This window comes from Saccharothrix sp. CCNWYY140, from assembly GCF_037401995.1.
Lineage (GTDB): Bacteria > Actinomycetota > Actinomycetes > Mycobacteriales > Pseudonocardiaceae > Actinosynnema.
Genome location: NZ_JBBEGC010000044.1, coordinates 1 through 56,802 on the forward strand (window position 1 = coordinate 1; position 56,802 = coordinate 56,802).

The 56,802-nt window shown below is 71.9% G+C and carries 53 protein-coding genes (1 of these 53 only partly in view); 38 read left to right on the top strand and 15 right to left on the bottom strand.

Annotated features, from left to right (window positions below; translation table 11 throughout):
• The first annotated feature begins 394 nt into the window (after positions 1 to 394).
• Positions 395 to 1,006: a TetR/AcrR family transcriptional regulator gene (locus WBN91_RS20345; protein WP_346834038.1), complete on the top strand. Its 612-nt coding sequence runs from the start codon at positions 395 to 397 to the stop codon at positions 1,004 to 1,006.
• On the opposite strand, the gene WBN91_RS20350 is transcribed toward WBN91_RS20345, so the two are convergent.
• Positions 966 to 1,496 (bottom strand): RNA 2'-phosphotransferase, encoded by a 531-nt coding sequence (locus WBN91_RS20350; protein ID WP_337725084.1) that lies wholly within the window; start codon positions 1,494 to 1,496, stop codon positions 966 to 968. The two genes, WBN91_RS20345 and WBN91_RS20350, sit on opposite strands and share 41 nt — an antisense overlap.
• A gap of 44 nt (positions 1,497 to 1,540) precedes the next feature.
• Positions 1,541 to 1,984, bottom strand: coding sequence for a redox-sensitive transcriptional activator SoxR (gene soxR, locus WBN91_RS20355; RefSeq protein ID WP_443217762.1), 444 nt, complete (start codon positions 1,982 to 1,984; stop codon positions 1,541 to 1,543).
• A gap of 72 nt (positions 1,985 to 2,056) precedes the next feature.
• Between soxR and WBN91_RS20360 the strand changes: the two genes are divergently transcribed.
• The 5 genes from WBN91_RS20360 to WBN91_RS20380 all read left to right on the top strand — a co-directional run bounded on the left by WBN91_RS20360 (position 2,057) and on the right by WBN91_RS20380 (position 5,622).
• The gene (locus WBN91_RS20360; RefSeq protein WP_337725082.1) at positions 2,057 to 2,743 is read left to right on the top strand and encodes a thiamine pyrophosphate-dependent enzyme; all 687 of its coding nucleotides are present in this window, start codon (positions 2,057 to 2,059) and stop codon (positions 2,741 to 2,743) included.
• A gap of 5 nt (positions 2,744 to 2,748) precedes the next feature.
• Entirely contained in the window at positions 2,749 to 3,633 is an 885-nt protein-coding gene (locus WBN91_RS20365; protein WP_337725094.1) for a transketolase family protein, read from the top strand.
• A gap of 408 nt (positions 3,634 to 4,041) precedes the next feature.
• Positions 4,042 to 4,518, top strand: coding sequence for a hypothetical protein (locus WBN91_RS20370; RefSeq protein ID WP_337725081.1), 477 nt, complete (start codon positions 4,042 to 4,044; stop codon positions 4,516 to 4,518).
• A gap of 10 nt (positions 4,519 to 4,528) precedes the next feature.
• Entirely contained in the window at positions 4,529 to 5,161 is a 633-nt protein-coding gene (hisH, locus tag WBN91_RS20375) for an imidazole glycerol phosphate synthase subunit HisH (protein ID WP_337725080.1), read from the top strand.
• Entirely contained in the window at positions 5,158 to 5,622 is a 465-nt protein-coding gene (locus WBN91_RS20380) for a hypothetical protein (RefSeq protein WP_337725079.1), read from the top strand. Before hisH ends, WBN91_RS20380 begins: the two co-directional genes overlap by 4 nt.
• Here the strand turns inward: WBN91_RS20380 and WBN91_RS20385 are convergent.
• The gene (locus tag WBN91_RS20385) at positions 5,603 to 6,421 is read right to left on the bottom strand and encodes a hypothetical protein (RefSeq protein ID WP_337725078.1); all 819 of its coding nucleotides are present in this window, start codon (positions 6,419 to 6,421) and stop codon (positions 5,603 to 5,605) included. The two genes, WBN91_RS20380 and WBN91_RS20385, sit on opposite strands and share 20 nt — an antisense overlap.
• A gap of 91 nt (positions 6,422 to 6,512) precedes the next feature.
• On the opposite strand from WBN91_RS20385, the gene priA reads away from it, so the two are divergent.
• On the top strand, positions 6,513 to 7,244 hold the full coding sequence (gene priA, locus WBN91_RS20390; RefSeq protein WP_337725077.1) for a bifunctional 1-(5-phosphoribosyl)-5-((5-phosphoribosylamino)methylideneamino)imidazole-4-carboxamide isomerase/phosphoribosylanthranilate isomerase PriA: 732 nt from the start codon (positions 6,513 to 6,515) through the stop codon (positions 7,242 to 7,244).
• Here priA and WBN91_RS20395 read toward each other — a convergent pair.
• From WBN91_RS20395 to cspE, 3 genes are all read right to left on the bottom strand, one after another.
• Positions 7,210 to 7,932 (bottom strand): Clp protease N-terminal domain-containing protein, encoded by a 723-nt coding sequence (locus WBN91_RS20395; protein ID WP_337725076.1) that lies wholly within the window; start codon positions 7,930 to 7,932, stop codon positions 7,210 to 7,212. The two genes, priA and WBN91_RS20395, sit on opposite strands and share 35 nt — an antisense overlap.
• Before the next feature lie 38 nt (positions 7,933 to 7,970).
• Positions 7,971 to 8,339 (bottom strand): PPOX class F420-dependent oxidoreductase, encoded by a 369-nt coding sequence (locus WBN91_RS20400; RefSeq protein WP_337725075.1) that lies wholly within the window; start codon positions 8,337 to 8,339, stop codon positions 7,971 to 7,973.
• Positions 8,340 to 8,417: 78 nt separating this feature from the next.
• Positions 8,418 to 8,621, bottom strand: a complete 204-nt coding sequence (gene cspE, locus WBN91_RS20405) for a transcription antiterminator/RNA stability regulator CspE (RefSeq protein ID WP_121226921.1) — start codon at positions 8,619 to 8,621, stop codon at positions 8,418 to 8,420.
• Positions 8,622 to 8,899: 278 nt separating this feature from the next.
• On the opposite strand from cspE, the gene hisF reads away from it, so the two are divergent.
• Genes hisF through hisI form a run of 3 tightly spaced genes read left to right on the top strand, consistent with a single transcriptional unit; the run spans position 8,900 to position 10,396 of the window.
• Positions 8,900 to 9,673: an imidazole glycerol phosphate synthase subunit HisF gene (hisF, locus tag WBN91_RS20410; protein ID WP_337725074.1), complete on the top strand. Its 774-nt coding sequence runs from the start codon at positions 8,900 to 8,902 to the stop codon at positions 9,671 to 9,673.
• Between the two features lies 1 nt (position 9,674).
• On the top strand, positions 9,675 to 10,040 hold the full coding sequence (locus tag WBN91_RS20415; protein WP_337725073.1) for a hypothetical protein: 366 nt from the start codon (positions 9,675 to 9,677) through the stop codon (positions 10,038 to 10,040).
• On the top strand, positions 10,037 to 10,396 hold the full coding sequence (gene hisI / locus WBN91_RS20420) for a phosphoribosyl-AMP cyclohydrolase (protein ID WP_337725072.1): 360 nt from the start codon (positions 10,037 to 10,039) through the stop codon (positions 10,394 to 10,396). The genes WBN91_RS20415 and hisI overlap by 4 nt, the downstream gene beginning before the upstream one ends.
• On the opposite strand, the gene WBN91_RS20425 is transcribed toward hisI, so the two are convergent.
• The gene (locus WBN91_RS20425) at positions 10,389 to 11,009 is read right to left on the bottom strand and encodes a TetR/AcrR family transcriptional regulator (protein ID WP_337725071.1); all 621 of its coding nucleotides are present in this window, start codon (positions 11,007 to 11,009) and stop codon (positions 10,389 to 10,391) included. The two genes, hisI and WBN91_RS20425, sit on opposite strands and share 8 nt — an antisense overlap.
• A 94-nt stretch (positions 11,010 to 11,103) precedes the next feature.
• On the opposite strand from WBN91_RS20425, the gene WBN91_RS20430 reads away from it, so the two are divergent.
• The 9 genes from WBN91_RS20430 to WBN91_RS20470 all read left to right on the top strand — a co-directional run bounded on the left by WBN91_RS20430 (position 11,104) and on the right by WBN91_RS20470 (position 20,451).
• Positions 11,104 to 12,645, top strand: coding sequence for an anthranilate synthase component I (locus tag WBN91_RS20430; protein WP_337725070.1), 1,542 nt, complete (start codon positions 11,104 to 11,106; stop codon positions 12,643 to 12,645).
• On the top strand, positions 12,638 to 13,129 hold the full coding sequence (locus WBN91_RS20435; RefSeq protein ID WP_337725069.1) for a Trp biosynthesis-associated membrane protein: 492 nt from the start codon (positions 12,638 to 12,640) through the stop codon (positions 13,127 to 13,129). Before WBN91_RS20430 ends, WBN91_RS20435 begins: the two co-directional genes overlap by 8 nt.
• Positions 13,130 to 13,374: 245 nt before the next feature.
• Entirely contained in the window at positions 13,375 to 14,184 is an 810-nt protein-coding gene (gene trpC, locus WBN91_RS20440) for an indole-3-glycerol phosphate synthase TrpC (RefSeq protein WP_309116343.1), read from the top strand.
• Between the two features lie 16 nt (positions 14,185 to 14,200).
• A complete protein-coding gene (trpB, locus tag WBN91_RS20445; RefSeq protein ID WP_337725068.1) occupies positions 14,201 to 15,424 on the top strand; it encodes a tryptophan synthase subunit beta in 1,224 nt (407 codons plus the stop codon).
• Entirely contained in the window at positions 15,421 to 16,206 is a 786-nt protein-coding gene (gene trpA / locus WBN91_RS20450) for a tryptophan synthase subunit alpha (RefSeq protein WP_337725067.1), read from the top strand. Before trpB ends, trpA begins: the two co-directional genes overlap by 4 nt.
• A 150-nt stretch (positions 16,207 to 16,356) precedes the next feature.
• On the top strand, positions 16,357 to 16,905 hold the full coding sequence (locus tag WBN91_RS20455) for a Uma2 family endonuclease (RefSeq protein ID WP_337725066.1): 549 nt from the start codon (positions 16,357 to 16,359) through the stop codon (positions 16,903 to 16,905).
• A 34-nt stretch (positions 16,906 to 16,939) separates the two neighbouring features.
• Complete coding sequence (lgt, locus tag WBN91_RS20460) at positions 16,940 to 18,037, top strand: prolipoprotein diacylglyceryl transferase (RefSeq protein ID WP_443217761.1); 1,098 nt, start codon at positions 16,940 to 16,942, stop codon at positions 18,035 to 18,037.
• A gap of 13 nt (positions 18,038 to 18,050) precedes the next feature.
• Positions 18,051 to 18,719, top strand: coding sequence for a response regulator transcription factor (locus tag WBN91_RS20465; RefSeq protein WP_337725064.1), 669 nt, complete (start codon positions 18,051 to 18,053; stop codon positions 18,717 to 18,719).
• 292 nt (positions 18,720 to 19,011) lie between these two features.
• Positions 19,012 to 20,451, top strand: a complete 1,440-nt coding sequence (locus WBN91_RS20470; RefSeq protein WP_337725063.1) for a sensor histidine kinase — start codon at positions 19,012 to 19,014, stop codon at positions 20,449 to 20,451.
• On the opposite strand, the gene WBN91_RS20475 is transcribed toward WBN91_RS20470, so the two are convergent.
• The gene (locus WBN91_RS20475) at positions 20,441 to 21,382 is read right to left on the bottom strand and encodes a TAXI family TRAP transporter solute-binding subunit (protein ID WP_337725062.1); all 942 of its coding nucleotides are present in this window, start codon (positions 21,380 to 21,382) and stop codon (positions 20,441 to 20,443) included. The two genes, WBN91_RS20470 and WBN91_RS20475, sit on opposite strands and share 11 nt — an antisense overlap.
• A 213-nt stretch (positions 21,383 to 21,595) precedes the next feature.
• Between WBN91_RS20475 and dctA the strand changes: the two genes are divergently transcribed.
• The 4 genes from dctA (at position 21,596) to WBN91_RS20495 (ending at position 31,173) form a co-directional block, all read left to right on the top strand.
• Positions 21,596 to 22,978, top strand: coding sequence for a C4-dicarboxylate transporter DctA (gene dctA / locus WBN91_RS20480; protein WP_337725061.1), 1,383 nt, complete (start codon positions 21,596 to 21,598; stop codon positions 22,976 to 22,978).
• 443 nt (positions 22,979 to 23,421) lie between these two features.
• Positions 23,422 to 27,960 carry a glutamate synthase large subunit gene (gene gltB, locus WBN91_RS20485; protein ID WP_337725060.1) on the top strand — a complete coding sequence of 1,513 codons (4,539 nt, stop codon included), beginning with the start codon at positions 23,422 to 23,424 and terminating at the stop codon, positions 27,958 to 27,960.
• A complete protein-coding gene (locus WBN91_RS20490; protein WP_337725059.1) occupies positions 27,953 to 29,458 on the top strand; it encodes a glutamate synthase subunit beta in 1,506 nt (501 codons plus the stop codon). The genes gltB and WBN91_RS20490 overlap by 8 nt, the downstream gene beginning before the upstream one ends.
• 110 nt (positions 29,459 to 29,568) lie before the next feature.
• Complete coding sequence (locus WBN91_RS20495) at positions 29,569 to 31,173, top strand: endonuclease (RefSeq protein WP_337725058.1); 1,605 nt, start codon at positions 29,569 to 29,571, stop codon at positions 31,171 to 31,173.
• Here WBN91_RS20495 and WBN91_RS20500 read toward each other — a convergent pair whose 3' ends face one another.
• The gene (locus WBN91_RS20500) at positions 31,174 to 33,114 is read right to left on the bottom strand and encodes a helicase-associated domain-containing protein (protein WP_337725057.1); all 1,941 of its coding nucleotides are present in this window, start codon (positions 33,112 to 33,114) and stop codon (positions 31,174 to 31,176) included.
• A 94-nt stretch (positions 33,115 to 33,208) separates the two neighbouring features.
• On the opposite strand from WBN91_RS20500, the gene WBN91_RS20505 reads away from it, so the two are divergent.
• Positions 33,209 to 33,862 carry a DUF2461 domain-containing protein gene (locus WBN91_RS20505; protein ID WP_337725093.1) on the top strand — a complete coding sequence of 218 codons (654 nt, stop codon included), beginning with the start codon at positions 33,209 to 33,211 and terminating at the stop codon, positions 33,860 to 33,862.
• Here WBN91_RS20505 and WBN91_RS20510 read toward each other — a convergent pair.
• On the bottom strand, positions 33,840 to 34,181 hold the full coding sequence (locus WBN91_RS20510) for a VanZ family protein (RefSeq protein ID WP_337725056.1): 342 nt from the start codon (positions 34,179 to 34,181) through the stop codon (positions 33,840 to 33,842). The genes WBN91_RS20505 and WBN91_RS20510 overlap by 23 nt on opposite strands.
• An 82-nt stretch (positions 34,182 to 34,263) precedes the next feature.
• Between WBN91_RS20510 and pyk the strand changes: the two genes are divergently transcribed.
• From pyk to WBN91_RS20525, 3 genes are read left to right on the top strand one after another with little or no spacing between them, the layout of a single operon-like run.
• The gene (gene pyk / locus WBN91_RS20515) at positions 34,264 to 35,688 is read left to right on the top strand and encodes a pyruvate kinase (protein WP_337725055.1); all 1,425 of its coding nucleotides are present in this window, start codon (positions 34,264 to 34,266) and stop codon (positions 35,686 to 35,688) included.
• A gap of 8 nt (positions 35,689 to 35,696) precedes the next feature.
• A complete protein-coding gene (gene tesB / locus WBN91_RS20520; RefSeq protein ID WP_337725053.1) occupies positions 35,697 to 36,623 on the top strand; it encodes an acyl-CoA thioesterase II in 927 nt (308 codons plus the stop codon).
• Between the two features lie 51 nt (positions 36,624 to 36,674).
• Positions 36,675 to 37,235 (top strand): Uma2 family endonuclease, encoded by a 561-nt coding sequence (locus WBN91_RS20525; protein WP_337725052.1) that lies wholly within the window; start codon positions 36,675 to 36,677, stop codon positions 37,233 to 37,235.
• Here the strand turns inward: WBN91_RS20525 and WBN91_RS20530 are convergent.
• Positions 37,225 to 38,607: a pyridoxal phosphate-dependent decarboxylase family protein gene (locus tag WBN91_RS20530; RefSeq protein WP_337725051.1), complete on the bottom strand. Its 1,383-nt coding sequence runs from the start codon at positions 38,605 to 38,607 to the stop codon at positions 37,225 to 37,227. The two genes, WBN91_RS20525 and WBN91_RS20530, sit on opposite strands and share 11 nt — an antisense overlap.
• A 41-nt stretch (positions 38,608 to 38,648) precedes the next feature.
• On the bottom strand, positions 38,649 to 39,155 hold the full coding sequence (locus WBN91_RS20535; RefSeq protein ID WP_337725050.1) for an Lrp/AsnC family transcriptional regulator: 507 nt from the start codon (positions 39,153 to 39,155) through the stop codon (positions 38,649 to 38,651).
• A 60-nt stretch (positions 39,156 to 39,215) separates the two neighbouring features.
• On the opposite strand from WBN91_RS20535, the gene WBN91_RS20540 reads away from it, so the two are divergent.
• The 3 genes from WBN91_RS20540 to WBN91_RS20550 all read left to right on the top strand — a co-directional run bounded on the left by WBN91_RS20540 (position 39,216) and on the right by WBN91_RS20550 (position 43,261).
• The gene (locus WBN91_RS20540) at positions 39,216 to 39,809 is read left to right on the top strand and encodes a LysE family translocator (RefSeq protein WP_337725049.1); all 594 of its coding nucleotides are present in this window, start codon (positions 39,216 to 39,218) and stop codon (positions 39,807 to 39,809) included.
• Positions 39,810 to 39,886: 77 nt separating this feature from the next.
• Positions 39,887 to 41,146 (top strand): outer membrane protein assembly factor BamB family protein, encoded by a 1,260-nt coding sequence (locus WBN91_RS20545; protein WP_337725048.1) that lies wholly within the window; start codon positions 39,887 to 39,889, stop codon positions 41,144 to 41,146.
• A gap of 243 nt (positions 41,147 to 41,389) precedes the next feature.
• Positions 41,390 to 43,261: a hypothetical protein gene (locus tag WBN91_RS20550; protein WP_337725047.1), complete on the top strand. Its 1,872-nt coding sequence runs from the start codon at positions 41,390 to 41,392 to the stop codon at positions 43,259 to 43,261.
• A gap of 59 nt (positions 43,262 to 43,320) precedes the next feature.
• Here WBN91_RS20550 and WBN91_RS20555 read toward each other — a convergent pair whose 3' ends face one another.
• Complete coding sequence (locus WBN91_RS20555; protein ID WP_337725046.1) at positions 43,321 to 45,180, bottom strand: ricin-type beta-trefoil lectin domain protein; 1,860 nt, start codon at positions 45,178 to 45,180, stop codon at positions 43,321 to 43,323.
• 130 nt (positions 45,181 to 45,310) lie between these two features.
• Complete coding sequence (locus WBN91_RS20560) at positions 45,311 to 46,309, bottom strand: LacI family DNA-binding transcriptional regulator (protein ID WP_337725045.1); 999 nt, start codon at positions 46,307 to 46,309, stop codon at positions 45,311 to 45,313.
• 249 nt (positions 46,310 to 46,558) lie between these two features.
• Between WBN91_RS20560 and gndA the strand changes: the two genes are divergently transcribed.
• The 4 genes from gndA (at position 46,559) to WBN91_RS20580 (ending at position 52,249) form a co-directional block, all read left to right on the top strand.
• Positions 46,559 to 47,998, top strand: a complete 1,440-nt coding sequence (gene gndA / locus WBN91_RS20565) for an NADP-dependent phosphogluconate dehydrogenase (RefSeq protein WP_337725044.1) — start codon at positions 46,559 to 46,561, stop codon at positions 47,996 to 47,998.
• Between the two features lie 24 nt (positions 47,999 to 48,022).
• A complete protein-coding gene (locus tag WBN91_RS20570; protein ID WP_337725043.1) occupies positions 48,023 to 48,637 on the top strand; it encodes a rhomboid-like protein in 615 nt (204 codons plus the stop codon).
• Between the two features lie 327 nt (positions 48,638 to 48,964).
• Positions 48,965 to 51,163, top strand: coding sequence for a SulP family inorganic anion transporter (locus tag WBN91_RS20575; protein WP_337725041.1), 2,199 nt, complete (start codon positions 48,965 to 48,967; stop codon positions 51,161 to 51,163).
• An 882-nt stretch (positions 51,164 to 52,045) separates the two neighbouring features.
• The gene (locus tag WBN91_RS20580) at positions 52,046 to 52,249 is read left to right on the top strand and encodes a hypothetical protein (RefSeq protein WP_337725040.1); all 204 of its coding nucleotides are present in this window, start codon (positions 52,046 to 52,048) and stop codon (positions 52,247 to 52,249) included.
• 272 nt (positions 52,250 to 52,521) lie between these two features.
• On the opposite strand, the gene WBN91_RS20585 is transcribed toward WBN91_RS20580, so the two are convergent.
• Positions 52,522 to 52,848 (bottom strand): hypothetical protein, encoded by a 327-nt coding sequence (locus WBN91_RS20585; protein ID WP_337725039.1) that lies wholly within the window; start codon positions 52,846 to 52,848, stop codon positions 52,522 to 52,524.
• Between the two features lie 179 nt (positions 52,849 to 53,027).
• On the opposite strand from WBN91_RS20585, the gene WBN91_RS20590 reads away from it, so the two are divergent.
• The 4 genes from WBN91_RS20590 to WBN91_RS20605 form a co-directional block, all read left to right on the top strand.
• Complete coding sequence (locus WBN91_RS20590) at positions 53,028 to 53,888, top strand: helix-turn-helix domain-containing protein (protein WP_337725038.1); 861 nt, start codon at positions 53,028 to 53,030, stop codon at positions 53,886 to 53,888.
• Between the two features lie 5 nt (positions 53,889 to 53,893).
• Positions 53,894 to 54,085, top strand: coding sequence for a DUF397 domain-containing protein (locus WBN91_RS20595; protein WP_337725037.1), 192 nt, complete (start codon positions 53,894 to 53,896; stop codon positions 54,083 to 54,085).
• A 601-nt stretch (positions 54,086 to 54,686) separates the two neighbouring features.
• Entirely contained in the window at positions 54,687 to 55,331 is a 645-nt protein-coding gene (locus WBN91_RS20600; RefSeq protein WP_337725036.1) for a DedA family protein, read from the top strand.
• 366 nt (positions 55,332 to 55,697) lie between these two features.
• Positions 55,698 to 56,802 carry the 5' end (the start) of an AfsR/SARP family transcriptional regulator gene (locus WBN91_RS20605; RefSeq protein WP_337725035.1) on the top strand. It continues 1,751 nt past the right edge of the window, so only the first 1,105 of its 2,856 coding nucleotides appear in the window; its start codon is at positions 55,698 to 55,700; its stop codon lies off the right edge, out of view.

Consider the following 56,802-nt stretch of genomic DNA (forward strand, 5'->3'; position numbering starts at 1 on the left):
GGCTGCACCTGGGGAAATCTGTGGTAGCCCTTCGGGCGGGCCATACGGTGGGGGAACCGAGGCCCTCCACTTGTAGGAAACACCTACCGCGCTTCGCGCGCGCGAGAACCGCCGCTGCGCGGCGGATAACGCATTTGGCCGCACTGCCCCTGCCCGCCCGCGCCGAGCCATGCCAAGTCGCGCCCGCCGTACCAAGCCGTGCCACCGCGCCCGGTACGCCCGCTGGCCCCGCCGCGCCCAGCCCCGCAGCCGCTCGCGCCCCCGCCGTGCCCAGCCCCCCGCTGTGCCCGCCGTGACCAGGCGTGCTCGCCGCGCTCGGAGTCCAGTCGTTCCGTCCGATCGGAGGGCCGAACTGGACATATCGCCCACTAAAGCGCCGGGTTATGGTTGTCGCATGTCCAGCGAGGTCGCCCGCCCCCGCTTGAGCGTTGAGCGTCCGCGTGAGCGGGCTGACGCTGCGCGGAACCGTGCTCGGGTGCTGGCTGCCGCTGAGAAGGTGTTTGCTGAGGCCGGTGGGGCTGACGGTGTGACGATGGAGGACATCGCCAAAGCTGCTGGTGTTGGGCGGGCCACGCTCTACCGGCGGTATCCCGATACGGCCTCGATCGCCCAAGCCCTGTTGGACGAGCACGAGTCCGAGATCCAAGCGGGCATCTTGAGTGGGCCGCCGCCGTTGGGGGTGGGGGCCTTGCCGCATGAGCGGTTGGCGGCGTTCTACCGGGCCTTGGTCGGGTTGCTTGAGCGGCACCTGCATCTGGTGTTGGGGGCCGAGACCGGGCCGGCGCGGTATCGGACTGGGGTTTATGCGTTTTGGCGGCGGCACGTTGAGGTGTTGTTGGAGGAGGCTGGGGCGCCCAAGGAGTTGGCGGACACGTTGATGGCGCCGCTTGCCCCCGAGGTCTACCGGTACCAGCGGCAGACGCGTGGCTTCACGCCCGAGCAGGTCGCGGCCAACCTCGACTACCTCAGCCGGCGTGTTCTCGCAGGTAACGCGGAGGAACGCTAGCCGCCAGCCACACACCGTTCGCGCTCACGCGGAACTCGTGGCCGTCCGCGTGCATCGTCGCGGCGTCCACCTCCAGGACCACCGGCTTGCCGCGTCGTGAACCCACCCGGACGGCCGTGTCGATGGTCGCGGACAGGTGCACGTCGTGGCGGGACATGGGGCGTAGGCCCTCGTGCAGGATGTCGGGCAGGAACTTGGCGACTGTGCCGTGGTAGAGCACCGGAGGTGGCTCCACCACGGGGAGGTCGAGGTCTACGGCCACGGTGTGGCCCTGGTTGGCCCTGATCCGGCCGTTGGAGATGGTGAAGCGCTGCTTGTCGTTGCGCGCCACCACCTCGTGCACCTGCTCGTGGGTCGTGCCCAGTTTGCGGACGAACTCGTCCAGGTCGACCCAGCCCGCCGCGTCCAGGGTGAGCCCGAGTCGTTCGGGCTGGTGGCGGAGGTGTTTGGACATCCGCTTCGACAAGCGGATCACGTCTTTCTCTTCCATCGACGACAAGTGCAGCACGGGCGTGCGGATCAGGCCAGCGGGTTTCAGGTGCCGCCCTCGCTGGCGGGCTTGAGCTTGGGTGCGCCGGGGCCGTCGGAGGCTTGCGAGTCGTCGAAGTTGTGGAGGGTGCAACTGCGCAGTGACAGGCATCCGCAGCCGATGCACGAGGTCAGCCGGTCGCGCAGTCGGATCAGGGCGTCGATGCGGGCGTCCAGCTCGCTCTGCCAGTGCGTGGACAGCCTGCTCCAGTCGGACTTCGTGGGCGTCCGGTTGTCCGGCAGCGTCGCCAGGGCGTCGTGCACGTCCTCCAGGCTCAGGCCAACGCGCTGCGCGGTGCGGATGAACGCTAGCCGGCGCAACACGGAGCGCGCGTAGCGGCGCTGGTTGCCCGCCGTGCGCTCGGAGTGGATCAGGCCGCGTTCCTCGTAGAACCGCAGCGCGGTGTGCGGCACGCCGCTGCGCTCGGCCACCTGGCCGATGGTCAACATCTCGGGCAACTTGCTCACCGGTCCAGCCTAGTGCTTGACCTCGACCTAAGTCGAAGTTGTTGGCTGGTTGCCATGTCAGTAGGGGAGAAGCTGGGCTTCGCGGACATCCCCGCGTTGTTCGAGCGGATGACCGGGGACGAGAAGCACGAGTGGGCCGCCGCGTCCACGCTGCACGTGCTGTGGGTGCTCTACGACCGGGTGCTGGACGTGTCGCCGGAGCGGGTCGACGACCCGGACCGCGACCGGTTCCTGCTCTCGAAGGGGCACGGGCCGATGGCGTACTACGCCGTGTTGGCTGCCAAGGGGTTCATCGAACCGTCCATTTTGGACGACTGGACGTCGTGGGACTCGCCGCTGGGCCAGCACCCGGACCGCGTGCTGGTGCCGGGGGTGGAGATCAGCAGCGGGTCGCTCGGGCACGGGCTGCCGATCGCCGTCGGGCAGGCCGTGGGGTTGCGGTTGCAGGGGCGGTCGGCGCGGGTGTTCGTGCTGGTGGGTGACGCCGAGCTGGACGAGGGCAGCAACCACGAGGCGATCGCGCTGGCCGGACGTCTGGGGCTGGACAACCTGACCGTCGTGGTGGTGGACAACGAGTCCGGCACCCACGGGTGGCCGGGCGGGGTGGCGGCGCGGTTCGCCGTCGAGGGCTGGGCGACGTCCACAGTGGACGGACGTGACCAGGGTGCGTTGTACGAGGCGTTCACGGGGGATCATGCGGGCCGTCCGCTGGTCGTGGTGGCGAGGGTGGTGGGGTCGTGAAGACGATGCGCGAGGTGTTCGCGGAGACCGTGCAGGACGTCATGGCGGACGACCCGCGGGTGGCGGTGGTGATCGCGGAGATCTCCCGCGACGCCTTCCGACCGTCGCCGCGGGTGGTCAACGTCGGCATCCGGGAGCAGGCGATGGTCGGTGTCGGCAGCGGCCTTGCCCTGACCGGGATGCGGCCGGTCGTGCACTCCTACGCGCCGTTCCTGGTCGAGCGGCCGTTCGAGCAGATCAAGCTGGACTTCGGGCACCAGGGCGTCGGGGGCGTGCTGGTGAGCATCGGCGGTTCCTACGACGACCCGGTGTGGGGGCGGACGCACCAGGCGCCGGGCGACGTGGCGCTGTTCGACACGCTGCCGGGGTGGCGGGTGCAGGTGCCCGGTCACCCGGACGAGGTCGAGCCGCTGGTGCGCGCGGCGCTGGCCGCCGACGACCTGCGCTACCTGCGGTTGTCGTTGCGGCGGAACAGCATGGCGTTCCCGGTGGTCGAGGGGTTCACCGCGGTGCGCCGGGGGTCGAGCGGGGTGGTCGTGGCCGTGGGGCCGGTGCTCGACCGGGTGCTGGAGGCGACGGCGGACCTGGACGTGACGGTCCTGTACGCCACCACGATCCGGCCGTTCGACGGGGCGGGGCTGCGCGCGGCGGTGGCGGCGTCGCGGCCGGACGTCCTGCTGGTCGAGCCGTACCTGGAGGGCACGTCGGCGCACCTGGCGTCGGAGGCGCTGGCCGACATCCCGCACCGGCTGCGGTCGTTGGGGGTGCGGCGGGACGCCGAGCTGCGGGCGTACGGGACGCCGGAGGACCACGACGCGGCCCACGACCTGGACACCCTGGGCATCGCCGCCGCCGCACGCCGCCTGTTCACCCATCCGGTGGCCGCCTGAGGGAACTGGTCGGGTGCTCGGAGGTCGCAACCGACACCCGACCAGCTCGGCCAGGTATCCGCGGCAGGCACTTTCCGGGAGGCTGCCCGCCGCCTGCGCGGTGCCACGTGAGCGGGGGTGTCGTACCGGGCTGGGACAATGAGCCCCAGGGGGCGCTTCAGCCGGAATGTCGTACCGCGGTGGGAGAATGAGCCCCGGGGCGCTTCGGGCCGGATGTCGTACCCCCGTGGGACAATGGAGTCGGGGGCCGGAGGCCGGGGGAGTCGGGGGCCGGAGGCCGGGGGAGTCGGGGGCCGGAGGCCGGGGGAGTCGGGGGCCGGAGGCCGGGGGAGTCGAGGGCCGGAGGCCGGGCCGGAAAGCGTGTGTCGGGCGGCCGGCTCGGGGTGGACTGCGGCATGATCTCCCTTCGTGAGCGTGCCGAGAACCCTGATCTGGACACCCACGCCGACCGCCGAGTTGCAGCTCGCCCTGCACCGCGCCGTCGCGGGGCCGGCCGCCCTGGTGCCGGTGGCTTCCGGGACGGTGTTGTTGCCGCGGCGGCAGATCGGGTTCACGGATGCGGCCAAGCTCGCCGCGCAGGTGCGGGACGTCGGTGACCGGGCGTTGCTCGTGCGGTGGGCCGGGGAGGCCGTGCTCTGGTCGGACGGGGTGGGGGCCGGGTTCAGCGGGCACGCTCGGCGGTTGGTCGGGACGCTCACGTGGTGGCGGGTGAAGGCCGAGCCGGGGGTGCTCGACCTGCCGGGGGACGTGGCCGAGGTCAAGGCGCTGGTGGACCAGGGGCGGGCCGACACGTGGGTCACCGCGTTGCCCGACCGGGCCGGGTTGCCGATCGGCACGGTGCTGCCCGTGGTACCGGTGACGCAGGGCGGGTCGCCGTTGGCCTAGCCTGGTGGGCGTGGCACGAGTCGTCGTACTGGACTACGGATCAGGCAACCTCCGCTCCGCCGAACGCGCCCTCCAGCGCGTGGGCGCGACCGTCGAGGTCACGTCCGACCATCGCGCGGCGCTCGACGCGGACGGCCTCCTGGTCCCCGGCGTGGGCGCGTACGCCGCCTGCATGGCCGGGCTGAACGCCGTCAAGGGCGGCCGGATCATCGGGGAGCGGCTGGCCGGCGGTCGGCCGGTGCTGGGCATCTGCGTCGGCATGCAGATCCTGTTCGAGCGCGGCATCGAGCACGGCGTGCTCACCGAGGGCTGCGGCGAGTGGCCGGGCACGGTGGAGCGGCTGGAAGCGCCGATCGTGCCGCACATGGGCTGGAACACGGTCCGCGCGCCCGAGGACACCAAGCTCTTCGCCGGGCTCGACCCCGACACCCGCTTCTACTTCGTCCACTCCTACGCCGTGCGCAAGTGGGAGCTGGAGGCCTCCGAGGTCATCCGCCCGCCCCTGGTCACCTGGGCCACGCACGGCGACGACGACTTCGTCGCCGCGGTGGAGAACGGGCCGCTGTGGGCCACCCAGTTCCACCCGGAGAAGTCCGGCGACGCCGGCGCCCAGCTGCTGGAGAACTGGCTGAAGAGCTTTTGACCCCGTTCACCCTGACGGACTTCCGCACCGTGTTCGGCGACGGCTCGGTGCGGGTCCTGCTGGACTGGGACGCGCTCGTCGGGTGCGAGGTCGACCTGCGGGTGAGCCGGTCCCGGGACCTGCTGGGCGGGCTGTTCACGGTCTGGTACGCGGGCGGCGCCGAGTTCGACGCGGACGACGCCCGACCGCTGCGGGTCCGGGACGCGGTCGACGAGCGGCCGGACCGGATCGCGGCGATCGAGGCGTCGTTGCGCGCCGCGGACCGGCCGGTGCAGCTCACCCTGCCCGTCTACGCCCTGCCCGGCGCCGGCCACCTGCTGCTGGACGCCACGCACCGCTCGGTCGCGGCGTTCCGCAGCGGGCTGCCGGTGCGGCTGCTGCTGTTCGCGCTGCACGGCCCGCTGGACCCGGCGGTGCTGCCGGACCTGCGCCACCACGCCGCTACTCCTCCTCCGCGCTGACCTCCGGGTAGCGCACGGCGGCCCGCCGCATCGCCAGGTCGAAGGCGACGTTGCGCACCGCGTACCACCGCTCGGCCTGCCGCAGCCGGATGGCCTGGCGCAGCGCGATCACGATCGCCACCACGCACACCGCCACCACGACCAGCCGGAACGCCACCGGCAGCCGGGGGAACACCAGCGCCTCGACGGCCGCGAGCACGAACGGCAGGGCCGTCGCCACCAGGATGTTGATCTCGATCTCCATCGAGTCGACGTTCAGCACGGGCGAGAAGCGGCGCAGCCACAGCTTGTTGTACTCGAACGCGTGCACGCTGCCGTCGCCCTGGTGCGCGCCGCCGGCGGGCAGCTTCACCTCGACCCCGTCGGCGTCGGTGTGCGCGAGCGGCGGGTGCAGGTCGGTCAGCTCGTCGGTGATCTCGTCGCCCAGCACGTGCCGCACCCGCCCGAGGTCGGACCGGACCGGTCGGCCGCGCCGCCGCGCGATCCGCGCGCTGATCCGCTCGACGCGCCCGGTGAGCGCGAAGCCGATCGCCCGAGTCACGTAGCCGATGACGAAGCTCGCCCCGATGCCCAGCGCGGCGAACAGGATCGCGCCGCCGCCCTGCACCTTCGCCAGCACGGACAGCAGGAACGTCACGTCGTGACCCGGGTGCGGGTAGAAGTGCACGCCCAGCATGGTCAGCTCGGTCAGCGCGACCGCACCGGGCAGGATCACGCTGGTGAGCTGGAGCACGAGGTAGTGGGTGAGCCGGCCGGCCGTGTTGCCGCCGGCGGACGCTAATCCGCTGATCGGGTCCATCGGGGGACACGCTAGGGCCGCGCGCGGTCGGGGTGCATCGGCCGCACGGGGGTCCTGTCCTGCGCCGACCAGCGGCAACTAGGCTGTTCGCGTGACTTTCACGCTGCTTCCGGCCGTCGACGTGGCCGACGGCCAGGCCGTCCGACTCGTGCAGGGCGAAGCCGGTACCGAGACCCACTACGGCTCACCCCTGGACGCCGCCCTCGCCTGGCAGCGCGACGGGGCCGAGTGGGTGCACCTGGTGGACCTCGACGCCGCGTTCGGGCGGGGCGGCAACCGGGAGCTGCTGGCCCGGGTCGTGGGCGAGCTGGACGTCAAGGTGGAGCTGTCCGGCGGCATCCGGGACGACGCGTCGCTGGCCGCCGCGCTGTCCACCGGGTGCGCGCGGGTCAACCTGGGCACCGCCGCGCTGGAGGACCCGGTGTGGTGCGCCAAGGCCATCGCCGAGCACGGCGACCGGATCGCGGTCGGCCTGGACGTCCGGATCACCGCCGAGGGCCACCGCGTGGCGGCTCGGGGCTGGACCAAGGACGGCGGCGACCTGTGGGAGGTGCTCGACCGGCTCGACCGGGACGGGTGCGCCCGTTACGTCGTCACCGACGTGAGCAAGGACGGCACGCTCACCGGCCCGAACGTGGACCTGCTGCGCGAGGTGTGCGCGCGGACCGACGCGCCGGTCATCGCCTCCGGCGGGGTGTCCAGTGTGGACGACCTGGTGGCCCTGGCCGCCCTGTCCCGCGATGGTGTCGAGGGCGCGATCGTGGGCAAGGCGCTGTACGCGGGGGCGTTCACGCTCCCGGACGCGCTTGCCGCGGTGCGTTGACCGCCCGCTCGAACTCCGCGACGACGTAGGCCTCCGCGGCGGCCTTGGTGATGCCGGTCGTGGCCATCACCTTGGCCGCCGTGCAGTCCTGTTCGGACAGCAGGCCCAGCAGCACGTGCTCGGTGCCCACGAACGTGTGACCCAGGCGCAGGGCCTCCCGCACCGCCAGCTCCAAGGCCTTCTTGCACCCCGCGCTGAACGGTTGCGGGTCGGGCCGCTCGCGGCTGGTGTGGTCCAGCGCGTTGAGCGTGGCCAGGCGGGTGGTGCCCTCGGCGGCCTCCAGGCGGGCGATGGTCTTCGCGCCCAGGCCGCCGGACTCGTCCATCAGCCCCAGCAGCAGGTGTTCGGTGCCGATCCGCTCGCTGAACCGGGCGTGGTGGCGGGCCAGCACGACCACGCGCCGCGCCCGGTCGGTGTACCGGTCGAAGTTCGGCTTGAGGTCCGGGGACGGCCGGGGCACGAACCGCTTCTGGGCCGCCTGCTTGGTGACGCCGATGCTCTCGCCGATGTCGGTCCAGCTCGCGCCCGCGCGGCGGGCCTCGTCCACGAAGTGCCCGATCAGGTGATCGCCGAGCTCGTCCAGCTGGTCGCTCAGCTCGACGGCGGCGGTGAGCCGGGCGAGGGCTTCGGCGTGCTCCTGCGCGACGGTGACGATGAGGTCCGTCAACTGGACGGGTGCGGTGACCACCCGTCAACTCTAGGTTGACGCTGTGGACCGGGTCAACCTCAGGTTGACGGCACGATCGCGATGCCCACGGTCCCGTTCTTGCCGCGCCGCAGCTTGCTGCCGAACACGGTCACCTTGCCGAACAGCCCGTACTTGCGGCCGATCAGGTGCCGCACCCGGTCGCTCCCGGTCTCGTCCAGCAGTCGGGCCTGCGCCTTGACCGCCGTGCCGGTCGGGTTGCCCCTGAGGTCGCACGGCGCGACCTCGACGTCCCCGGCGCGCCGGATGCGCTTGACCTTGCCGGAGTCCACCGGCGTCCACACGAAGAGCGTGTCGGCCTCGCCCACCACCCACAGCGGCGTGGGGACCGGGGTGCCGTCCTTGCGGAACGTCGTCAGCAGCAGGTACTTCGCGTCGGCGAGGCTCATGCCGGTCAACCTAACCCCACCGACGGCAACGGCCCCGCTCCCACGGGGGGAACGGGGCCGTTCGAGCCGGGGTTCAGCTCAGAGCGCCACGACGTTGGTCGCCTGCGGGCCCTTGGCGCCCTGGCCGACGTCGAAGGACACGCGCTGGTTCTCCTCCAGGCTGCGGTAGCCGCCGCCCTGGATCTCCGAGTAGTGCACGAACACGTCAGCGCCGCCGTCCTCGGGGGCGATGAAGCCGAAGCCCTTCTCGGAGTTGAACCACTTCACGGTGCCGTTGGCCATACTATTTCTCTCCTCATGGGTAAAACCGGTGTGGCAAGTGCCACCACCGTGGTCGCTTCAAGTGAGGGAGATCCCGGGAAAGTCCGGAGAAAACCACACGCTCGAACAACGTTTCGCGAGCGTGGATGACACGGACACAAAACCGACGACCTCTTACAGTGAACCACACGGCGGCCCTCCGCGTCGCGTCCGGGCGCAGGATGTGACCCAGGACGCCCGTTCCGGGTGTACGCACACCCCCGGCGGACGCCCTGTGACCCGGCCGTAGGCTTTGGCCCATGTCAGTCGCGGTGCGCGTGATCCCCTGCCTGGACGTCGACCGGGGACGGGTGGTGAAGGGCGTGAACTTCACCAACCTCGTCGACGCGGGCGACCCGGTGGAGCTGGCCCGCGCCTACGACGCCGAGGGCGCCGACGAGCTGACCTTCCTCGACGTCACCGCCTCCTCCTCCGACCGCGAGACCACCTTCGACGTGGTCCGCCGCACCGCCGAGCAGGTGTTCATCCCGCTCACCGTCGGTGGCGGCGTGCGCACCCCGGAGGACGTGGACAAGCTGCTGCGAGCCGGCGCGGACAAGGTCGGCGTCAACACCGCCGCCATCGCCCGCCCGGAGCTGCTCAAGCAGCTGTCCGAGCGGTTCGGGGCGCAGTGCATCGTGCTGTCCGTGGACGCCCGGCGCGTCCCCGAGGGCGAGAAGCCGACTCCGTCCGGGTTCGAGGTCACCACGCACGGCGGGCGCAAGGGCACCGGCATCGACGCCGTCGAGTGGGCGGCGCGGGGCCAGGAGCTGGGCGTCGGCGAGATCCTGCTCAACTCGATGGACGCCGACGGCACCAAGGCGGGCTTCGACCTGGAGCTGATCGAGCTGGTGCGCAAGGTCGTGGACGTCCCGCTGATCGCCAGCGGCGGCGCGGGCACGGTCGACCACTTCCCGCCCGCCATCGCGGCCGGCGCGGACGCGGTGCTGGCGGCCAGCGTGTTCCACTTCGGCACGCTGCGCATCGGCGAGGTCAAGCAGTCGCTGCGCGACGCCGGCGTGGAGGTGCGCTGACGTGCGCAACAGTCCCATCGAGGCGTTCCTCGGCACCCTGGTCGGCGCGGTCGGCGGCGCGTTGTTCGTGCTGGAGGGCCTGATCCGCTGGCAGAGCACCGGTGACGGGGTGTGGATCAGGTTCCCGCTGATCGTCCTGGTGCTCGAACTGATCGCCGTGGCCGGGCTCATCGCCCGCTTCCGGCCCGCGCGGCTGACCGCCGTGCTGATCTACGGCCTGATCGGCCTGGTGCACCTGCTGGCCGTGCTCAGCGAGGGACCGGTGTGGGTGCGTGTGCTGTCGGCCGTGCTGTCCGCGCTGCACGTCTTCGGCATGGTGGTCCTCAACATGAAGCCCGCGCGTGAGCACTTCGGAGGAGTTCGGTGACCAGCGCGCTTGACCCGACGATCGCCGCACGCCTCAAGCGCACCCCGGACGGCCTCGTGTGCGCGGTGGCGCAGCGCAAGGGCACCGGCGAGGTGCTGATGGTCGCGTGGATGGACGACGAGGCCCTGCACCGCACCCTGACGACCCGCCGCGCCACCTACTACTCGCGCAGCCGCCAGCAGCTGTGGGTCAAGGGCGAGACCTCGGGGCACACGCAGTACGTGCACGAGGTGCGGCTGGACTGCGACGGCGACACCCTGCTGCTGGTCGTGGACCAGGTCGGCGCGGCCTGCCACACCGGCGACCGGACGTGCTTCGACTCCACGGTCCTGCTCGCCGACGAGCCCGTCAGCTGATGTCGCCGGTCAGGTAGCGCTGGAGGTTCGGCGCGACCGCCTTGACCATCGTCTCCACGTCCGCCGAGGCCAGCGGCTCGAACTTCACCACGTACCGGACCATGCCCATGCCGAAGATCTGGCTGGCGGCCAGCGTGGCGCGCAGTTCGGGCCGGTCCTCGGTGCCGATGCCCGCGACGACCTTCTTGAGCAGGGTGTGCACGAAGAAGTCGCGCAGCACGTCGGCGACCTGCTCGTGCGCGGTGACGCTGCGCATGAGCGCCGCGAACTGACCGCCGCCGATCGGGTCCCACACGCCGAGGAACGTGCGCACGATCCGCTCCCCGATCTCCTCCCGCGGTCCACCCTCCAGCAGGTGCGTGACCAGCGTGTTCGGGTCGATCGGGACTTGCAGGACGGCCTTGGCGAACAGGCCCTCCTTGCCGCCGAACCAGTGGTTGACCATCGCCGCGTCCACGCCCGCGCGCGACGCGATGGACCGCACGGTCGCGCCCTCGTAGCCGCGTTGCATGAACACCTCGCGCGCCGCGGCGAGCAGCGCGGCCTTGGTGTCCTCGCCGCCCGCGCGGCGGCCCCGGCGTTTGGGTTCGGCCTGTTGCGTGCCTTCGTTCACCCCTCCATCATGAGTGGCGCGCGCAAGTTTTTCAACGTGTGCTGAATTCGATGCCGCTCGTGGGACGCCGGCGACCACACGGCAGAATGTCCTCATGGTGAGCGTGATCGGTGCAGGCGCGGGGCTGGGCGAGGTCAGCCCGACGCGCGAGGAGTTCCGCGAACTCGCCGCGCAGCGGCGGGTCATCCCCGTCGTGCGCCGGCTGCTCGCGGACGCGGAGACCCCCGTCGGCCTGTACCGCAAGCTCGCGGCCGACCGGCCCGGCACGTTCCTGTTCGAGTCCGCCGAGAACGGCCGCTCCTGGTCGCGCTGGTCGTTCGTCGGCGCCCGCTGCGCCGGCGCCCTGACCGCGACCGGCGGCGAGGCGTACTGGACCGGCCAGCACCCGGTGGGCCTGCCCGAGGGCGGCGACCCGCTGCTGGCGCTGCGCGAGACCATCGAGGTGCTGCGCACCGACCCGCTGCCCGGCCTGCCCCCGCTGACCGGCGGCATGGTCGGCTACATCGGCTACGACGCCGTGCGCCGCCTGGAGCGGCTGCCGTCGCTGGCCGAGGACGACCTGAAGGTCCCCGAGCTGGTCATGATGCTGGCCACCGACCTGGCCGCCCTGGACCACCACGAGGGCACGGTCACGCTCATCGCCAACGCCATCAACTGGGACGACAGCCCCGAGCGGGTGGACGCCGCCTACGACGACGCCGTGGCCCGCCTGGACCGCATGACCCTCGACCTCCAGGCCGCCGCGCCGCCCACCGTGGCCGTGTTCTCGCGCCCGAAGCCGGAGTTCGTGCGCCGCCGGTCGCAGCAGGAGCACTACGCGGTCGTGGAGAAGGCCAAGGAGGCCATCCGCGCGGGCGAGGCGTTCCAGGTCGTGCTGTCGCAGCGGTTCGAGATGCGCACCACCGCCGACCCGCTGGACATCTACCGCGTCCTGCGCACGTCCAACCCCAGCCCGTACATGTACCTGCTGCGGCTGGACGACTTCGACATCGTCGGGTGCAGCCCCGAGTCCCTGGTGACCGTGCGGGACGGCAAGGCCACCACGCACCCCATCGCGGGCACCCGCTGGCGGGGCGTGGACGCCGAGGAGGACGCGCTGCTGGAGAAGGACCTACTGGCCGACCAGAAGGAGCGCGCCGAGCACCTCATGCTGGTCGACCTGGGCCGCAACGACCTGGGCCGGGTGTGCAAGCCGGGCTCGGTGACCGTGGTCGACTTCTTCAAGGTCGAGCGGTACAGCCACGTGATGCACATCGTGTCCACGGTCAGCGGCGAGCTGGCCGAGGGCAAGACGGCGTTCGACGCGGTGGCCGCGTGCTTCCCGGCGGGAACGCTGTCGGGTGCGCCCAAGCCGCGCGCGATGGAGCTGATCGAGGAGCTGGAGCCCACGCGGCGCGGCCTGTACGGCGGGGTCGTGGGCTACCTGGACTTCGCCGGCGACGCCGACACCGCGATCGCCATCCGCACCGCCCTGGTGCGCGACGGCGTGGCGTACGTGCAGGCCGGCGGCGGCATCGTGGCCGACTCCGACCCGGTCGCCGAGGACAACGAGTGCCTGAACAAGGCGGGCGCGGTGCTGTCGGCGATCGCCACGGCGGGGACCATGTCGCAGTCGGTGGACTCGGCGCGTGTCTGATCGCGGGGAACCGGCGCGGCGTCCACTGTGGATCGTGGTCGTCCTGCTGGTGCTGGGCGCGGTGGCGCTGTGGGGTTCCTCGGGCATGACCTGGGGCGCGACCCGGCTCGACGCCCAGGCCAGTGGGGCCGAAGTGTCGCCCGCGCTGCTTCCTACGGCGGTGCTCAGCGCCGCAGCGATCGCCGCCGTGGTGGCGCTGGGCGGCTGGGTTCGGCGGCTGGTGGGCGTCGTGCTGGTGCTGGCGGGAGTCGCGGTGGGGTTCACGACTGTGGCCGCCGGACCGCCTGTGGCCGCGTTGTCGGTGGCGCTGGTGGGCACGTTGTGCGTGGTGGGCGCCGGTGTGGTGCTCGTGCTGCGCGGTGGGGCCATGCCGCGCCTGGGCGGCGGCTACCAGACGCCCGGCGCGGCCAAGAAGTCCACCGACCCCGAACGCGAGATGTGGAACGCCTTGGAACGCGGCGACGATCCCACGGAGCGGGACTGACCCCGCAGCTGCGCACGTTGGCGCACGTGGGCCCCGAACAGCCTCGGTCATCTGCGCGAACCCGAACACCCCGGTGGCGGGAAGCGGTTCATGCCGGGGTTAGCATCCTTCTGGCGGGAAGGGGAGCATGACGTGCGGGAGCTTGCGAGCGCGAAGGACTGGTTGACCGCCGCCCAAGGCGGCAATGGGACGACTGTCGCCGGCAGCGGCGGACCCAAGACGACGGACACGGGCGAGGTGCTCGGATGACCGTTCTCGAGTCGATCATCGAGGGCGTCCGCGAAGATCTCGCCGCGCGCGAGGCGGAACTGCCCTTCGACGTGCTGAGGGAGCGCGCGGCCAAGGTGCCCGCGCCGCTGGACGTGATGTCGATCCTGCGCTCGCCCGGGGTGGGTGTGATCGCCGAGGTCAAGCGGCGCAGCCCGTCCAAGGGAGCGCTGGCGGAGATCCCGGAGCCCGCGGAGCTGGCGGCGCAGTACGAGGCGGGTGGCGCGCGGGCGATCAGCGTGCTGACCGAGCAGCGGCGCTTCGGCGGGTCGCTGGCGGACTTCGACGCGGTGCGGGCCGCGGTGAACGTCCCGTTGCTGCGCAAGGACTTCATCGTCAGCCCGTACCAGGTGCACGAGGCGCGCCTGCACGGTGCGGACCTGGTGCTGCTGATCGTGGCCGCGCTGGAGCAGAACGCGCTGGTGTCGCTGCTGGACCGGGTCGAGTCGCTGGGCATGACCGCCCTGGTCGAGGTGCACACGGCCGAGGAGGCCGACCGGGCGCTGGAGGCGGGCGCGAGCGTCATCGGCGTCAACGCGCGGAATCTGCATACCCTGGAAGTGGACAAGGACGTCTTCGGGCGGATCGCGCCCGGACTGCCGTTCGAGACCATCAAGATCGCCGAGTCGGGGGTCACCGGACCGGGTGACCTCATGGCGTACGCGGGCGCCGGCGCGGACGCGGTGCTCGTCGGCGAGTCGCTGGTGACCAGCGGCGACCCCAAGGTCGCCGTGAACAAGCTGGTGACGGCGGGGTCGCACCCCGCGTGTCCCAGGCCCAGTAGGTAATCCCGGAGGAGTGCGCATGTCGCCTGGCCAGCTGGCCCCCACCCCCCACGACCCGGACGAGCACGGCCACTGGGGACGATGGGGTGGCCGGTACATGCCGGAGGCGCTCATCGCGGCGGTGGACGAGCTCGCCGCGTTCTACGAGAAGGCCCGGGTCGACCCGGACTTCCTGGACGAGTTCGCCCGGCTGCTGCGCGACTACGCCGGGCGGCCCTCGCTGCTCACCGAGGCGAAGAAGTTCGCGGAGCACGCCGGTGGGGCTCGGGTCTTCCTCAAGCGGGAAGACCTGAACCACACCGGTTCCCACAAGATCAACAACGTGCTGGGTCAGGCCCTGCTGACCAAGCGCATGGGCAAGAAGCGCGTCATCGCCGAGACCGGCGCCGGGCAGCACGGCGTCGCCACGGCGACCGCGTGCGCGTTGATGGGCTTGGACTGCGTCGTCTACATGGGCGAGGTGGACACCGAGCGGCAGGCGCTGAACGTGGCGCGCATGCGGCTGCTGGGCGCCGAGGTCATCCCCGTGAAGACGGGTTCGCGCACCCTCAAGGACGCCATCAACGAGGCCTTGCGCGACTGGGTGGCCAACGTCGACGACACGCACTACCTGCTGGGCACCGCGGCCGGGCCGCACCCGTTCCCGGTGCTGGTGCGCGACTTCCACCGGGTCATCGGCATCGAGGCGCGGGCGCAGGTGCTGGAGCAGGCCGGCCGCCTGCCCGACGTGGTCGCGGCGTGCGTGGGCGGCGGGTCCAACGCGATCGGCATCTTCCACGGGTTCATCGACGACCCGTCGGTGCGCCTGGTGGGCCTGGAGCCCGGCGGCGACGGCATCGACACCGACCGCCACGGCGCCACGCTGACCGTGGGCACGCCGGGTTCGCTGCACGGCGCGATGTCCTACGTGATGCAGGACGAGGACGGCCAGATCACCGAGGCGCACTCCATCTCGGCCGGTCTGGACTACCCGGGCGTCGGCCCGGAGCACGCCCACCTGAAGGACATCGGGCGGGCGGAGTACCGGCCGGTGACCGACGCGCAGGCGATGGAGGCGTTCGCGCTGCTGTCGCGCACGGAGGGCATCATCCCGGCGATCGAGTCGTCGCACGCGCTCGCCGGTGCGCTGGAACTGGGCCGCGAACTGGGTCCGGACGGTCTGATCGTGGTGAACCTGTCCGGCCGCGGCGACAAGGACATGGACACCGCGATCAAGTGGTTCGGACTGGGGGCTTCGTCGTGAGCGGTCTCTCTTCGGTTTTCGCGACCTGCCGCGACGAGCGCCGGGCGGCGCTGATCGGCTACCTGCCGGCGGGGTTCCCGTCGGTGGAGGGGTCGAAGGACGTGCTGCGGGCGATGGTGTCCTCCGGGTGCGACATCGTGGAGGTCGGCCTGCCGTACTCCGACCCGGTGATGGACGGCCCGACCATCCAGCGGGCTTCGGAGGAGGCGCTGCGGGGCGGGTTCCGGGTGCGGGACCTGTTCGGGGTGGTCGAGTCGGTGGCTTCGGCCGGTGGGCGTGCGGTCGTGATGACGTACTGGAACCCGGTGCTGCGGTACGGGGTGGATGCTTTCGCGCGTGACCTGGCGGCGGCCGGTGGTCTGGGCTTGATCACGCCGGACCTGGTGCCGGACGAGGCTGCGGAGTGGATGACGGCTTCGGAGGCGCACGGGTTGGACCGGATCTTCCTGGTCGCGCCTTCGTCCACGGAGGAGCGCATCGACCTGACGGCCAAGTCGTCCAGCGGCTTCCTGTACGCGACCTCGGTGATGGGCGTGACGGGGGCGCGCGATGTCGTGTCCTCGGCGGCTCCGGCGCTGGTCAAGCGGGTGCGGGAGCACACGTGGATGCCGGTGGCGGTCGGGCTGGGCGTCCGGTCGGGTGCTCAGGCGGCGGAGCTGGCGGCGTTCGCGGACGGTGTCATCGTGGGCTCGGCCTTCGTGTCGGCGGTGGCGGAAAACCGGGTGGCGGAGCTGACGGCGGAGCTGGCCGAGGGCGTCCGCCAGGTTCCCGCGCCGGCTTAGAACACACGTTCGAGTGAAGCTGTCCTGATCAGGGTAGATCACTGGTGGAATTGTCGGTGGGGACGGGCAAGCTGGCTTCGTGATCAAGCCAGCTTCCCTCCCGGCGTGCCACACTGGCAGGCGTCGGGCACCAACTGGAGGTGATGCGCCGTGGCGCTACCGGCCGACTACCTGCTGCCGCAGCACGGTGGCGACTGGACACTCGACGACGTCTTGGCGCTACCTGAAGACAGCTCGCAGCGCGTGGAACTCGTCGACGGGTCGCTCATCGTGAGCCCCCTCGGCACCCGCCGCCACCAGAGGCTCATCGGTGGCATCTACAAGGCGCTCGACGGTGCCTGTCCACCCGGCCACGAGGCCACCATCGAGCTGAACGTGGGGATGCCAGGCGGCAACCTGTTCATCCCCGACTTCACCGTGACGACATCACCCGAGGCGGAGGGCCTGCTCTGCCCGGCGGAGGACCTCCTCCTCGTCGGCGAGGTGTTGTCGCCGAGCACCCGGTTCAAGGACTACGGGATCAAGCGGCAGCGGTACGCGGCGGCCGGAGTGCCGTTCTACCTGCTCGTCGAACCCACAGGCCCGGTCGCGACGATGTTCGAACTCGAGAACGGCGAGTACGTCGAGACAGCGCGCAGCGAGGCGGGCGTCCTCAAGCTCGAACGACCCTTCCCGGTAACAATCGAGCTGTCGCCGTAGGGCGAACGGGCGCACCCACTACGGTGGTGCCGTGGTGACGACTTTCCTCGCGACGATCCCCAGCCCGGACCGGGGTGTGTGGCAGCTCGGGCCGATCCCCATCAGGGCGTACGCGCTGTGCATCATCCTCGGCATCATCGTGGCCATCTGGTGGGGCGAGCGCCGGTGGGTGGCCCGTGGCGGGGTGAAGGGCGAGGTCACGGACATCGCCGTGTTCGCCGTGCCGTTCGGGCTCATCGGTGGCCGGCTCTACCACGTGGCGACGGACTGGCAGAAGTACTTCGGCGCGGGCAAGAACCCGTGGGAGGCCTTCGCGATCTGGAACGGCGGCCTGGGGATCTGGGGTGCCATCGCGCTGGGCGGTGTCGGCGCGTGGATCGCGTGCCGCCGCCGGGGCATCCCGCTGCCCGCGATGGCCGACGCGCTGGCGCCGGGCATCGTGACCGCGCAGGCCATCGGCCGGCTGGGCAACTACTTCAACCAGGAGCTCTACGGCGGTCCCACCACGCTGCCGTGGGGTCTGGAGATCTACCAGCGGGTCGACCCGGTGACCAAGTTCGAGGACGAGCTGGGCGGCGTCGCGCTGGACCACACGCCGGTCGAGATCGTCCACCCGGCGTTCCTGTACGAGCTGCTGTGGAACCTGGGTGTGGCGCTGCTGATCGTGTGGGCGGACAAGAGGTTCCGGCTCGGGCACGGCCGGGTGTTCGCGCTGTACGTCGCGGGCTACACGGCGGGCCGGTTCTGGATCGAGCTGATGCGCACCGACCCGGCCACGCAGGTGTTCGGGCTGCGCATCAACGTGATCACCTCGGTCGTGGTGTTCCTGGGCGCGGTGGTCTACTTCGTGCTGGCCGCGAAGCGCGGCGACCGGGAGGTCATCGTCCGCGGCGAGGCGGGCGAGGGCGAAACCCCCGACACCCCCGAATCCCCGTACGCCACCACCGGGGGCAACCTGAATCCCCGCGGCGGGGGCAGCGACGGCAACCTCGAGCCACACGACGACGGCACCGACGGCGACCTCGAGCCGCACGACACCGACCCGGACCCGGACTCCGAGTCGGCCAAGGTGCCCGACACCAAGTCCGCCGACGAGCCGGCCGACAAGGCCGCCGGGAAGCCGACCGAGTGAGGCGGTAGGGCCGATGCGCATCCTCGTCGTCGAAGATGACGACCGGGTGGCTCGTGGCCTGCTGACCGCCCTCAAGCACGCGGGCTACGAGGTCCACCGGGCGGCCACGGCCGCCGCCGCGCTCGCCGCGCCGCCGGCGGACGTGGTGCTGCTGGACCTCGGCCTGCCGGACCGCGACGGCCTGGAGGTGCTGCGCGAACTGCGCCACCGACCGGGCACGGCGGTCATCACGGTGACCGCCCGCGGCGAGGAGCGCGAACGCGTCCTGGGCCTGCGGGCGGGCGCGGACGACTACGTGGTCAAGCCGTTCGGCACCGCCGAACTCCTGGCCCGTATCGAAGCCGTCCTGCGCCGAACCCGCGCGGCCCGCGCCGCGGAGGACCACACCGACCGCCTCACCCTGGGCACGGTCGTGCTGGACCCGGCCACGCGCGAGGCGACCATCGCGGGCACCCCGGTCACCCTGACCCGCAAGGAGTTCGACCTGCTGGCACTGCTGGTGCGGCGGGCGGGCGCGGTGGTCAGCCGGGACTTGATCGTGGACCAGGTGTGGCAGGCGCACTGGGAAGCCCCGTCCCGCACCCTGGACACCCACATAGCGGCCCTGCGCGGCAAACTCGGCGACGCCCTGAAGATCGAAACAATCCGCGGCGTCGGCTACCGAGCCGCCCCCAACACCTGACCCAGCCCTCGGCCCGGCCTGACCCGCCCCAGCCCGCCCTGACTCGCCCGCCCCGCTTCGGCGGGCCTTGGCCCGGTCCAACTCGCCCGGCGGCGCGCGCCCAACCCAGGCCGCCCCGCGCCCGGCCCAGCCCGGCGCGCGCCCGCCCTGCCCGCGCCTGCCGCCCCGCGCCCCGCCCGCGTCCCAACCTCTGCCCAGCCGCCGCCTCAGCCCTGGCCCGTGCGTCCGTGTCCGCGTGAAGGGCGGGGGCCGGTGGGGCAGGATGGCGGCGGGAACCCCGTGACGAGGTGTGATGCTGCGTCGACTGCTCGTCCTGATCGTGCCGTTGCTGGTGGCGCTCGTCGCTGCCCTCGGTGTGCCGCTCGCCTTCGCCGTCGTCCAGAGCGAGGGCCAGGAGACCTACCTCGACCGGCTGGGGGACGCGAGTCGGTTCGCCTCGCTCGCCGAGAACGCGTTGGCCTCCAACCGGCGCACGGCCCTGCGCGAGGAGATGGTCCGCTACGACCAGCTCTACGGCATCGCCGCCGCCCTGGTCAGCACCGACCGCAGCATCGTCGAGAGCTCTCGCCAGCCCTTCCCCCTCTCCGACCCGGACGTCGACGCCGGCCTGAGGGCCGCGTTCAGCGGCTACCGCGGCGAGGCCGACCAGTCGGTGTGGCCGTGGGAGGACAAGAACCTCGTGGTCGTCGAACCGGTCGGGCGGGACAGCGAGGTCGTCGCCGCGGTCGTGACGATCTCGCCGACCGGCGGGCTGCGGGCGGCGATCCTGCGCCAGTGGGGGCTGCTGACCCTCATCGGGCTGGTGCCGATGCTCGCCGTCATCGCCGTCGCCTGGCCGATGTCGCGGTGGGTGCTGCGGCCGATCCGCACCCTGGACGAGGCCACCGCGGCCGTCGCGGGCGGGAAGCTCGACGCGCGGGCCGACGAGGTGAACGGGCCGCCCGAGTTGCGGCGGTTGGCCGCCTCCTTCAACGCGATGGTCGACGTGGTGGGGCGGGCGCTGCGCCGGCAGCGTGCGTTCGTGTCCGACGCCTCCCACCAGCTGCGCAACCCCCTCGCGAGCCTGCGCCTGGCGGTAGACAACCTCGCGCCGCACGTCACCGACGACGCCGGCCGGGAAGCCCAGCGCATCGCCGTGGACGAGGCGGAGGAGATGGGCCGCGTCCTGGACGCCCTGCTCGCCGCCACCCGGCTGGACAGCGCGTCCGCCGCCGAACCGGTCGACGTCGACTCGCTGCTCGCCACCCACGTCCCCGGCTGGCGCGCGCTGGCCGGCGGCACCCGGCTCCAGGTCGACGTCCCGCCCGGCCTGCGCGTCCTGGAACCGCCCGGCGGCCTGGGCAGCGTGCTGGACGAGCTGGTCGGCAACGCCGTCCGCCTCTCCGGCGCGACCACCATCCGCATCTGGGGCCACCGCGCGGACGACCGGGTCGAACTGCACGTCACCGACGACGGCGAGGGCCTGTCCGACGAGGACCGGGTGCTGGCGTTCGAGCGGTTCTGGCGCGCGCCGCGCCACCAGAACACCGCGGGCACGGGACTGGGCCTGGCCATCTGCGCCGAACTGATCGCGGGCGCCGGCGGACGCCTCGAACTCCGCCCCGCCACCCCGCACGGCCTCGACGCCGTCGTCACCCTCAGGGCCGGAGTCAGCCCCGGGCCTGGAGTCGGTCCCGGGCCTGGAGTCAGCCCCGGGACCGGAGTCAGCCCCGGGAGCGGCGTCAGCGCTTGACCGACCGGAACCAGCGCTCGGCGCCCTTGTGCAGCGGCACCTGGCCGGTCGCGATCCCGGTCCGCACGTTGATCCGCGACGCCTCCGGGTGCCCGGCCGCGATGCGCTCGGACTGCGTGTAGACCGTCCGCGTCACCACCTCCACCACGGCCGGGTCCAGCGCGGTCCGGGCGAGCAGCAGGTTGGGCACCGCGAAGGTCTGGCACGGACCCAAAGCGCCGTACGTGGTGGCCGGGATCGTCACCGGCACGTACGGACCGGGGTACACCCGCGCCAGCTCGGTCGCCTCGCCGGGCAGGTCCAGCAGCCGCACGGGGAACGACCCGAGCAGCCCGGTGATCGCCGGCGTCGGGATGCCGGTCAACGCCAGCAGCGCGTCGATCGTGCCCGCCGCCAGCCGCTGCGCCGCGTCGGCGTGGGCCATCCGCAACGCCTCCACCTCCACGCCCAACAGCTCGAACAGCCGGGTCGCGGTGAACTCCGTGCCGGACTCGCGGGGACCGAAGGACACCCGCTTCCCGACCAGGTCCGCCACCCGGTAGACCGGCGCGCCGGCGGGCACGACGATCTGGAGGAAGCTGTCGTACAGCCGCCCGACGGCGCTGATCCCGTTGGGGTCGTCGGCGCTGAGCAGCGCCTGACCCATCAAAGGGTCCAAAGAGGACAGTCCAAGGTGCACTTCGCCGGCGCCGAGCAGCCGGATGTTCTCCACCGACGCTCTGGTCGGCCGCGCCACGACCCGGGTGTCCGGGAACTCGTCGGCCAACGCCTGCGCCAACGCACCGCCCACCTCGCGGAACACGGCCCCGTCCGGCCCGGTGGCCAGCACCAGCTCACCCGGCGCGGGCGGTCCACCGGACGTGCACGAGGCCCACGCGGGCACCCCCGCCGCGAGAGCGGCGAGCAGCACCGACCGCCGGGACACCTGCACGCCCGAAGCCTAAGCCCCCGACGCCCGCGCCCCCGAGCCGCGGAGCCCACCTGTTCGTCGCCACCCCCTGGGGGATTGGGCCACTCGGGCGGGTGAACGGCGTGTTACGTCAGAGGGATCTGAAGTTTCCGCCGGGCGTCTTGTCGCAGGTCGGGGCTGTGCTCAGGATCACTGACCAACCCCCAGCCGTCAGCGGCCCCCTTGGAGGACGACGTGGTCACCGCCCCAACCCGAGAGCGCAAACCGATCTACAAGCACCTGTACTTCTGGGTGCTGGTGTCGATCGTGCTGGGCGTCATCGTGGGCTACGCCTTCCCGGCGCAGGCCGCGGGCATGAAGTGGCTGGCGGACTTCTTCGTCGCCCTGGTCAAGGTCGTCATCGCGCCGACGATCTTCTGCACGGTCGTGGTCGGCATCGCCGGGCTGGGCAACCTCGCCAAGGCGGGCGGCCTGGCGTTGCGGACGATCGTGTACTTCACCGCGATGACCACGGTCGCGCTGGCGATCGGCCTGGTCGTGGTCAACATCGTGGCGCCGGGGCACCACGGGCCGGCGATCCCGATCAACGGCGACGCCGCCGCGAAGACGCTGGCCGACGCCAAGACCGCCGAGACCGGGGTCACCGGGTTCATCCTCAGCCTGGTGCCGAAGTCCTTCGTCGGCGCGTTCACCGACGGGCAGCTGATCCAGGTGCTCGTGGTGGCCATCCTGGTGGCGGTGGCCGTGGCGGGCATGGGCAAGCGCGGCGAGAAGGTCGTGTCCGCGCTGGACACCTTCGCCAAGGTCATGTTCGGCGTCATCAAGATCGTCATGTACGCGGCGCCGATCGGCGCGTTCGGCGGCATCGCCTACACGATCGGCAAGTTCGGCGGCACGATCCTGGGCAAGCTCGCGTGGCTGATGGGCTCGTTCTACGCGACCTGCCTGCTGTTCATCCTGGTGGTGCTGGGCGGTGTCGCGCTGTACGCCGGGTTCTCGATCTTCAAGTTCCTCCGGTACATCAAGGACGAGCTGCTGATCGTGCTGGGCACGTCCTCGTCGGAGTCGGTGCTGCCGCGGATGCTGGTGAAGCTGGAGGCGGCGGGCGCGGACAAGTCCGTGGTGGGCCTGACCATCCCGACCGGCTACTCGTTCAACCTCGACGGCACGTGCATCTACCTGACGATGGGCGCGATCTTCATCGCCCAGGCGACCGGGCACGACGTGGGCGTGGGCACGCAGATCGGCCTGCTGCTGTTCATGCTGCTGGCGTCCAAGGGCGCGGCGGGCGTGACCGGCGCGGGCCTGGTGACGCTGGCGGCGTCGCTGACGGCGTTCGAGGCCAACAGCGCGATCCCGGCCGTGGGCATCGCCCTGATCGTGGGCATCGACCGGTTCATGTCCGAGGCGCGGGCGATCACCAACGTCATCGGCAACGGCGTGGGCACCCTCGTGGTGGCCCGCTGGCAGGGCCAGCTCGACCGGACCCGGCTGCGGGAGGTCATGGACAACCCGACCCAGGTGGACGTGGACGAGCTGCTGGACCGCCAGCACGCCGACGACCACGCGGAGGACGACCGGGTGCCGGTGGGCGCCGGAGCCGGCCGCTCCTCCTGACCGCACCTCGAGAGCCCCTCGGCGACCCCGCGCAGGCGTCGCCGAGGGGCTCTTCCGCGCAAGACCGAAGCTTCGGGGCGTGACGTCCGGTTGCGGAGCGTCATGGTGCCGTGTGAGCATCACTCATCGACCAAAACGCCACCCACCTGGGTGAACTCGGTCGGCACGCGCGGTTGTCGGCAAGCTCTCACCGCTGCGCGGAACGTGCGCTACTGGGTTATGCTTAACAACGCGTAACAAGGTCAGGGCCAATGTCGCTCCGCCCACCCGAATCGTTACGCGTCAATGACCGGGATCACCCGTTGGATGGTGTGCCTCGGTTTCGCGACTGTTAAAGTCGCGTCAACACGCGGGCCATCGTCGTCCCGTGCCCAGCAACCGGATTCCTAGGAACTGGACACGAGGACTCGTTCTTTCGTAGGACGACGAAGGAGGTCTGCGCAGTGATCTTCTCCGCCATCCCGTCCCCGCAGGGCCTGTACGACCCGGCCGCGGAACGTGACGCCTGTGGTGTGGCGATGGTCGCCGACATCCAGGGGCGGCGGTCGCACGGCATCGTGGTGGACGCGCTGACCGCGTTGGCGAACCTGGAGCACCGCGGCGCGGCCGGCGCCGAGCCGACCAGCGGCGACGGCGCGGGCATCCTGCTGCAACAGCCCGACGCCTTCCTCCGCGAGGTCGTCGACTTCCCGCTGCCCGAGGCCGGCCGCTACGCCGCCGGTATCGCGTTCCTGCCCGCCGACGACGAGCAGCGCGCCAAGGCGCAAGCGCTTGCGGAGCGGATCGCGCAGGAAGAGGGCCTGACCGTCCTGGGCTGGCGCGACGTGCCGGTGGACCCGGACCTGGCCGACGTGGGACCGACGGCGCGGTCGGTCATGCCCCACTTCGCGATGCTGTTCGTGGCCGCCGAGGCCGGTGTCGAGGGCCTCGCCCTGGACCGGCTCACCTTCGCCCTGCGCAAGCGGGTCGAGCACGAGACCCGCGCGGCCGAGGTCGGCACGTACTTCCCGTCGCTGTCGGCCCGCACGATCGTCTACAAGGGCATGCTGACCACCGGCCAGCTGCCCGCGTTCTTCCCGGACCTGCGCGACGACCGGCTGGCCTCGGCCATCGCCCTGGTGCACTCGCGCTTCTCCACCAACACCTTCCCGTCGTGGCCGCTGGCGCACCCCTTCCGGTACGTCGCGCACAACGGCGAGATCAACACCGTGCGCGGCAACCGCAACCGCATGCGCGCCCGGGAAGCGCTGCTGGCCAGCGACCTGATCCCGGGCGACCTCGCGCGGCTGTTCCCGATCTGCGACCCGGACGGCTCGGACTCCGCGTCCTTCGACGAGGTCCTGGAGCTGCTGCACCTGGGTGGCCGCAGCCTGCCGCACGCGGTGCTGATGATGATCCCCGAGGCCTGGGAGAACCACGCCTCGATGGACCCCAAGCGGCGCGCGTTCTACGAGTTCCACGCCAGCCTGATGGAGCCGTGGGACGGCCCGGCGTGCGTCACCTTCACCGACGGCTCGCTGGTCGGCGCGGTCCTGGACCGCAACGGCCTGCGCCCGGCCCGCTGGTGGCAGACCGCCGACGGCCGCGTGGTGCTCGCCTCCGAGACCGGCGTCCTGGACGTGCCGGCCGACCAGGTGGTCGCCAAGGGTCGCCTCCAGCCGGGCAAGATGTTCCTGGTCGACACCGTCGAGGGCCGCCTGGTCGACGACGACGAGGTCAAGGCCGGACTGGCCGCCGAGCTGCCCTACGACGAGTGGCTGCACGCGGGCCTGCTGGACCTGTCCGACCTGGCCGACCGCGAGCACGTGGTGCAGAGCCACGAGTCCGTGGTCCGCCGCCAGCTCACCTTCGGCTACACCGAGGAGGAGCTGCGCATCCTGCTGGCCCCGATGGCCGTGGGCGGCATGGAGCCGCTGGGCTCGATGGGCACCGACACCCCGGTCGCCGCGCTCTCGCAGCGGTCCCGGCTGCTCTACGACTACTTCGTGCAGAACTTCGCCCAGGTCACCAACCCGCCGCTGGACGCGATCCGCGAGGAGATCGTCACGTCCGTGTCGCGGGTGATGGGCCCGGAGCAGAACCTGCTGGAGCCCGGCCCGGTCAGCTGCCGGCACATCAAGCTGACCTACCCGGTCATCGACAACGACGAGCTGGCCAAGCTCATCCACATCAACGACGACGGCGACCTGCCCGGCTTCGCGTGCACCGTCCTCAACGGACTGTACGAAGTGGACGGTGGCGGCGCCGCGCTGGAGGCCGCGGTCGAGCGGGTCCGGCGCGAGGCGTCCGAGGCGATCGCCGCCGGCGCGCGCATCCTGGTGCTGTCGGACCGCGACTCCGACCACCGCATGGCGCCGATCCCGTCGCTGCTGCTGGTCTCCGCCGTGCACCACCACCTGGTGCGCACCAAGGAGCGGCTGCGCGTCGCGCTGGTCGTGGAGTCCGGCGACGCCCGCGAGGTGCACCACATCGCGGCGCTGCTGAGCTACGGCGCGGCGGCGGTCAACCCGTACCTGGCCTTCGAGACCATCGAGGACCTGATCTCCACCGGCGCGGTCACCGGCATCGAGCCGCGCAAGGCGATCCGCAACTACGTGCAGGCCCTGGTCAAGGGCACGCTGAAGATCATGTCGAAGATGGGCATCTCGACGGTCGGCGCGTACACCGCGGCGCAGGTCTTCGAGGCGGTCGGCCTGTCCAACGAGCTGCTGGGCGAGTACTTCACCGGCACGGTGTCCAAGCTCGGCGGCGCCGGGCTGGAGGTGCTGGCCGAGGAGGTCGCGCTGCGCCACCGCCGCGCGTACCCGGAGAACCCGACCGACCGGGTGCACCGCCGGCTGGAGGTGGGCGGCGAGTACGCCTACCGCCGCGAGGGCGAGCTGCACCTGTTCACGCCGGAGACGGTGTTCCTGCTCCAGCACGCCACCAAGACCGGCAAGCAGGACGTCTACCGCCGCTACACCGAGGAGGTCGAGCGGCTGTCCCGCCAGGGCGGCACGCTGCGCGGCCTGTTCGAGCTGCGCACCGAGGGTCGCACTCCGGTCCCGATCGACGAGGTCGAGCCGGTGTCCTCGATCGTCAAGCGGTTCAACACCGGCGCCATGTCCTACGGGTCGATCTCGGCCGAGGCGCACGAGACACTGGCCATCGCGATGAACCGGCTCGGCGGCCGGTCCAACAGCGGCGAGGGCGGCGAGGACCCCGAGCGCCTCTACGACCCGGAGCGGCGCAGCGCGGTCAAGCAGGTCGCGTCCGGCAGGTTCGGCGTGACCAGCGAGTACCTGGTCAACGCCACCGACATCCAGATCAAGATGGCGCAGGGCGCGAAGCCCGGCGAGGGCGGGCAGCTGCCCGGCTACAAGGTGTACCCGTGGATCGCGCGGACCCGGCACTCCACGCCGGGCGTGGGCCTGATCTCCCCGCCGCCGCACCACGACATCTACTCCATCGAGGACCTGGCGCAGCTGATCCACGACCTGAAGAACGCCAACGAACAGGCCCGCGTCCACGTGAAGCTGGTCAGCGAGGTCGGCGTCGGCACGGTCGCGGCGGGCGTGGCCAAGGCGCACGCGGACGTCGTGCTGATCTCCGGCCACGACGGCGGCACCGGCGCGTCCCCGCTGAACTCGCTCAAGCACGCGGGCACTCCGTGGGAGATCGGCCTGGCCGAGACCCAGCAGACGTTGCTGCTCAACGGCCTGCGCGACCGCATCACCGTCCAGGTGGACGGCGCGCTGCGCACCGGCCGGGACGTCGTGGTCGCCGCCCTGCTCGGCGCCGAGGAGTTCGGTTTCGCCACCGCGCCGCTGATCGTCGCGGGCTGCGTGATGATGCGGGTCTGCCACCTGGACACCTGCCCGGTGGGCGTGGCCACGCAGAACCCCGAGCTGCGCAAGCGCTACACCGGCCAGGCCGAGCACGTGGTGAACTTCTTTGAGTTCGTCGCGCAGGAGGTCCGGGAACACCTGGCGGCACTGGGTTTCCGCACCATCGACGAGGCCGTGGGCCACGCCGAGCTGCTGCGCACCGACTCCGCCGTCGAGCACTGGAAGGCGTCGGGCCTGGACCTGACGCCGGTGTTCGAGGTGCCCGACACCCCGTACCGCACGGCCAAGCGCCGGGTCCGCGAGCAGGACCACGGCCTGGCGCAGGCGCTGGACCGCACGCTCATCCAGCTCGCCGAGGCGGCGCTGGAGGACGCGCACCCGGTGCGCCTGGAACTGCCGCTGCGCAACGTCAACCGCACCGTCGGCACGCTGCTGGGCGCGGAGGTCACCCGCCGGTTCGGCGGCGACGGCCTGCCCGACGACACCATCCACGTGACCTTCACCGGGTCCGCGGGCCAGTCGCTGGGCGCGTTCCTGCCGCGCGGCATCACGCTGGAGATGGTCGGCGACGCCAACGACTACGTCGGCAAGGGCCTGTCCGGCGGGCGGATCGTCGTGCGCCCGCACCCGGACGCGCCGTTCGCCGCCGAGCAGCAGGTCATCGCGGGCAACGTGATCGGCTACGGCGCCACCTCCGGCGAGATCTTCCTGCGCGGACGCGTCGGCGAGCGGTTCTGCGTGCGCAACTCCGGTGCGCTCGCGGTCGCCGAGGGCGTGGGCGACCACGCGTTCGAGTACATGACCGGCGGCCGGGCCGTGGTGCTCGGCCCCACCGGCCGCAACCTCGCGGCCGGCATGTCCGGCGGCATCGCCTACGTGCTCGACCTCGACCCCGCCGACGTCAACCAGGCGATGGTCGAGCTCCAGCGGCCCGGCGCGGACGACCTGCGCTGGCTGCGCGACGTGGTGGAGAAGCACCACAAGCTGACCGGGTCGGCCGTGGCCGCGTCGCTGCTGGGCGACTGGCCCCGCCGGTCCGCATCGTTCACCAAGGTCATGCCCGGCGACTACCAGCGCGTGCTCGAAGCGATGCGGCTCGCTCGCGCGGAGGGCAGGGACGTCGACCAGGCGATCATGGAGGCCTCCCGTGGCTGACCCGTACGGTTTCCTCAAGCACACCCGCAAGGACGCCCCGAAGCGGCCCGCCGCCGAGCGGCTGGACGACTGGCACGAGGTGTACGCGCACGTCGAGCCGGAGGTCCGCGACCGCGAGGTGCGCACCCAGGCCACCCGGTGCATGGACTGCGGCATCCCGTTCTGCCACTCGGGGTCGGCGGGCTGCCCGCTGGGCAACCTGATCCCCGAGTGGAACGACCTGGTCCGCCGCGGCGACTGGGAGATGGCCTCGGAGCGGCTGCACGCCACCAACAACTTCCCGGAGTTCACCGGGCGGCTGTGCCCGGCGCCGTGCGAGGCGGCGTGCGTGCTGGCGATCAGCCACGACGCCGGCGGCGCGGTGGCGATCAAGCGGGTCGAGGAGACCATCGCGGACGTCTCGTGGGAGCAGGGGCTCGTCCAGCCCTGGCAGTCCCACGTGTCGACCGGGAAGCGCGTCGCGGTCGTCGGCTCCGGCCCGGCCGGGTTGGCGGCGGCCCAGCAGTTGACCCGCGCCGGCCACGAGGTCACCGTCTTCGAGCGGGACGACCGGCTCGGCGGGCTGCTGCGCTACGGCATCCCCGAGTTCAAGATGGAGAAGAAGGTCCTGGACCGGCGGCTGGCCCAGCTGCGCCGGGAGGGCACCAAGTTCGTCACCGGCTGCGAGGTCGGCGTGGACCTGACGGTCGAGGAGCTGCGCGAGCAGTTCGACGCCGTGGTCCTGGCGGTCGGCGCGCTGCGCGGCCGGGACGACACCACCACTCCGGGGCGCGACCTCAAGGGCATCCACCTGGCGATGGAGCACCTCGTGCCCGCCAACCGCGCGTGCGAGGGCGACGGCGCGCCGGCCATCGACGCCGCCGGCAAGCACGTCGTGATCATCGGCGGCGGCGACACGGGCGCGGACTGCTACGGCACCGCGTCCCGACAGGGCGCGGCGTCGGTCCTCCAGCTCGACCAGTACCCGCAGCCGCCGTCGCAGCGCGACGACGCGCGGTCCCCCTGGCCGCTGTGGCCGTGGATCCTGCGCACCTACCCCGCCCACGAGGAGGCGGGGGAGCGGAAGTTCGCGGTCGCGGTGGAGAAGTTCATCGGCGACGAGGACGGCCACGTGCGCCAGATCCAGCTGCGCAAGGTGCGGGTGGAGAAGGACGCCTCCGGGCGGCGGCAGGTCGTGCCGACGTCGGAGGAGGTCGAGGTGCTGCCCGCGGACCTGGTGCTGCTGGCGATCGGCTTCGAGGGCGTCGAGCACATGCCGCTGCTGGACGGCTTGGGCGTCCCGCTGACCACGCGCGGCACCATCTCGTGCGGCTCGGACTGGCAGACGCAGGCGCCGGGCGTGTTCGTGTGCGGCGACGCCCACCGGGGCGCGTCCCTGGTGGTGTGGGCGATCGCGGAGGGCCGCTCGGTGGCCAACGCGGTCGACAGGTTCCTCACCGGCTCGTCGGACCTGCCCTCCCCGGTCATCCCCAACCAGCTGCCGCTCGCGGTGGTGTAGTCCTCCGGGCTTTGTGAGGGAGCGGTCCACTCCGGACCGCTCCCTTTTTCGTGCGTAACGGCGGGGCCACTTCTCCCGACGCTATCCCCAAAGCCAGGGAGGTGTGGGCGATGACGTCCGACGCGCTGCTGTCCCGCCTGGCCGCCACGCGCGCCCGCTACGAAGGTCGTGCCGCACAGCGCAAGCACGCGCGCACGACGGTGGAGCGCCGGGGCGTCCTGCACACCGACACCCCGCACCGCGTCACCCACCGCCTCGACCGGCTGGGCATCGACTGGCAGTTGGCCGCGGCCGTCGAGGGCGGCGCGTCGGTGCTGCGGTCGGGTCCGCGCGAACTGGACCTGGACCGGCTGCTGGGCCGCAACTGCGTGGTGGACGCCGGGTTCCTGGACTGCGGCCTGGCGGCGGCGCGGGCCGTGGGGCGGGTGCGGGTGGCCGGGCGGTGCGCGACCGGGGTGCTCATCTCGCCGGTCCTGCTGCTGACCACCAACACCGCGTTGCCCAGCGTGACCGACGCGGCACGGGCCGAGGTCGAGTTCGACGACGGGGCGACCGAGCTGTGCCCGGAGCGGTTCTTCGTGACGGACCTCGTGCTGGACTTCACCGTGGTGGCCGTGCGGGAGGGGTCGTTACCGCCCCACCTGCACCTGGTCGAGCAGGAGGGGAAGGCGATCCTCGGTGAGCGGCTGACCTCGGTGCGGTTCCCGGCGGACGGGCCGAAGCAGTTCGGATTGCGCGAGCATGTGCTCGTGGACGTGCTGGACAACTACGTGCACTACGAGCCGGGGTTGGAGGTGTCCGGCGGTCCGGTCTTCAACGACCAGTGGGAGGTCGTCGCGCTGCACCACTCGGGCGTGGCGGACGGCAGCGCGTGGCCGGCCGGCGAGGGCGTGCGGATCAGCCGGGTGCTCCGGTCGCTGCGCGAACGCCCGCTCACCGGCGAGGCGGCCCACCTGCGCGCCCAGGTCTTCGACCCGGCCACCCCGCTCGTGGTCGAAGCCGACTCGGAACTGCGAGCGGCCCTGGTCAACCTGGACATCGGCCGCAACCGCGTCTACTACGACCCGGACGCCGACCGGCACGCCCGCGATCGCTACTACGCCGGCGTCCACCCGTCCCGCCAGTCCCTGCACGAGCTGCTGACCACCACCCACGTCCGCCGTCCCGCGTACCGCCCGTGCCGGATGCTGTACCCGTGGGTGGACCTGCACCCGGACCTGAAGCTGCGCAGCCTGCACTCGGGCGCGGCACTGGACCCGGTCGAGCTGATCCGGGCCGACGTCGAGGCGGAGGCGGCGCGGGCGAGGCGGTTCCGCGACCTGGCGGCGGTGGGCCTGCCCGACCCGGGGACGCTGCTGGCGGAGTTCGACGTCCTGGAGCAGGCCCTGCCGTTCCACTGCGAGCACGCCGTGCCCCAGACCCTGTTCGACCGCCGCGAACCCATGCGGGGCGACCTGCACCACCAGTTCGCCCGCGAGGTCGGCGACGTGCGGCCGGACCCGTGGGAGAGCAACGGCCAGGTGGCCCGCGCGACCCTGTACTTCCTGGTCCGCTACCCCGGGATCGTGGACGACGCCCTGGTGCCGGAACTGATCAGGTGGCACGAACGCGACCCGGTCACCGACCACGAACTGCACCGGAACGCGGCCATCGCCGAGATCCAGGGCAACCGCAACCCCTTCGTCGACCACCCGGGCTGGGCGCTGGACGTCTGACTACCGCACCGGCTTCACCGACCGGATGTGGCCCACCAGGAACTCGCGCTGCTCGCCGTGCGGGTCGTTGGCCGTCAGGTTGCCGGCCGCGTGGTCCACCGGCGTGATCACGTGCCGGATGGTCGTGCGCGGACCGTCGGCCACCGCGATCTCCACCGACGTCCTGGTCACCAGCGCCTCGGCCAGCAGCACGACCTCCGAGTCCGGCAGCACCAGCGACTGGTCGCGCAGCAACCGCACGGTGGTCAACCGCTTCGACTCCACCCTCGGCGGCATGAGCCGGGGTCGGGGGCGTTCCCGCTCCAGCAGGGCCACGGCCAGTTTGCCCAGCTCCTGGTCGGTCAGCGACGCCCGCCAGCGCCGCCACGCCGGGATCTTCCGGGGCGGCGGCTCGACGCGGCGGCGCGGGGTCCGGTCGAGCACGCCGTCCGCCGTGGGGGCGTAGCCGGCGGCCCGCAGCAGGGCCAGCGTCTCGTCCGCCGGTTTCGCCGAGGCCAGCACGGTGGGGCCCAGCAACTGCAACGACAACGGTGTCAGGGAGCGGTGGCCCGCGATCTCGGTCAGCAGCTCCGGGTCGTCCGCCCGCACGCAGCTGGCCACCGCGGTCACGCTGATCCGCCCGTGCCGCCGCGCCACCTCCCGCACCAGGTGCTCGACCGGCTGCGGCACGCCGTGCTCCGCGATCGACGCCAGCCGGGCCAGCAGGCGGTCGGGGGTGTGGCCCGCGTCCAGTGCCCGGCGCACGCTCGCGCCGGTGAACCGCCAGCCGCCCTCGGCGGCGTCGGCGGCCAGGTCCAGCACGGCGGACAGCTCGTCGTCGGGCAACCCGCCGACCACCGCGGTCAGGTCCGGGCGCAGCAACGCCGTGGTCACCGCCGGCGGGACGAAGCGGTCCGCCACCTCCGACTCGCGCCCCGCCAGCACCGCCCGGCCCAAGGCCGTCAAGGCGCCCAGGGCCACCAGCCCGATCGCCTCCGCCTCGACCAGGGCGGCCTCCGTCACGACGGAACCGTGGAAAGCGGGTTGGGTCCACGACAGCTCCGCCACCACCTCGTGCCGGTGCTCGAAGGCCTCGTCCTCGCCCAGCAGCGCGAACTGCTCCAGCACCCCGCGCCGGGTGATGTCACCGCACGACAACGGGTCCGCCAGCGCCGGCCGCGACTTCCCCGGCTGCCACACCATCCGCGGCCACGCCTTGGCCAGCGCCGCCAGGCGGTCCGACGGCGGGGCGCCGCGCCACGCGTCCGACCGGGTCGTCGGCACCACCCGCCGGTCGCAGTCCGCGGGCGCCAACAACCGCGCCTCGACGGCCAGTTCCAGCCACAGCCGGGTCCGCGCCTCGTCGGCCCGCAGCAGCGCCGCGATCCGCCGCAGCTCCCGCACCCCGACCCCGCCCCGCGCGCTGACCACCTCGCCGTCGCACAGGTCGACCAGCCGGGTCACGCCGTCCACAGTGGACGTCGCGAACGCGGTCGCGGCCCGGTCGGCGAACACCCGGTTCTGCACCACCCGCCGGGGCGCGCGCGGCGCGGGCGTGATCCGCCGGGGCGGTTCCAGGGCGGACGGGCGCAGGTTCGGCGCCACGCACAGCGCGTCGCCCACCGGCCACACCAGCGCCCGCGCCCGCAGCTCGGCCAGCGTCCGCTTCAGCTCGGCCCGCCCGGCCTTCCCGTTGCACCGCAGGCTCTCCGCGAGCGCGTCCACGCCGACCCGGTCCTCGGGACCCCGCAGCGCGAGCACCGCGTCCAGCACGTCCCGGCAGCCCCGGTCCAGGCCCTCCACCGCCAGGCGCAACGACGACGCCGTCGACAGCTCGTCGGCCAGCGCGCGCAGCGACCGCGGCCGGGTGTCCGCCGCGTCCCGGCGCAGCGCGAGGACGTCCTTGAGACCCGGCGCGTCGAGTTCGCGCAGCCAACCGGCCAACGCCGATTTCCTACCCACTCAGCCGATTATGCACATAACGTCACCGGTCCGTGATTGTCCGCTATAGAGCGTTCGAATGGTGCCACGAATGGACGAACGTAAGCTGTGCGCCGTGGAATTCACGGGCTTCGGAGAGCACGCCATCGACTTCTTCGACGGCTTGGCGGTCGACAACTCGAAGGCGTTCTGGGAGGACAACAAGCACGTCTACCAGTCCGACGTGCGCGCGCCGATGGAGGCGCTGCTGGCGGAGCTGGAAGGCGAGTTCGGCAAAGGTAAGGTCTTTCGGCCCTACCGGGACGTGCGCTTCAGCAAGGACAAGACGCCGTACAAGGACCACTGCGGCGGCATCGTCGAACTCGGGCGCGGCGGCGGCGCGCACTACGTCCAGGTCGGCACCGCGGGCCTGTTCGTCGCGGGCGGCTCGTTCGCGATGGCCTCCGACCAGATCGCCCGCTACCGCGAGTCGGTCACCGACGACCTGCGCGGCCAGGCCCTGGAGAAGATCCTGAAGAAGCTCGCCGGGCAGGGGTGGGAGGTGCGCGGCGACAAGCTCAAGCGCGCCCCGAAGGGCGTCGACCCCGAGCACCCGCGCGTGGAGCTGGCCAAGCACAAGCGGCTCTACGTGGCGAAGGTGTGGCCGCCCGACGACACCCTGCACGAGCCGGAGTGCCTCGACCGCGTCCGCGGGGCCTGGCGCGAGGTGAACCCACTGGTCGACTGGTGCGCCGACCACATCGGCGTCACCGAGGTCGGGTTCCGCTGAGCGCGCGCCGCGCCACCAGCCACCCCAGCCCGATGCCCAGGACGTCCACCAGGCCGTCCACGACGTCCCCGCCGCGCCCCAGGCTCGTGACCACCGCCTGCACCACCTCCGACACCGCCGCGTAGGCCACCAGCCCGCCCAGCAGCGGCCACAGCGGCAGCCGCGCCCACAGCCCGGTCCCCGCCAGGAGGGCGAACAGCAGCGTGTGCACGACCTTGTCGGTGCCCGGCGGGGAGTCCGGGACGCCTGACTGGGGGGTGAACAGCACGATGACGCTGAGCAACACGGCGGTCACGAACGGGAGGATTCTGCGGCCCACACCCCAGATTCTGCCTGTTTCGGCGAGATTACCCCCCGGTACATCCTGATCGGTCCAGTGAAGGGGACTAGTCTCTCCAGACGTGAGTCGACGCGCGAAGATCGTCTGTACGCTGGGCCCTGCCACCGCGACCGAGGACAAGGTCAACGAGCTGGTAGCGGCCGGTATGGACGTGGCCAGGATGAACTTCAGCCACGGCAGCCATGCCGACCACAAGCAGGTCTACGACCTGGTCCGCGCCGCATCGGACCGCAGCGGGCGCGCGGTGGGCATCCTCGCCGACCTCCAGGGCCCCAAGATCCGGCTCGGCCGGTTCGCGCACGGCCCCGTCGAGTGGCGCACCGGTGACGTCGTCCGGGTGACCGTCGAGGACGTCGAGGGCACGCACGACCGCGTCTCCACCACCTACAAGCAGCTGGCGCAGGACGCCAAGGTCGGCGACCGGCTGCTGGTGGACGACGGCAAGGTCGGCCTGGTCGTGACCGACGTCGAGGGCCCGGACGTGGTCTGCGAGGTCACCGAGGGCGGCCCGGTCAGCAACAACAAGGGCCTCTCGCTGCCCGGCATGGACGTGTCCGTGCCGGCGCTGTCGGAGAAGGACATCGAGGACCTGGAGTTCGCGCTCAACCTGGGCGTCGACTTCATCGCCCTGTCCTTCGTCCGCTCGCCGGCCGACATCGACCTGGTGCACCAGGTGATGGACCGCGTCGGCCACGGCCGCCGCCCGGTCATCGCCAAGGTCGAGAAGCCCGAGGCGGTGGACAACCTCGAGGCCATCGTGCTGGCGTTCGACGGCGTGATGGTCGCCCGCGGCGACCTGGGCGTCGAGCTGCCGCTGGAGCACGTCCCGCTGGTGCAGAAGCGCGCGATCCAGATCGCCCGCGAGAACGCCAAGCCGGTCATCGTGGCGACCCAGATGCTCGACTCGATGATCACCAACTCGCGCCCGACCCGCGCCGAGACCTCCGACGTGGCCAACGCCGTGCTCGACGGCGCGGACGCGCTGATGCTGTCCGGCGAGACGTCCGTGGGCCGGTACGCCATCGAGACCGTGCGCACGATGGGCCGGATCATCGAGGCCGTCGAGACCGAGTCCGTGCAGGTCCCGCCGCTGACCCACGTCCCGCGCACCAAGCGCGGCGTCATCTCCTACGCGGCCCGCGACATCGGCGAGCGGCTCAACGCCAAGGCCCTGGTCGCGTTCACGCAGTCGGGTGACACGGTGCGCCGCCTGGCCCGCCTGCACACCCACCTGCCGCTGCTGGCGTTCACGCCGGAACCGAGCGTGCGCAGTCAGCTTTCTCTCACGTGGGGCACCGAGACGTTCCTGGTGCCTAAGGTGGACTCGACGGACGAGATGGTCCGCCAGGTGGACCAGTCGATGCTGCACATCGGCCGGTACCAGCCCGGCGACCTGGTCGTCGTCGTGGCAGGCTCCCCGCCTGGCACCATCGGCTCGACCAACCTCATCCGGGTGCACCGCCTGGGGGAGGAAGACCACGCTTAGGGGATGACGTGACCGAGGCTGCCCGTGCCGCCGCTACCGCCGGCTACGCGGACGTACCGCTGGACACCGACGGCGTACCGCACGGGCAGCCCGTGCTCGACCGCCTCGTGGCGCTGCTGGACCTGGAGCGCATCGAGGAGAACATCTTCCGCGGGGTGTCGCCCGCCGAGTCCCCCGTGAGGGTGTTCGGCGGTCAGGTAGCGGGCCAAGCCCTGGTGGCCGCGGGGCGGACCGTCCCGCCGGAGCGCCGGGTGCACTCCCTGCACTCGTACTTCATCCGAGGCGGTGACCCGACCGTCCCGATCGTGTACGAGGTCGACCGCATCCGCGACGGCCGGTCGTTCACGACCCGGCGAGTGGTCGCGGTGCAGCACGGCAAGGCGATCTTCGCCCTGTCGGCCTCGTTCCAGCTCGACGAGGACGGCATGGACCACTTCGAGCCCATGCCCGCGGTCCCGTCACCGGACTCCCTGCCCACCTACGCCGAGTCGGCGACCGGGTACCTGGAGAAGGTCGGCATGGCCCGGCTGCCTCGCCCCATCGACATCCGGTACGTGACCGAGCCGCCGTGGCGTGCGCGCGAGGACGGCCCGGGCGAGGCCCGCAGCCAGGTGTGGATGCGCGCGGACGGCAAACTGCCCGACGACGACATGCTGCACGTGTGCGTGCTGGCGTACGCGTCGGACATGACCCTGCTGGACTCGGTCCTGGTCCGCCACGGCGTGTACTGGGGCACCGACAAGCTGCTGGGCGCCTCCCTGGACCACGCCATGTGGTTCCACCGCCGCTTCCGGGCTGACGAGTGGTTCCTGTACGACTGCGAGTCCCCTTCGGCATCCGGCGCGCGCGGCCTGGCCACGGGCCGGTTCTACGCCCAGGACGGCCGCTTGGTCGCGACCGTGGTCCAGGAAGGCCTGCTCCGCTTGATGCGATGACTTCGCTACACTCGGTGATGAGGAGAGCGCTGGATGAGAGGTGGGTTCGAAATGAGCGCCATGCTGTGGCCCGACCACCTGCTCACACTCGAAGAGTGGGACGCGCTGCCGGAGAACGAGTCGCATCACCTTGAGCTGGTCGAAGGAGTCCTGGTCGTGACGCCGAGGCCGGCATCGAAGCATCAACTCGCGCTGAAGCGCCTGGGTACCTGGTTCGACGAGCAACTGCCGCAGGACTTCTGTGCGGTGCCCGATGTCGACATCCTCGTGGACCCGGTGCCTCCCGTCACTGTGCGTGCTCCAGACTTCGTCGTCGTCCCGACTGAGCGCGCGATGCAGCACCCGGCGCGCTTTGACGCCGACGATGTCTTGCTGGCAGTGGAGATCGTGTCGCCTGGGACTGGGCGCACCGACCGCATCGTCAAGCCAATCGAGTACGCCGACGCCGGCATCCCGCACTACTGGCTGCTGGAACTGGACGACCCGATCACCTTGACCGCGTTCGACCTGGTCGACGGCGGCTACAAGGTCGTGGCGAGCGGGAACGGGAAGGTCGAGGTCCTCAACCCCTTCCCGGTCACGTTCGACCTGCCCGCCCTGGTCACGCGTTAGACCGCAGCGCCTCCCACATCGCCCGGACGTGCTCCTCGCGGGTCGCCTCGGCCCCGATGGCGACCCGGACCGCGAACCGGCCGTTCACCGTCGTGTGGGTGAGGAACGCTGTGCCGGCCGCGTTGACCGCGTCCATCGCTCGCCGTGTGGCCTCGTCGCCGTCGCGGTGGGCGATGGTGACCAGGGACAGGGAGCGCGGGACGACCAGTTCCCAGTTCTCGTCGGTTTCCACCCACTCCGCGAGCTTCGCCGCGAGGTCCACGTGCCCGCGCAGGTGGGCGCGCACGCCCTCCAGGCCGTACCAGCGCAGCACCGACCACAGCTTCAACGACCGGAACCGGCGGCCCAGCGGGATCTGCCAGTCGCGGTAGTCCACGACCGCGCCGGACTCCGTGGCGCTGTTGCGCAGGTACTCCGGCAGGATCGTCAGCGCGTCCACCAGGACATCGGGGTGCGCGGTCCAGAACAGGGACAGGTCGAACGCCGTCAGCATCCACTTGTGGGCGTTGGCGCAGAACGAGTCCGCCCGCTCGACCCCCGCGAAGATCCCCCGGAACTCCGGGCACAGCGCCGCCGGACCCGCCCACGCGGCGTCGACGTGCAGCCAGATCCCGTGTCGCGCGCACACCTCGGCGATCTCGGCGACGGGGTCGACCGCGCCCGTGCCCGTGGTGCCGATGGTGGCGCACACCAGCACCGGTCGCCGTCCACTGTCCACATCGGACTGGATCTGGCGTGCGAGCTCGGCGACATCCATCGCCAGCACGTCGTCGACCGGGATCGACCGCACCGATTCCTCACCCAGGCCGGCCATGCGGGCGGCCCGCTCGATGGACGAATGCGTCTGCGAGGACACGTAAACCGTCTCGGTACCGTCCACACCGGACTGTCGCCACTTGCCCGAACCCCGGTGCAGCGCGGCGAGCATGGCGACCAGTGCGGCCGAGGACGCGGTGTCCTGGATGACGCCGCCCCCGACGAACGCGGATGGCAGGCCCATCGCGCCGACCAGCTCGTCCATCAGGTGCTGTTCGACCTCGGTGGCGGCCGGCGAGGTGGACCACAGCATCCCCTGCACGCCCAGGCCGGACGAGATCAGGTCGCCCAGCACCGACGGCAGGGACGCGTTGGACGGGAAGTACGCGTAGAACCCCGGGTGCTGCCAGTGGGTCGTGCCCGGCACCACGACCCGGTCCAGGTCGTCGAGCAGGCCGGTGAAACCCTCGCCCCGTTCCGGGAGCGGGGTCAGCTGTGAGCGCACCCAGCCGGGCTCGACCTGCGACCGCACGGGCAGGTCGCCGACGCGCTCGCGGTAGTCGGCGATCCAGTCGATCACCTCGTGGCCGATGCGGCGGAACTCGTCAGGCTGCATACCCGCACGTTAACCGGTGTGCGCCCGACCTCGTGAACGGCCTACACCCGGCGCCGGCGGTGGGTCGGGCGGCGGTCGGTGGGTGGGGTCAGGGCTCGGGTCTCGACGCGTTCCAGCACGACCGAGCTGGTCAGGTTGCGCACCTCGGTGCGCGAGGCGATCTTGTCCATCAGGAAGGCCTGCAAGTGGGTGCTGTCGGCCACCGCGATGTGGATCAGGAAGTCCGCCGTCCCGCTGACGTGGAACAACGAGCGCGTCTCCGGCTGCGCCATCACGAACGCCCGGAACGCGGCCACCACCGGCCGGGTGTGCGGCCGGACGTTCACCGACACCACCGCCTCCAGCGGCAGGCCCGTCGTGCGCGGGTCGACCACCGCGTGGAACCCGGTGATCACGCCCAGGTCCCGCAGGCGGCGCACCCGTTGCAGGCACGTCGAGGGCGCGAGCCCGACCAGGTCGGCCAGGGTCCGGTTCGGCAGGGTGGCGTCGTTCTGCAACTCCTCCAGAATGCGCCAGTCAACCGAATCCAGTTCGGCTACTTCCGTCACAGCCGAACACTCTACTGAACCGGTGGCGCAGAACCGAACCTCCATCGTGGACTGTCCGCCGTGCACATCGCTTGGACCTCCTTCCTGCTGGCCCTCGTGGTGATCACGATCGTCCCCGGCCCGGACTTCGTGCTCGTCACCGGCAACGCCGTGCGCGGCCTGCGCCTGGGCGCCCTCACCGCGCTGGGCGTGCTGACCGGCCTGCTCGTGCACGCGACCCTGGCCACGGTCGGCCTGTCCGCCCTCGTCGCCGCCGCGCCCACGGCCCTGCTCGTGGTCAAGGCGGTCGGCGCGGTCTACCTGGTGTACCTGGGCGTGATGACCCTGCGCTCACGCGGCGCGGCGACGGCGCCCCCGCGCTCGGACCGGTCGGTGTTCCTGCGCGGCTTCCTGTGCGACCTGCTCAACCCGAAGGTCATGCTGACCTTCCTCAGCCTCGTCCCGCAGGCGATGGACCCGACCGCCCCACCCCTGCCCCAGGCGGCGCTGCTGTCGGCGGTCGCGGTGGGCGTGTTCGCCGCGTTCTGGGCGGTGGTCGTCCCGATCGCCGGCCGCCTGGCCACCCTCCTGACCCGCCCGAAGGTCCGCCCGGTCTTCGAACGCCTCTGCGGCACGGCCCTCATCGGCATGGCCGCCTCCGTCCTGGCCGCCTGACTGCATCAAACGGCCCACCGCGCTCATCTCGGAAGTCGTCGGCACCCCGCCGGCCGCTCACCCCCGAGGAGTGCACGATGGCCACCAAGAACAGAACCGGGCCGGCCGCCCTGGCGATCGCCGCCGCGGCCCTGCTGACCAGCGCCGTACCGTCCGCCGGAGCGAACCCGACACCGGCGAGCCCGGCCACCGCGCCGAGCCTCGCGCCGACCTGGTCCAGCCACTTCGGCGCGGGCAAGTACTACGCGTCGCCGGTCGTGGCGGGCGAGCACGTCTACGTCGGCGACGAGAACGGCCACCTGACCAAGTTCCCGCTGGCCACCGGGACGGCCGGCCCCGGCTTCACCCCGACCTGGAGCACGAACGAGTGCTTCAACGGCATCTACGGCAAGGCCGCCGTGGGCCACGGCAAGGTCTTCGTCAGCACCATCGCGGGCTTCGTGTGCGCGTTCGACGACGTGACCCCGCCGGTTCCCGGCCCGGACGGCGTCCCGCGCCCCCGGCTCGTGTGGCGGACGCAGATGCCGAGCAAGGGCTGGGCGAACGGCCCGGTCCTGGTCGGAGACACGGTCTACGCGACGGGCCACAACGGTGACGTCCTCGCCCTGGACCAGGCCACCGGCACGGCCACCTGGACCGCCAACGTCGGCGGCTCCGACGCCCAGCACCCCCTGCTGGCCTCGCCGACCGTGCTCGGCGGCACCGTCTACGTCGGCACCTTCGACGGGCGGATCATGTCCGTCATCCCGCCGACCGCCGGCGCCACCGGGACCGCGACCCGCATCCAGGGCTTCGAGGGCCGGATCGCCGACGTGCTGGCCACCGACGGCACCCACCTGTACGCGGCGGTCAACCACCCGTCGTCCCCGCACTCGGGCACCGTGCGCGCGGTGTCGGTGACGACCGGCGGCGCGATCCGGTGGAACTACGACACCGGCCGCCCGTCCACCTACAGCGGCCGGGTCCAGGCCCCGGCGGTGGTGGATGGCATCGTGTACGTGCCGACCAAGACCCACATCGTCTACGTCGACAGCGAATCCGGGCTGTGGGCCAAGGCGACCGCCGACGCCGGCCTGAACCAGCCGACCACCCCGGCGGTGGTCAACGGCGTCGCCTACACGGGCGGCATCGCGGCGGGCGGCGCGGCGAGCGGGGCGTTCCAAGCCTTCGACGCCAAGACCGGGGCGCTGCTCTACTACTCGCGGACCGACACCGTGGCCAACACCAGCCCGGCGGTCGCGCCGGACGGCAAGGTGCTCCTCGGCGGCGGCAACAGCGGTCAGGGCGGCGGCGTCGTGTGGGCCTACGCGCCGGCGAACTACCAGGTCAACCGCTGAGCGGCACTCAGCCGCAGTGCCGCCGACCGCTGCCCGCGCGTTCGGCGGCACTCGCCCGCGGACCGCTGCCCGCGCGTTCGGCGGCTCTCATCCGCCGACCCGGCTCGTCGTCCCGGGCCGTCGACTTCTGCCCGGAAGTCCGTCCATCGGGGCGGCGACCGGACCGGTGGGCCGACCTAGGGTCCGACCGTGCGAGAGCGCGCGGAACCACCTCGGTCGTCCCGGCCGGACCGACGGCGGGGGGTGCAGCCTGCACTCCCCGGGCTGCTCGCGTTGCAGCGGCAGGCGGGCAACGCGGCGGTGCAGCGGTTCCTGTGGGGTGGGGACGCGCGGCGGGTCGCCGCGGGCTACCTGTCCCGGGCCGTGGACGGCGAGGTCCGGTCAGTGCTGGGTGACCTGCGGGAACTGCCCGCCCGGCACCGGGACGACGTGGCGGCCGAGTTCCTCCGCATGGCGCGCGACCCCTCCCACGCCGAGCAGGCGCGGGCGCAGCACCACGGCAGCGCGGACATCCTCGACCGGCTCTCGACGCTCAGCGGTGGCGGTGAGCTGCTGCGCGGGCTCGCCGACGAGCTGGAGAGCGGGGTCGCCGATGCGGACGAGCGTGCGCTCGCGGCGGTGGCGCGGGACGCCGAGCTGCGCGGGGAGCGGCGGAACGCGGAGCGCGCGGTCCAGGAGGAGCGGGCGGCGGACCGGCGGTCGAGGGTGTGGGAACAGGGCGTGCCCCGGACGCCCATGCCGGACATGGGCGCCAACGAACGGGCGTTGCACCGCGCGTTCCTCGCCTGGGTGGCGCGCGTCGAGCCGGCGACCGTCGTGGCGGACCGGCCCACGCAGGACCAGGCACGGACCGTGGAGCACGCGATCCGCAACCTCGTCGTCGCGCCCACGTGGCCCGAGCACGCCGAGCTGAACGCCGCCGACCGGGACCGCGTCGCCGCCGCCCTGCCCGCCCTGGTGGAGCGGCTGGAGGCGTTGCGCGCGCGGCGGCTGGCCGAGTTGGCGGCGGTCGCGGAGCAGGCGCGGACGGGGTTGCGGGAGGTGCGGCCGTCGATCTCGAACGAGCTGGAGGCACTGCGTGCCGCCGGGCCGTTCACGTCCCTGGTGCTGCTCGTGGCCACGATCCGCGGGGCCGACGTGCACGAACTGGCCGCGATCGCCGGGCAAGCCGCCCCGGTGGACGGCCTGCTCGGCGCGGCGGTGATGGCCCGCGGCGCGGCCCGGATCCGCGCGGCGACGCGTGCGCCGAGCACCGCGGGCGTGGTGGCCACCGGCCCGCGCGCACCGATCGTGATGAACCCCGGCGTGGAGTACCGGCAGGGAGCGCCGGTGCGGTGGGACCTCTCGCCCCGGCCGAACTCCCTCGGGCTGACCCTGCACCACGGCCGGCAGCCGATCGGCGCGGGGGTCATCGCCGACACGAACATCGCCCGCATCCTCGACGCCCTCGCGCGCGGCGAGCCCGTGGAGCCGAGCTGGGCCAACGCGATCACCCGCCTGGCACAGCTCGGTGTGACCGGCGCGGCGATCACCCAGTACGTCCGGTCCGAACTGGAGGCGCGTCGCTCCGACTCCACGGGTGCGCGCGGCGCGCCGGCGATGACCCGATTGCTGGCGCGCGCGAACCTGCCCCGAGCCGAGTACCGCGCCCTCCAGGACGAACTGACGGCAGCCGGCGTGGACCTGAAGGACGTCCCGGTGGTGATCGAGGCGGCGACCGCGCCGGGGGCGGGTGGCATGCCCCTGGTGACCTACGACGCGCCGCTGATCGGGGCGCTGTTCACGCTGGCCGAGCCGATGCTGCCGAGCGCCCGCGAGGAGCACTCGGCGCGTGCACAGCAGACCGGCGGCGCACGCGCGCCCCGACCGGTCCCGACCCGCGATTCTTTGGGCCGCCGCCCGCAGCCGGGCACCCGGCGCGATGAGTACGCGAACATCGCGGAGTACCTGCACCACGTCCACAACGCGGACCGCTTCACGATCCGGATCGGCGCGTACCGGCTGGCGGTGGTCCCGATCCAGCCGGTGGGAGAACGACCGGGTCCGCAGATCAGCAACCGCTTGCGCGACCAGATCAGGCGCGAGCCGCCGATCACGCTCCGCCCACCACGCTGATCGCCGGCTGTTGCGGGCTCGCGGCGCTGCCGACACCGCGAGCCCGACTCAGGGGAGCGTCAGAGGGTCCACTTCTGGTTCGCGCCCGTCGTGCACGTCCAGATCTGCAAGCGGGTCCCGTCCGCCGAGGTGTTCCCCGTGACGTCCAGGCACTTCCCGGAGAACTGGTTCACCAGCCGGCCCGACGAGTCGTGCGCCCACTTCTGGCTGGACCCGGTGTGGCAGTCCCACAGGTGGGTCACCGTGCCGTCCGCCGAGCTGGGACCGGCGATGTCCAGGCACTTGCCCAGCGCGCGCAGGGTGCCGTCAGTGCCCCGGGCCCAGCTCTGCGCTGCCGTCCCGTTGCACGTGTAGAGCTGCACGGCGGTGCCGTTGGCGGTCGCCGCGCCGGCCACGTCCACGCACTTGCCGGCCAGACCGGTGATCGCGCCGCCGCCACCGGAGCCCGGGGTGCCCGACCACGTGAAGGTGGCGGTGGTCCGCGCGGGCAGGGTGTAGGTGAAGGACTGGTTGCCCCAGTTCACCCGTACCGACTGGGCCGACTCGCCACCGTTGTGCGCGATCAGGGCCTTAGAACCGTCAGGGTTGCGCCAGGCCACGTTCTGCACGGTGCTGTTCGCGGTGGAGTCGATCCGGTGCGCGCCCGGCCGCACGAACTTCGTCAGGTGCCCGGTCGTGTAGTACTCGATCGTGTAATCCACCTGCCCGGCCCGCGATCCGCCCTCCTGCACGGTGATCAGGCCGGTGCACGTGCCGCAGCCACCGTTGTGCGGACCCATGAACTGGTTCAGGGCCAACGACCACTTCACGAGGCTCCCACTCCAGTTGCGGGCGTAGTTGACGATGTCCGCCATGTCCTCGTTGTGCTGGTTGGAGATCCACGTGCCGCCGGAGTGCTCGGTGCTGAACTGCTTCACGCCCGGGTACTGGTCGTGGACCTGCGTCCCGACGGCCGGGTCGCCGAAGTAGCCGTGCCACGCGATGCCGCCGAACAGCGGGTCGTTGCGGACGCCGGCGTCGTTGAGCACGCCCGAGCCGAAGTTCGCGTAGTCGCCGTAGTTCCAGTCGTGCACCAGGACCTTGGTCGACAGCCCGGCCGCGCGCAGCGCCGGGTAGACGTGGTTCTTGGTGAACTCCACCAGCCCGGACGGGTTCCAGCTCATGCCGGGGTAGTTCATCGCGGTGGGGTTGGACGCCTGGCAGCAGTTCGGCTCGTTCTGCACGGACAGGTAGTCCACGGGGATGCCGGCGGCCTGGTAGCTCTGCACGTACTTGACCAGGTACTGGGCGTACATGGGGTAGTACTCCCACTTCAGCCAGCCCATCTGGTCCATCCGCCCGTTGTCCTTCATCCACCCCGGAGCGCTCCACGGCACGCCCTTCACGCGCAGCGCGGGGTTGAGCGACTTCGCCTGAGCGGTCAAAAGACGAACGTTCGTGTCGTATCCGTTCGTTCCGAAATCGTTCAGATCGCAGCACGTGTCGTCCAGCGACACCATGCCCGGCCGGGACAGGTCCGACGCCCCGATCGGGTTGCGCACGAACGACAGCCCGATGCCGTCGACCGGGTGGAACAGCTTGCGCATCACGGCGTCCCGCGTGGCGGCGCTGACCGGGCCGCCGCGCAGCAGGTAGGCGGTGGTGTCGGTGATGGACGCACCGCCGCCCTCGAACTGCTGGTAGGTGGTGCCTTCGTTGACGGTGATGGTGTGGGTGGCGCTGCCGCCACTGGTGCTGAAGGCGACCGGTGCCTGCTGCTGGAGGCCGCGGGTCACCGTCCGGCCGCCGCTGTCGGAGGTGGTGGTGAGCCAGACGTCGACCCGCTCGCCGGCGGCGCTGGCGGCAGGGACGGCCAGGGTCGCGGCGAGGACGGCCGCCACCGCGGCGACCGTGGTGAAGACCCGATGGTGGGAGGGCACCTCGGAACTCCTTTCGGCGAAGTGCAACAAATGAAACAAATGTGGAACACGCCCGTACGGCACAGGAAACAGCGCGCCGAACACCGCTGTCAAGGGCGGGAAAAAGCCCGGGAAATACCGGGAAACAACGTCAGCGAACGGGGCCGGTGGAACCGCGAACGACCAGTTCGGTGGCCAGTTCGACGTGCAGGGCGTCGACTTCCTGCCGGTCCAGCAGGCGCAGCAGCAACGTCACGGCCAACCGCCCCATTTCCCGGACGGGCTGGCGGACGGTGGTCAGTTCCGGTGTCGTCGCGCGGCTCAGGTCCAGGTCGTCGAACCCGGCGATCGACAGGTCGCCGGGCACGTCGAGCCCGCGCTCCCGTGCCGCCCGCAACGCGCCCACGGCCATCTTGTCGTTGAACGCCACCAACGCCGTCGGCCACTCCCGCAGGTCCAGCACGTCCCGCGCGGCGAGGTACCCGTTCTCCTCGGTCGGCTCGTCCACGTGCCGCACCAGCTCGGGGGAGGGCAGCACACCCACGTCCGCCAACGCCGCCGCGTACCCGGCCGACCGGCTGTCACTGGCCAGCCAGTCTCGCGGCCCGCCCAGCACACCGATCCTCCGGTGCCCCAACTCCACCAGGTGCGCCACCAGCTTGCGGGCGCCCGCGAAGTGCGCCGCCGACACCGCGGCCACGTCCCGCGGCAACTCCGTCCGCGGGTCGACCACGACGAACGGGAACTTCCGGTCCCGCAACCGGACCAGCTGCTCGGCCGGCTCCGGCGGCAACACCAGCACGGCCCCGGCCACGTCCCCGGAACCCAGCGAGGGCAGCACGGACGTCCTCTGCGCGGACGTGCCCGCGTCGAGCACCACCCGCCGGCCGTGCTTGGCCAGCTCCTCCGCCACGGACGTGACGATCAGCCCGAAGTAGTCGGTGAGCAGGTAAGGGCACCGCACATGCACCGCGCCCGGCCGCGTCCGGTTGCGCGGCCGAGGAGCCTGCGCCCCGAGGCGTTCGACGGCGCGCAGCACCAGCTCACGGGTGTGCTCGGCGACGTTCGCCTGACCGTTGAGCACCCGCGACACGGTGGCGATCGACAGCCCCGTCTCGGCGGCCACGTCCCGGACCGTCGCCCGCGTCATCCGCACTCCCGTTCCACAAGGTGTTTCAGTATGTTACAGCGTTGAATTGCCGCGACTCCGTCGCGGCGGCTCGGCCGCCTTCAGTCGGCTCGTCGCGCCGTGTTTCCCGCCGATCGAAAAGCGTGATCGTCGGGAAAGACGACGCGACAAGCCGACGCGGCCTCGCCATCGAACGTTGTGATCGTGATCCCGGGAACTAGGGGTGCCCGGCGCGTGCACACCCGCCCGGATCTGGGGCAGGCTGTGCAGATGACCACCTCCGAGGCTCCCGCGCGGATCGGCGTCACCGGGCTCGCCGTCATGGGCAGCAACCTGGCCCGCAACCTCGCGCGCCACGGCTTCCGCGTAGCCGTGCACAACCGCAGCACCGCCCGCACCAAGGCGCTGATCGCCGACCACGGCCACGAAGGCGACTTCGTGCCCGCCGAGACGCTGGAGGAGCTGGTCGCCAGCCTCCAGACGCCCCGGCAGATCATCATCATGGTCAAGGCCGGCGGGCCGACCGACGCCGTGATCGACGAGCTGGTGCCGCTGCTCGAACCCGGCGACATGGTGATCGACGGCGGCAACGCGCACTACGCCGACACCCGCCGGCGGGAGGCCGCCCTGCGGGAGGCCGGGCTGCACTTCGTGGGGACGGGCATCTCCGGCGGCGAGGAGGGCGCGCTCAACGGGCCGTCGATCATGCCGGGCGGCTCGAAGGAGTCCTACCAGCACCTCGGGCCGGTGCTGGAGGCGATCGCGGCCAAGGTGGACGGCGTGCCGTGCTGCGTCCACGTCGGACCGGACGGCGCCGGGCACTTCGTGAAGATGGTGCACAACGGCATCGAGTACGCCGACATGCAGCTCATCGCCGAGGCCTACGACCTGCTGCACCGCGTCGGCGGCCAGACCCCCGCCGAGATCGCCGACGTCTTCCGCGGCTGGAACACCGGCGACCTGGAGTCCTACCTGGTCGAGATCACCGCCGAGGTGCTCGGGCACACCGACCCCGACACCGGCGCGGCCCTGGTCGACGTCATCGCCGACGAGGCCGAGCAGAAGGGCACCGGCCGCTGGACCGTGCAGGAGGCGCTGGAACTCGGCGTCCCGGTCACCGGCATCGCCGAAGCCGTGTTCGCGCGGTCCCTGTCCGGGCGGGTCGACCAGCGGCGCGCGGTCCGGGAGGCGTTCGGCCCGTCGGAGGTGCCCTCGCGGCCGGACCAGTCGCTGGTGGAGGACGTCCGGCAGGCGCTGTACGCGTCCAAGGTCGTCGCCTACGCGCAGGGCTTCGACCAGATGCGCGCGGCCAGCGCCGAGTACGGCTGGGACCTGGACCTGGGCGCGATGGCCACCATCTGGCGCGGCGGCTGCATCATCCGGGCCCGGTTCCTCGACCGCATCCGCGAGGCCTACGACAAGAACCCCGAACTGGCGTCGCTGCTGGTCGACGACTACTTCCGGGACGCGGTGGCCGCCGCCGAGGAGGCGTGGCGCCGGGTCGTGGTCAAGGCCGTGTCGGCGGGCGTGCCCGCGCCCGGCTTCGTGTCCGCGCTGGCCTACTACGACGGCCTGCGCTCCGAGCGCCTGCCCGCGTCGCTGGTGCAGGGCCTGCGCGACTTCTTCGGCGCGCACACCTACCGGCGCACCGATCGGGCGGGCAGTTTTCACACTCTCTGGTCAGGTGACCGTTCTCAGGTGGACGCCTGACGCGGGCGGCTCGACCATTGCCGGGTGCGTGAACGCTTCCGGCGCCACCCCGTCACGGCGGGCTACCTGCTCGCCGTGACGGGGCTCGCCCTGCTCATGCGGTTCGTGTTCGCCGACGGGATGACCGCGCAGATGCGCGAATCATTGAGCACCAACCCGGCCAACCTCGCCGACCACCCGGTGAACGCCCTGGTGGGCAGCGCGTTCGTGCTCGACTCCGCGGAACCCCTCGTCTTCACGGTGCTGGTGCTGGCGGCGCTCGCGGTGTGCCTGGGGGCGTTCGAACGCGAAGTGGGGCCGTGGCGGGCGGTCGCGGTCGTCCTGGCCGGGCACGTCGGCGCGTGCCTGGTCGTCCTGGTGGTGATCTCCCGGGGCGCCTACCCCGTCGACCTGACCCATGTGACCGACGTCGGCGTCAGCTACGTGGCCTTCGCCGCCGCCGGGGCGGTGACGGTGCTGCTGCCGGGGGTGCTGCGCGGTCCGTGGCTGGCCCTCGTCGTGGCCTACCCCCTCGTGACCGCCGACTGGTACGGGCTGGTGCCCGAGTTCGCCGCGGTCGGACACGTAGCCGCCGCGTTCATCGGATCGGGTTGCGGGGCGTTCGCCGTTCACCGGGTCTACGCGTCGGTCGGGCGGTAGGCCCGTCACCTGCTGTGACGGTGCGGGGAAGATCAACACGACCGGGTGGAACCGCTGTCAGGCGCGCCACATCGTCGTCATCATGGTGGTGACGCGAGCCGCGTGACGCGGGCTGGCGGTCCCCTGTGCCGACCCCATGTGCGCCGACACGGAGGTGCCACCGTGGCGACCCCCCACCACCGCGCCGAGGCCGAGCCCACGCTCGAAGCCCACCGGCCGCACCGCGTGCCGCCCTTACCGCCGCGCTAGGCCCCTTCGCTCCCACCCCACTCCGTACCCCCGTCCGGGTGCGGAGGCGATGACCCCTTGTCTCGAAAGGACCCGTCCATGAACCGACCACGCCCCAACAAGTCCCACGCCGGCGAACACACCACCGCCGGCCCTCCGCTGGCCGCAGTCCTCCGCTACGACGTGCCAGCCTCGCTCGTGGTGTTCCTGATCGCCGTGCCCCTGTCACTGGGGTTCGCCGCCGCGACCGGCGCGCCGCTGATGGCCGGCCTCATCTCCGCCGCCGTGGGCGGGATCGTCGCGGGCGCGCTGGGTGGTGCTCCGATGCAGGTCAGCGGGCCGGCGGCGGGCATGGTCCTGATCACCGGCGGGATCATCGCCGAGTACGGGTGGGCCGCCACCGCGATGATCACCGTCGGGGCCGGGCTGGTGCAGGTGGTGGCGGGCTTGACGCGGGTCGGGCGGGTCGCCCTGTCGCTGTCGCCGGCCGTCGTGCACGGGCTGCTCGCGGGCATCGGCGTGACCATCGCGATCGGACAGCTGGTGGTGGTGCTGGGCGGGCCGCCGTCGTCGACGGTGTGGGGGAACCTGACGCGGGTGTTCACGCCGGTGGACTCCGCCGCGCTGTTGGTCGGTTCGGTCGCGGTGGCGGTGTTGGTGCTGTGGCCACGGGTGCCGCGCTCGTCTTACGTCCCGGCGCCGCTGGTCGCCGTGCTCGTGGCGACCGTCGTCGGGTCCGGGATGGACGTGGCTCGGGTGGACCTGCCGTCCGGCGCGCTGGACCAGATCGTGCTGCCGCGGATGCCTTCGGGCACGTTCTGGGGCATCGCGTTCGCCGTGCTGGCCGTCGCGGTGGTGACGGCCGTGGAGTCGCTGCTGTCCGCAGTGGCCGTCGACAAGCTGCACGACGGGCCACGCGCAGACCTCGATCGGGAGTTGGTGGCGCAGGGCGTGGCCAACGCGGTCGCCGGTTCGCTGGGCGGTCTACCGGTGAGCGGCGGCATCGCTCGCGGCTCGACCAACGTGGCTGCGGGTGCGCGGACGCGGGCTTCTTCCGTGTTGCACGGCGTGTGGATCGCCGTTTTCGTGCTGGCTCTGGGGTCGGTGCTGGAGCTGATCCCGTTGGCCGCTTTGGCGGGTGTGCTGTTGGTTGTGGGTGTGCGGCTGGTGAGCGTGCGGCGGATGCGGACCTTGTGGCGGCATGGCGAGTTCAGCGCTTACGCCGTAACTGCGCTGGGGGTTGTCGCGCTGGGCTTGGTTGAGGGCGTGCTGCTGGGCGTCGCGGCGGCGGCTCTGCGGTCGCTGTACCGGCTCACGCACAGCTCCGTGCGGGTGGTCGAGGAGCCGGACGGGTGGCGCGTGGTCATCCGGGGTTCGTTGGTGTTTCTCGGGGTCGGGCGGCTGGTGCGGGACTTGCGCGCGATCCCGTTGGGACAGAAGGTCGTGCTGGAACTGCACATAGATTTCCTGGACCACGGCGCTTTCGAGGCCATCGACGACTGGCGTGCGGGGTACGTGCGGTTGGGTGGTCTTGTGTATGTGGACGAGGTGCACGACACGTGGTTCTCCAAGGCAGCGCGCGGCATTCCGGCGTTGCGCAAGACCCCGTTGTCGCCGTTGCCTCGCTGGTTCGCTCCTTGGTCGCACTGGCAGCGTTCCCGTGCCGTGACGCTGCCTCGGCCTCGTGAGGATGCAGACCCGATGATCCGGGGGATGCACGAGTTCGAGCGGTCGGCCGCGCCTCTGGTGCGTCCTTTCCTGGCGGAGCTGGCGGTGCGGGGGCAGCGTCCTCGGCAGCTGTTCATCACGTGCGCGGACTCGCGGGTGGTGCCGAACTTGATCACCACGAGTGGGCCGGGTGACTTGTTCTGCGTGCGCAACATCGGGAACTTGGTGCCGGTCGACGGGGATTGTTCCGTGGGTGCGGCGGTCGAGTACGCGGTGGAGGTGCTGGCGGTCGAGACGATCGCCGTGTGCGGGCACTCGGATTGCGGCGCGATGAAGGCTTTGGTGAACGGGTCGGCGAGGCCGGGGTCGCAGCTGTGGTCGTGGCTGCGGGCGGCGGAGTCGAGCCTGATCCGGTTCCACGCTCCGGGGTCGGCGGACTTGCCGGTGGTGGAGCGGTTGGCGGTGGCGAACGTGGCGCAGCAGCTGGAGAACCTGATGACTTACCCGAGCGTGCGGGAGGCTGTGGGGGCGGGGGCGTTGCGGTTGGTGGGGATGTACTTCGACATCTCCCAGGCACGGGTGTACTTGGTGGACCCGGAACGCGATGGCCTGGAACCGGTAAAGGCGTAGACTCCGGTGCAGTGCTCAGATTCCGGCGCCTCGGCGTTCGGGTCTCGCGGTGTCCACCCCATCGGGTGACATACACGATCCGCAACATCCGGCCATTTCCCGCGATACCGTGAATAGGAACGGCGGACGGGACGGGGACACTCAGGGACTCCAAGACAGGGCCACAACACCCCAGCCAAGCCCTCCCCCCTCGCCCCACCCCACGCCCCCCTCCCAACTCCGCCCACCCAACCCAACTCCGCCCACCCAACCCAACTCCGCCGACCCAACCCAACTCCGCCGACCCAACCCTCGACTACCGCGCACCCGCTTCCGCCGCCCAACCTGCCCAGGTCCGGAACCAGCCGCCACCCTGACCCCGGCGCCGCACCCCGCCGAGCCCTCGAACCCTCGCCAACCGGTGCCAAGCGCCCGACCCTCGCCAGCCGGGGGACACGCGCCGGACCCTCGCCAGCCGGGGACACGCGGGCTTAGTCCTGCGGCTTGAGGTCGCGTGGCCTGGGATGAGGCTTGGGGTCGTGGGGCGTGGCGCGCGGCTTGGGGCGCGCGGCTTGGGGCGCGCGGGACTTGGCGCAGTTCCGGGGTCGCGGGGTTGGGGCGCGTGGATTGGCGTGCGGCTCGGGGGCGCGGGGCGTGGCGCGCGGCTTGGGCTCGGCGGCTTGGGATCGGCGGGTCCGGCCGCTGCGGGTCGAGCCGCGGCTGGCTCAGCCTCAGCGAGCGCCCCCCGGGCCGGACGTCGCCCCCGCCGGACATCGCTCCCGCCGTTCGCCGCCCCCGGCTGGTCGCCGCCCCCGCCGGTCGCCGCTTCAGCCGAGTGCTGGCTGGGCGAAGCGCCGTCTCGGCAAGCGCTGGCTGGGTGAGGACTGACTGGGTGAGGGGCGAGTGCGAGCCGGTGCGGGTCCGGTGGGCCGGGCGGAGTGCGAGTCCGGCGAGCGGGGCTCGGACGCGTGCGAGTCCGGCGGCTGCGGGTCCGGCGCGGGTCCGGTGGCTGCGGGCTCGGCGCTGGTCCGGTGGGTGCGGGTTCGGCGGCTGCGAATCCGGTGGCTGCGGGTTCGGCGGGTGCGGGCGTGGGGCCGGCGGGCGTGAGGTGGCTGGCTTGGGGCCCGTGTGTGCCCTGGGGGTGGGTGTTGCCGGCCCAGGTCCCGCGGCGGAACCGGCCCCGGTCGGGGGTGCGAGGTCGGTTCCGTCGCGGGGGTGGTCGGGCGGCGCGGATGGGGGCTTGTTCTTCGGGGGGAGGCGCGTCGCCCGGCCAGGTCTTGTGGGGTGCTTTGCCTGGAGAGTTGGGCTGCTTGCTGGAGGGGTGGCCGTGTTCGAGGGCTGGTCGCGTCGAAGGGTGGCCGTGTCGGGGGTGGGGGGAGTTAGACGGCGGTGCGGATGTGGCGGTGTAGGCCGGGGGTTTCCGCTGTCACCGTCAGGGCCAGTTGGGCGCCCAAGTAGGCGCGGCAAGGGGAGGGGAGTTTGCGGCTGAAGCGGCGGGATTGGTGGGTTCGGCAAGTTGGGCAGCGGCCGTGGAGGTCTGGGGTGTGTTCGTCCAGAAGGGCTCGTAGGGCGGCCACCACCCTGGGGAGTTCTGTGCGGGCCAGGTCGGCTGCTGTGGGGTCGTCGGCGGTGGCTGCGAGGTGTACCAGGGCGGACAGGTGGTCGTGCAGGGACTTGTCGAGCTGGCTGAAGACCGTCGTGGACATCTTCAGCGGCTCCTTTCCGGCCTCGTGTGCAGTGCCCGGCCTCGCGTGTGGTGTGCCGTGCAGCAGCCTGCGACCGGCGACCGGCGGTCTGCAAGTTGCACTACACGAATGGATGACGTCCCTTTGCTCCGTGCGCACCCGGCCGGACACTTCCGAGGGGACCACGAGGAGGTGTGCCGATGGCCCGCGGCAGCAGCCCCACGCTGCGCAAGCGCCGACTGGTCAGCGAACTGCGCAGGCTCCGCGAAGCCGCGTCGCTCACCATCGAGGAAGTCGGCGAGCGCCTGGAGTGCTCCGCCTCCAAGATCAGCCGCATCGAGACCGGCCGCGTGGGCGTCACGCCCCGTGACGTCCGGGACATGCTCGGCGCGTACGGCGCGGACGAGGCGACGCTGGAGGAACTGGTCCAGCTCGCCCGCGAGGCCCGGCGCAAGGCGTGGTGGGACGAGTTCGGCGACATCGTGCCCGGCCGCTACATCGGGTTCGAGGCCGACGCCGACACCGTCCGCACCTACCAGGGCCTGATGATCCCCGGCCTCCTCCAGGACGAGGGCTACACCCGCGCGCTCATCGCCGACGTCCTGCCCGACGCCGCCCCCGGCGAGGTCGACCGCCGCGTCGCGCTGCGCAAGGCCCGCCAAGCCCTGCTGCACGAGGACGACCCGCTCACCCTCCACGTCGTGATCGACGAAGCCGCCCTGCGCAGGCTCGTCGGCGGCGCGGACGTGATGTGCGCACAATTGCGGAAACTGAACGAAGTCGGACAGCTCGACAATGTCACCCTTCAGGTGACGCCATTTCGCACCGGCGGTCACGCTGCGATGGACGGCCCGTTCGTCATCCTCACTTTTCCCGAGAAGCTCGACCCGGACGTGGTATACATCGAAAGCACGCGAGGCGACGTCTATTTGGAACAACCCTCCGACGTCGCCCGATATTCCGACATGTTCGCGCGACTGGCCGCGAACTCCCTGGACCCAGCGGAGTCGGCAGCCTTTGTCGAGCGGGTCGCGCGCGAACATTCCGCGAACCGGGAGTGAAACCCATGCAGCAGGAGTGGCGCAAGAGCAAGCGTTCGTCCGCGTCCGGACCGGAGTGCGTGGAAATCGCGCTGAACGACGTGGGTGCCGCCGTGCGCGATTCGAAGAACCGCGGCGCCGGTGCGTTGAGCTTCGGGTCCGCGCAGTGGTGGCGATTCGTCGACGTGACCAAGAGAGGGCGTTACGACGAGCGCTGACCGGCGCTGGACGGCGCTGAACGGCGAGGGGGCGGGCTCCGACTCGGGGGTCCGCCCCCTCGCGCTTGACCAGGCACCCCGACCTTCGACCGGCACCCCCGACCTTCGACCGGCACCCCCGACCTTCGACCGGCGACCCCTGACGTTCGACCAGGGACCCGTACGACCACGGTCTGATCGCCGCCAGACCGTGGTCCGATGTGCCGAGCCCACCCCCTCGGGTGAACTGTTCGCCCAAGGGGGTGGTGGCAGTGGGTCGGGTCTTGCGCGTGCCGGTGGCGGTGTTCCTCGCCGTGGCGGGCGTGGTCGCGTTCGTGCTGACCGCCGCCCTCACCCGTCACCGGGGCGCGGCTCGGGGTGTTCACCTTCCCGTCGCTGGTCGGCGACCCGGAGTTGTTGCGGCGCTGGGACTGCGGCACTTCGGCGGCGCTAGCGTCCGCGACCGGGGCGTTGGCGGCCCTCACCCGATCGGGCAAGATCTGCGCGGTCCTCGGCGTGGCGCTGGTAGCCGCCCTGTTCCACGGCGACCGGCCGACCGCGGCCGGGTGCCGGACGGCCGCCCTGCACGGCGCGGTCCTCGTTCTCACTTGGGGGAAAAGACATGGCGTTCCTGACCGACGCGCTGGAGGGGCTGGCCGGCCTGCCGCAGCCGGCGGTGCTGGCGGTGACGGGCGCGTTGACGTTGGCGGAGTGCACGCTCGGCGTCGGGTTCATCGCGCCGGGGGAGAGCGCGCTGCTGCTGGCCTCGACGACCGTGACCAGCGTGCCCCGGTTCCTGGTCATGTGGCTGGTCGTGTCGGTGTGCGCGGTGGCGGGCGACAGCATCGGCTACTACCTCGGGCGGCGGTTCGGCGACCGGCTGCGGGACAGCAAGGTCGTGCGCAAGCTCGGGCAGGAGCACTGGGACAAGGCCGGTGCGCTGCTGCGGCGACGCGGGGCGTGGGCGGTGTTCTTCGCCCGGTTCATGCCGGTGGTGCGGACCCTGGTGCCCGCGTCGGCCGGCGCGTCGAAGCTGGAGTACCGGCGGTTCCTGCCCGCGTCGATCGCCGGCGCGGTGTGCTGGTCGGCGCTGCACATCGGGATCGGGTCGGCGGCGGGGGCCTCGGCGAAGTACATCGAGTCGGTGTTCAACGGCGCGATGTGGGTGCTGATGGGGCTCGCCCTCGTGGTGGCGGTCGTGGTCTTCCTGCGCAAGCGCCGCAAGGCCGCCGCCGGCACGGCCAAGGAACTGGAAGAGGTCGCCTGAAACAGGTCGAAGGGGCCGCGTCCGAGGGTTCGGGTCCCGGGCGCGGCCCCTTCCACTGGGGGAGGGCAAAGGGCTGACGTCATCCCCTACCGGATGGCACCGCCCGTGTGAACGTCGAGGGGACGAGGGCGGGCCGGCGTTCCGCCGCCGCGGGCTGGATGCCCCTTGCACGCCGGCCGGCCCTCGTCGTTCTCGGAGAGCAGCGGGTGATCCGCTGTCTGGCCCAACCTTCCCCACCGGGGTTCGCCCTGTGTGGTCGGTCGGACACGCATAGCGTAAGAATGCGGTCTACAGAGCGACTGGAGTCGCACTGAAGTGATCTCCTAGGCTGAGTGCTGAGCCAGCCCTTCGGCGAAGGATCGGTCCGTGGAGTACGACGGCGTGGAGCCCTTGCGGTTCGAGGTGCTCGGCCTGCTCCGGGTGGTGCGCGGTGGCCGGGAAGTCGACCTGGGCGCCGCCAAGCAGCGTGCCGTGCTGGCGGTGCTGCTGCTGGCCCGCAACACGCCGGTCAGCCGGGACCACATCATCGACGCGGTGTGGGGTGACGCCACGCCCACCAGCGCGGTCAACCTCGTGCAGACCTACGTGGCCGGCCTGCGCCGCGCCCTGGAACCCAGCCGCGCCCGCCGCGCCCCCGCCGAGACCCTGACCTCGGTCGGCGACGGCTACCTGCTGCGCGTCGACCCGGCCGCGGTCGACCTGGACGCCTTCGAACGCGGGGTCGCCGCCGCCGGCCGCCTGAGATCCACCGGCGACCTCGAAGCCGCCGCCCGCGTGCTGGACGACGCCCTGGCGCTGTGGCGCGGCGAACCGCTCGGCGGCGTGACCGGCCTGTTCGCCGAGGTGGAACGGGGTCGCCTGACCGAACGCAGGCTCGCCGTCCTGGAGGAACGCGCCGAACTGCTGCTGTTGATCGGCCGCGGCGCGGAGCTGGTGCAGGAGCTGACCGCGCTGGTCGCCGAACACCCGTTGCGGGAACGCGTGCACGGCCTGCTGATGCGGTCGCTGTGCCAGGCGGGCCGGCAGGCCGAGGCGCTCGCCGTGTACCGCGAGGCGCGCCGGGTGCTGGTGGAGGAGCTGGGCGTCGAACCCGGCCCGGAGCTGCGCCGGCTCCAGCAGGCGGTGCTGTCGGGGGAGGACCCCGAGCCCGAACGGCCCACCCGCCCGATGGTGATCCCACCGCAGGCCCCCGAGCCGGCGCTGCCCACGACCCCGGCCCAGCTGCCGCGCGCCCCCGTCTCGCTGATCGGCCGGGACGCGGAACTGGCCAAGCTGGACGGCCTGCTGGCGTCCCACCCGTCCGGCGGGCTGGTGCTGGTGGTCACCGGCCCGGCCGGCGTCGGCAAGACCGCGCTGGCCCTGCACTGGGCGCACCGCGTGCGCGACGAGTTCCCGGACGGCCAGCTCTACATCGACCTGCACGGCTACGACCCCAACCAGGAGCCGTTGGGCGCGGGCGAGGTGCTCAACC

What these genes read in the sequence shown, in the direction of transcription:
- trpB (WP_337725068.1), top strand. Translation starts at nt 14,201, where the DNA reads ATGTCGCCTGGCCAGCTGGCCCCCACCCCCCACGACCCGGACGAGCAC.
- gndA (WP_337725044.1), top strand. Translation starts at nt 46,559, where the DNA reads ATGACCACCTCCGAGGCTCCCGCGCGGATCGGCGTCACCGGGCTCGCC.
- WBN91_RS20575 (WP_337725041.1), top strand. Translation starts at nt 48,965, where the DNA reads ATGAACCGACCACGCCCCAACAAGTCCCACGCCGGCGAACACACCACC.
- WBN91_RS20465 (WP_337725064.1), top strand. Translation starts at nt 18,051, where the DNA reads ATGCGCATCCTCGTCGTCGAAGATGACGACCGGGTGGCTCGTGGCCTG.
- WBN91_RS20345 (WP_346834038.1), top strand. Translation starts at nt 395, where the DNA reads ATGTCCAGCGAGGTCGCCCGCCCCCGCTTGAGCGTTGAGCGTCCGCGT.
- WBN91_RS20365 (WP_337725094.1), top strand. Translation starts at nt 2,749, where the DNA reads ATGCGCGAGGTGTTCGCGGAGACCGTGCAGGACGTCATGGCGGACGAC.
- WBN91_RS20525 (WP_337725052.1), top strand. Translation starts at nt 36,675, where the DNA reads ATGAGCGCCATGCTGTGGCCCGACCACCTGCTCACACTCGAAGAGTGG.
- WBN91_RS20360 (WP_337725082.1), top strand. Translation starts at nt 2,057, where the DNA reads ATGTCAGTAGGGGAGAAGCTGGGCTTCGCGGACATCCCCGCGTTGTTC.
- WBN91_RS20495 (WP_337725058.1), top strand. Translation starts at nt 29,569, where the DNA reads ATGACGTCCGACGCGCTGCTGTCCCGCCTGGCCGCCACGCGCGCCCGC.
- WBN91_RS20470 (WP_337725063.1), top strand. Translation starts at nt 19,012, where the DNA reads ATGCTGCGTCGACTGCTCGTCCTGATCGTGCCGTTGCTGGTGGCGCTC.
- WBN91_RS20430 (WP_337725070.1), top strand. Translation starts at nt 11,104, where the DNA reads ATGGTGAGCGTGATCGGTGCAGGCGCGGGGCTGGGCGAGGTCAGCCCG.
- WBN91_RS20400 (WP_337725075.1), bottom strand. Translation starts at nt 8,339, where the DNA reads ATGAGCCTCGCCGACGCGAAGTACCTGCTGCTGACGACGTTCCGCAAG.
- WBN91_RS20530 (WP_337725051.1), bottom strand. Translation starts at nt 38,607, where the DNA reads ATGCAGCCTGACGAGTTCCGCCGCATCGGCCACGAGGTGATCGACTGG.
- WBN91_RS20595 (WP_337725037.1), top strand. Translation starts at nt 53,894, where the DNA reads ATGCAGCAGGAGTGGCGCAAGAGCAAGCGTTCGTCCGCGTCCGGACCG.
- WBN91_RS20590 (WP_337725038.1), top strand. Translation starts at nt 53,028, where the DNA reads ATGGCCCGCGGCAGCAGCCCCACGCTGCGCAAGCGCCGACTGGTCAGC.
- WBN91_RS20600 (WP_337725036.1), top strand. Translation starts at nt 54,687, where the DNA reads ATGGCGTTCCTGACCGACGCGCTGGAGGGGCTGGCCGGCCTGCCGCAG.
- soxR (WP_443217762.1), bottom strand. Translation starts at nt 1,984, where the DNA reads ATGTTGACCATCGGCCAGGTGGCCGAGCGCAGCGGCGTGCCGCACACC.
- trpC (WP_309116343.1), top strand. Translation starts at nt 13,375, where the DNA reads ATGACCGTTCTCGAGTCGATCATCGAGGGCGTCCGCGAAGATCTCGCC.
- cspE (WP_121226921.1), bottom strand. Translation starts at nt 8,621, where the DNA reads ATGGCCAACGGCACCGTGAAGTGGTTCAACTCCGAGAAGGGCTTCGGC.
- WBN91_RS20560 (WP_337725045.1), bottom strand. Translation starts at nt 46,309, where the DNA reads ATGACGCGGGCGACGGTCCGGGACGTGGCCGCCGAGACGGGGCTGTCG.
- WBN91_RS20585 (WP_337725039.1), bottom strand. Translation starts at nt 52,848, where the DNA reads ATGTCCACGACGGTCTTCAGCCAGCTCGACAAGTCCCTGCACGACCAC.
- WBN91_RS20545 (WP_337725048.1), top strand. Translation starts at nt 39,887, where the DNA reads ATGGCCACCAAGAACAGAACCGGGCCGGCCGCCCTGGCGATCGCCGCC.
- WBN91_RS20350 (WP_337725084.1), bottom strand. Translation starts at nt 1,496, where the DNA reads ATGGAAGAGAAAGACGTGATCCGCTTGTCGAAGCGGATGTCCAAACAC.
- hisF (WP_337725074.1), top strand. Translation starts at nt 8,900, where the DNA reads ATGTCAGTCGCGGTGCGCGTGATCCCCTGCCTGGACGTCGACCGGGGA.
- WBN91_RS20385 (WP_337725078.1), bottom strand. Translation starts at nt 6,421, where the DNA reads ATGGACCCGATCAGCGGATTAGCGTCCGCCGGCGGCAACACGGCCGGC.